This is a genomic window from Micromonospora sp. NPDC005206 (assembly GCF_040608175.1).
Lineage (GTDB): Bacteria > Actinomycetota > Actinomycetes > Mycobacteriales > Micromonosporaceae > Micromonospora.
Window position 1 is genome coordinate 111,480 of sequence record NZ_JBEXHU010000020.1, and the last position, 57,671, is coordinate 169,150.

The following is a 57,671-nucleotide window of genomic DNA, read 5'->3' on the forward strand; positions in this document are numbered from 1 at the left end:
GCGATCGTCAAGATCCGCGAGTTCCTGAAGATGATGCCGAAGAAGCTCAAGGAGTACGAGGACCTCCTCTCCGGCCAGCCGATCTGGACCGAGCGGACGCAGAACGTCGCGGTGCTGGACGTGACCGGCTGCGTGGCGCTCGGCATCACCGGGCCTGTGCTGCGTTCCGCCGGGTTGGCCTGGGACCTGCGTAAGACCATGCCGTACTGCGGTTACGAGACGTACGAGTTCGACGTGCCGACCCACCCCGACGGCGACGTGTGGGGCCGCTACCTGGTCCGGCTCGCCGAGATCCGGGAGTCGATGAAGCTGGTCGAGCAGGCGCTGGACCGGCTCCGGCCGGGCCCGGTGATGGTCGCCGACCGCAAGATCGCCTGGCCGGCGCAGTTGGCCATCGGCGTCGACGGCATGGGCAACTCGCTGGAGCACGTCGCGAAGATCATGGGTCAGTCGATGGAGTCGCTGATCCACCACTTCAAGCTGGTCACCGAGGGCTTCCGGGTCCCGCCGGGCCAGGTGTACGTCGGCATCGAGTCGCCCCGCGGCGAGTTGGGCGTGCACGCGGTCTCCGACGGTGGCACCCGGCCGTACCGGGTGCACTACCGGGAACCGAGCTTCGTCAACCTCCAGGCCCTCCCGGCGATGGCCGAGGGCGGCCTGATCGCCGACGTGATCGCCGGCGGCGCCTCGCTGGACCCCGTGATGGGTGGTTGTGACCGATGACTTTCACTGACACGACGCGCGAGCGGGCGCGCGAGATCATCGCCCGCTACCCGGCGGACCGGTCCCGCTCAGCGCTGCTGCCGCTGCTGCACCTGGTCCAGTCGGAGGAGGGGTACGTCTCTCCGGCCGGTGTCGCGTTCTGCGCCGAGGTGCTCGGGCTGAACAAGGCCCAGGTCGGCGCGGTAGCCACCTTCTACACCATGTACAAGCGCAAGCCGACCGGCGACTTCCTGGTCAGCGTCTGCACCAACACGATGTGCAACGTGCTCGGCGGCCAGGAGGTCTACGACACCCTCGCCGAGCACCTCGGTGTCGGGCACGACGAGACCACCGCCGACGGGAAGATCACCCTGGAGCACGCCGAGTGCCTGGCGGCCTGCGATTACGGCCCGGTGATGACCGTCAACTACGACTTCTTCGACGGCGTGGACTCGTCCACCGCGGTCGGCGTGGTCGATGAGCTGCGCGCCGGCGGCCGGCCGATGCCGACCCGCGGCGCCCGGCTCTGCACGCTCAAGGAGATGGCGGTCCAGCTCGCCGGTTTCGCCGACGAGCGGGACGGCGCGGTCGCCGACGGCGGGCCGGGCGAGCCCACCCTGCGCGGGTTGCGGCTGGCGCAGCAGCACGGCGTCTCGGTGCCGGGCTTCGACCCGAACACCCCGATCCGCAGCAAGGCGGAGGCGGACAATGCGGCCGCCAAGGCGAAGGCGGCCGAGGCCGCCGCGACGCCGGTTGAGGCGCCCGCCCCGCAGGTCAGCCCGGTGAAGGGTGGCGACGGGGCGTCCGCTCCGACGGGTACGCCCGGCAACGCCGGCGCCGGCCAGCCGGCGGAGACCTCCCCGCCGACCCCGCGCGACGCGCAGGAGGCGGAGGCCGCCGGTGTGGCGACCAACGCGCCGGCCGGTGACGGCAAGCCCGCCGGTGACTCCACCGGCGCGCAGGAGCGCAACCTCAACGAAGCGTCGGCGAGCGCCGATGGCGCGACCTCCACCGTCGCGAGCGAAACGGGGGCCCAGAAGTGACCACTCCCCGCCCGGAGACGCTGGCCAAGCTGACGCCGGTGCTGACCAAGCGCTGGCTGTCGCCGGACGCCTGGCGGATCGGCACGTACGAGCAGCTGGACGGCTACGCTGCGCTGCGCAAGGCGCTCAAGGCCCACCCGGACGACCTGATCCAGCTCATCAAGGACTCCGGGCTGCGTGGCCGGGGCGGCGCGGGCTTCCCCACCGGTCTCAAGTGGGGCTTCATCCCGCAGGGCGACGGCAAGCCGCACTACCTGGTGGTCAACGCCGACGAGGGCGAGCCGGGCACCTGCAAGGACCTGCCGCTGATGACCCACGACCCGCACTCCCTGGTCGAGGGCGTGATCATCGCTTCGTACGCGATCCGGGCCAACCGCGCCTACATCTACATCCGGGGCGAGGCGGTGCACGCCGCGCGCCGGCTGCGCAACGCGGTCCAGGAGGCGTACGACAAGGGCTACCTCGGCCGCAACATCCTGGGCAGCGGCTACGACCTGGAGCTGGTGGTGCACTCGGGCGCCGGGGCGTACATCTGCGGCGAGGAGACGGCGCTGCTGGACTCGCTGGAGGGGTTCCGGGGCCAGCCCCGGCTGCGCCCGCCGTTCCCGGCCACCCACGGCCTGTACGCCAGCCCGACGGTGGTGAACAACGTCGGCACCATCGCCAGCGTGCCGCCGATCGTGCTCGGCGGGGCCGACTGGTGGAAGACCATGGGCACCGAGAAGTCGTCCGGGCCGATGATCTACTCGCTCTCCGGCCGGATCGCCAACCCCGGCCAGTACGAGTGCTCGATGGGCGTCACGCTGCGCGAGCTGCTGGAGCTGGCCGGCGGGATGCAGCCCGGGCACAACCTGAGGTTCTGGACCCCGGGCGGTTCGTCCACCCCGCTGCTCGCCGCCGAGCATCTGGACGTGCCGCTGGACTTCGAGGGGGTGGCGGCGGCCGGGTCGATCCTCGGCACCACGGCCACCCAGATCTTTTCCGACCAGGACTGCCCGGTCTACGCGACCTACCGGTGGCTGGAGTTCTACCACCACGAGTCGTGCGGCAAGTGCACCCCGTGCCGGGAGGGCAACTACTGGATGGTCCGGGTCTACCGGCGGATCCTCGCCGGCCAGGGCACCCACGAGGACCTGGACACCCTGCTGGACACCTGCGACAACATCCTCGGCCGCTCGTTCTGCGGCCTGGGTGACGGCGCGACCAGCCCGGTGACCTCGTCACTGAAGTACTTCAAGCAGGACTACCTCGACTACATCGAGGGACGGACCGCGCCGAAGCTCTCCGACAAGCAGCTGGTTGGAGCTCACTGATGACGGACGTAGCCAAGCAGACCGACACGGTCACCCTCACCATCGACGGCGTCGAGGTCACCGCCCCCAAGGGGACACTGCTGATCCGGGTCGCCGAGCAGATGGGCACCGAGATCCCCCGGTTCTGCGACCACCCGCTGCTGGCACCGGCCGGCGCGTGTCGGCAGTGCCTGGTCGAGGTGGAGGGGCAGCGCAAGCCGGTCGCCTCCTGCACACAGGCCGTCGCCGACGGCATGGTGGTCCGCACCCAGCTCACCTCCCCGGTGGCCAAGAAGGCGCAGGAGGGGGTGATGGAGCTGCTGCTCCTCAACCACCCCCTGGACTGCCCGATGTGTGACAAGGGCGGCGAGTGCCCCCTGCAGAACCAGGCGATGTCCACCGGCCGCACCGACTCCCGCTTCCACGAGCACAAGCGGGAGTACGAGAAGCCGATGGCGATCAGCAGCCAGGTGCTGCTGGACCGCGAGCGTTGCGTGCTCTGCCAGCGCTGCACCCGGTTCTCCGAGGAGATCGCCGGCGACAAGTTCATCGACCTGATGGGCCGGTCGTCCACCGAGGAGATCAACATCTACCGGGACGACGCGTACGGCGAGGAGGGCGACGCGGGTGACGTGCCGTTCAATTCCTACTTCTCCGGCAACACCGTGCAGATCTGCCCGGTGGGCGCGCTGACCGGTGCCCAGTACCGGTTCCGTGCCCGGCCGTTCGACCTGGTCTCCAGCCCGAGCGTCTGCGAGCACTGCTCGGCGGGCTGCGGGCAGCGCACCGACTGGCGGCGCGGCAAGGTGCTGCGCCGGCTGGCGGGCGACGAGCCGGCGGTGAACGAGGAGTGGAACTGCGACAAGGGCCGGTGGGGCTTCCAGTACGCCCGGGCCACCGACCGGCTGACCACCCCGCTGGTCCGCGACGAGCGCACCGGCGAGCTGCGCGAGGCCTCCTGGAGTGAGGCGCTCACGGTGGCCGCCGAGGGGCTGCACGCGGCCCGCGAGAGCGGGCAGGGCACGGCGGTGCTCACCGGCGGTCGGCTGACCGTCGAGGACGCCTACGCGTACGCGAAGTTCGCCCGGGTCGCGCTGAACACCAACGACATCGACTTCCGGGCCCGACCGGTCTCCCGCGAGGAGTCCGACTTCCTGGCCAGCTCGGTCGCCGGGGTCACCGACGTCACCTACACCGACGTGGATAACGCGCCGGCGGTGGTGCTGGTCGGCCTGGAGCCGGAGGAGGAGTGCCCGATCCTCTTCCTGCGGCTGCGCAAGGCGTACCTGAAGAAGACCCTGACGGTGTACGCGCTGGCGCCGTTCGCCACCCGCGGCCTGGAGAAGCTTGGTGCCAAGCTGGCCCGGGTGGTGCCGGGCGAGGAGGCGAGCGTGCTCGCCGAGCACGCCACGGTCGCCGAGGCGCTGAGCGCGCCGGGCGCGATCCTGATCGTCGGCGAGCGGCTGGCCACTGTGCCGGGCGGGCTCTCCGCCGCGGCGGACGTGGCTCGGCGTACCGGCGCGAAGTTGGTCTGGGTGCCGCGGCGCGCGGGTGACCGCGGCGCGGTCGACGCGGGCTGCCTGCCCAACCTGCTCCCCGGTGGACGGCTGGTCACCGAGCCGGCCGCCCGCGCCGAGCTGGGCGAGGCGTGGGACATCCCGGCCGGGGTGATCCCGAGCCAGGCCGGTCGGGACACCGATCAGATCCTGGCGGCTGCGGCGAACGGGCAGCTGGGCGCGCTGGTGGTCGGCGGGGTCGACCCGGCCGACCTGGCCGACCCGCGGCTCGCCGAGACCGCCCTGGACGCGGTGCCGTTCCTGGTCAGCCTGGAACTGCGCGGCAGCGCGGTGACCCGGCGGGCCAACGTGGTGCTCCCGATCGCCCCGGTGGTCGAGAAGGCCGGCAGCTTCCTGGACTGGGAGGGTCGGCTTCGTCCGTTCGAGGCGGTGCTGCAGACCGCGGCGATGACCGACGGCCGGGTGCTCGACGCGCTGGCCGCGCTGCTCGACGTGCGGCTCGGCACCGCGGACGTGCCGAGCGTGCGCCGCGAGCTGGGCACGCTGCCGGCGACCCGCACCCAGCGGCCGGCGCCGCCGTCGGTGGCGCCGGGTACGGCGCCGCGCCCGGGCGCCGGGGAGGCCGTGCTGGCCACCTGGCACCAGCTTGTCGACCTGGGCACCCTGACCGACGGCGACGAGCACCTCGCCGGCACCGCCCGCCCGCCGGTGGTCCGGCTGGGCAAGGGCACCGCCGAGGCGCTCGGGGTCGCCGATGGCGACCCGGTCACGGTGGGCACCGACCGGGGGGCGCTGACCCTGCCGGCGGAGCTCACCGAGATGCCGGACGACGTGGTCTGGCTGCCGACCAACTCACCGGGTTCGACCGTGCGACGCAGCCTTGGGGCGACGTCCGGCGCGGTCGTGCGGATCTCCGTCCCCGCACCGAGCGCGGCCGTCCCGGCCGGGCGGGTGGCGGCGGACGAGGCCGGTCTCCCGGGTCCGCTCCTCAACGCTGGGGGTAACCAGTGAGCCCGTCTTACCTGGCCCAGGACCCGACGCTGGCCGACTTCGGTCGGGATCCGTGGTGGCTGGTTCTCATCAAGATCGTCTTCGCGTTCGCCTTCGGTCTGGTGGCCACCCTGCTCGGCGTCTGGTTCGAGCGGCGCGTGGTGGGCTACATGCAGGTGCGGCCCGGCCCCAACCAGGTCGGCCCGTTCGGCCTGCTGCAGACCCTCGCCGACGGTTTGAAGATGGCCTTCAAGGAGGACATCCTGCCGAAGGCGGCCGACAAGGTCGTCTACTTTTTCGCCCCGACCATCTCGGTGATCTGCGCGGTCACCGCGCTGGCGGTGGTGCCGTTCGGCCCGATGGTGAGCATCTTCGGCCACCACACGCCGCTGCAGGTCACCGACGTGCCGGTGGCGGTGCTGTTGCTGCTGGCCTGCTCCTCGATGGGCGTCTACGGCATCGTGCTGGGCGGGTGGGCCTCCGGCTCGACGTACCCGCTCCTCGGCGGCCTGCGGTCGAGCGCCCAGATGATCTCCTACGAGGTCGCCATGGGGCTCTCCATCGTGGCGGTGTTCATGACCGCCGGCACGATGAGCACCAGTGGGATCGTCGCCGCCCAGGGCCACGGCACCCAGCTGTCCATCTTCGGCCAGCAGATCCCGGCGCCGGGCTGGTACGCGATCCTGCTGCTGCCCAGCTTCATCATCTTCTTCATCGCCACCGTGGGTGAGACCAACCGGGCGCCGTTCGACCTGCCCGAGGCCGAGTCGGAGCTGGTCGCCGGCTTCATGACGGAATACAGCTCGCTGAAGTTCGCGCTCTTCATGCTCAGCGAGTACGTCGCGATGGTGACCATGTCCGCGGTCACCACCACGCTGTTCCTCGGCGGTTGGCGTGCGCCGTGGCCGATCACCATCTGGGAGGGCGCCAACTCCGGTTGGTGGCCGATGCTCTGGTTCTTCGGCAAGGTGATCGCGCTGGTCTTCGTCTTCGTGTGGCTGCGCGGCACGCTGCCTCGGCTGCGGTACGACCAGTTCATGCGCTTCGGCTGGAAGGTGCTGCTGCCGATCAACCTGGTCTGGATCCTGGTCCTGTCGGGCCTGCGTTCCATCGAGGACTGGGACGCGCGCGGCAAGATGATCGCGGTCGGCATCCCGGCCGGCATCCTGCTGATCGCCACGCTGTTCTGGCCCAGCCGCCGACCGCAGCCGAAGCCGACGACTCAGGAACAGGTGGACAGCCGCCCGTACGGGAGCTTCCCGCTGCCACCGATGGATCTTCAGGTACCACCGAGCCCGCGTATCACGCGCGTGGTCGCCGAGCGGGAGCCGGCCAACATCGCCACCGGCTCGGACTCCAGGGAGGTGTGACGTGGGCACGATCACCGGAACGTTCAAGGGCTTCGGGGTCACCTTCTCGCACATGTTCAGGAAGGTCGTCACCACCGACTACCCGTTCAAGCCGCCGGTGTCGGCGCCGCGCTATCACGGGCGGCACATCCTCAACCGGCACCCGGACGGGCTGGAGAAGTGCATCGGCTGTGAGCTGTGCGCCTGGGCCTGCCCGGCGGACGCGATCTTCGTCGAGGGTGGCGACAACACCGACGAGCAGCGTTTCTCGCCGGGCGAGCGGTACGCCAGCGTCTACCAGATCAACTACGCCCGGTGCATCTTCTGCGGGCTGTGCATCGAGGCCTGCCCGACCCGTTCGCTCACCATGAGCAACGAGTACGAGCTGGCCCGGGACAACCGGCAGGATCTGATCTTCACCAAGGAGCAGCTGCTCGCGCCGCTGCTCGAAGGCATGGAGCAGCCGCCGCACCCGATGCGTCTGGGCGACAGCGAGAAGGACTACTACGTGGGCGCGTTGGACAACCCGGGCACCTCCGCCGGGGCCGAGACGTCCCCGATGGGCCCCGGCCGCTACCAGGTCGAGGAGCACCCCGGCGTGACGTTCCCGGGCGCCGAGCAGGCGGCCCAGCGAGCCGGCGCGGGCAAGGGAGACGGAGCATGACAACGGAGACGGTGCTCGCCGCGGCGGGTTCGGTGCCCGGCGGCGAGGCGGTCACCTTCTGGATCCTCGCCCCGCTGGCGCTGATCGGGGCGATCGGCATGGTGGCGGCGCGCAACGCCGTGCACTCGGCGCTCTGGCTGGTGCTGACCATGCTCTGTCTGGGCGTGTTCTACGTGCTCCAGGCCGGTCCGTTCATCGGCATGGTGCAGATCATCGTCTACACCGGCGCGATCATGATGCTCTTCCTGTTCGTGCTGATGCTGGTCGGGCGGGACTCCTCGGACTCACTGATCGAGACGCTGCGCGGCCAGCGGGTCGCCGCGATCGTGCTTGGGCTGGGCTTCGCCGGCCTGATCGGCAGCGGCCTCTACCAGGCGCTGGACCAGACCACCGCGGTCGGCCTGGAGCAGGCCAACGCGGAGGGGAACGTGCAAGGCATCGCCCGGCTGCTGTTCACCAAGTACGTCTTCGCGTTCGAGCTGACCTCGGCGCTGCTGATCACCGCCGCGGTCGGCGCCATGGTGCTGGCGCACGTCGAGCGACGTAAGCAGGACAAGATGGACCAGCCGGCCACCATGCGGGCGCGCTTCGCTCCGGGCAGCTATCCCGGTCCCAAGCCGGGCCCCGGAATCTTCGCGACCTCCTCCTCGGTGGCCACCCCGGCCCGGCTGCCCGACGGCCGCCTGACCGACCGCAGCACCCCGGCGATCCTTCCGCAGCGTGAGCTGACCGCCGAGGAGACCACGCTGAAGGGGACGGACAAGTAATGGACGGGTTCTTCTCGGTCGAGCCGAACTACTACCTGGTACTCGCCGCGGTGCTGTTCACCATCGGCGCCGCCGGGGTGCTCGTACGGCGCAACGCGCTCGTGCTGTTCATGTGCGTGGAGCTGATGCTCAACGCGGCCAACCTGACGCTGGTCACCTTCAGCCGGATCAACGGTGACCTCAACGGTCAGATCATGGCGTTCTTCGTGATGGTGGTGGCGGCGGCTGAGGTCGTGGTCGGTCTCGCGATCATCATGTCGATCTTCCGGACTCGACGCTCCGCGAGCGTCGACGACGCCAACCTGCTCAAGTACTAAGGGGCAAGCAAGTGGAAGAGACTGTGCAGTACGCCGGTGCCACGGGCTTGCTCAGCAGCGTCTGGCTGCTCGTGGCGATCCCGCTGGTCAGCGCGGCCATCCTGCTGCTGCTCGGCCGGCGGGCCGACCGCTGGGGGCACTGGTTGGGCGTCGCCGCCATCGGTGCCGCGTTTGTGCTCGGCCTGGCCTCCTTCTTCCAGCTGCGTGGCCTGGAGAACAAGTCGGTCGAGCTGAGCCTCTGGGACTTCATCGCCGTCGGTGATCTGCGGGTCGACTTCGGCCTGCTGTTCGACCCGCTGGCCGCCGTCTTCGTGCTGCTGATCACCGGCGTGGGCTTCCTGATCCACCTGTACGCCGTGGAGTACATGGCGCACGACGCCGGCCGCCGCCGGTTCTTCGCGTACTTCAACCTGTTCGTCGCGGCCATGCTGCTGCTGGTGCTCGGCAACAACTACGTGATGCTGTACTTCGGCTGGGAGGGCGTCGGTCTGGCGTCGTACCTGCTGATCTCCTTCTGGTACGAGCGGCCGAGCGCCGCCACCGCCGGCAAGAAGGCCTTCCTGATGAACCGGGTCGGCGACGCCGGCCTGGCCATCGGCATCTTCATCATGTTCGCCACCCTGGGCACCACCCAGTACGACGAGGTGTTCAACGGCGTCGGCGCGCTGGCCGGTTCGACCGTGCTGGTGCTCGGCCTGCTGCTGCTGCTCGGCGCGACCGGCAAGTCCGGCCAGTTCCCGCTCCAGGCGTGGCTGCCGGACGCGATGGAGGGCCCCACCCCGGTGTCGGCGCTCATCCACGCCGCCACCATGGTCACCGCGGGCGTCTACCTGATCGCCCGGTCCAACCCGATCTTCTCCGCCAACTCGACGCTCCAGCTCGTGGTGGTCAGCGTCGGCGCGCTCACCCTGCTGATCGGCTGCATCATCGGCGCGGCCAAGGACGACATCAAGCGGGTGCTCGCCTGGTCGACGGTGAGCCAGATCGGCTACATGTTCCTCGGCGTCGGCCTGGGCGGCGCGGCGTACGCGCTGGCCATCGTGCACCTGCTGGCGCACGGCTTCTTCAAGGCCAACATGTTCCTGGGCGCCGGCTCGGTCATGCACGGGATGAACGACCAGGTGGACATCCGCCGCTTCGGCGGGCTGTCGAAGTACATGAAGATCACCTGGCTGACCTTCATGATGGGCTGGCTGGCCATCATCGGCATGTTCCCGTTCTCCGGCTTCTTCTCCAAGGAGCCGATCATCGTGGCCGCCTTCGAGCGGTCGGACTGGACCGCCTGGCTCTTCGGCGGGGCTGCTCTGCTGGGCGCCGGGCTGACCGCGTTCTACATGACGCGGCTCTTCGTGCTCACCTTCCACGGCCCGAAGCGCTGGACCGAGGACATCGAACACCCGCACGAGTCACCCGCGCTGATGACCATCCCGCTGGTCCTGCTGGCGGTCGGCTCGGTCGGTGCCGGCTTCCTGCTCGCCACCTCGGTCCCGGACTGGCTGACGGCGACCGCCGGGCTGGGCGCCCACGAGGAGGCGCACGAACCGGTCCTCTCGCACACGGTGATCACGGTGCTCTCACTGCTGGTCACCGTGCTGGGCGCCGGGCTCGCCTGGTTCCTGTTCCGGGCCGGTACGGCCACCGCGCCGCAGCCGGCCGGCGTACTGGTCACCGCCGCCCGGCGCAACCTCTACACCGACACGGTCAACGAGGCGGTCTTCGAGAAGCCGGGCATCTTCCTCACCCGGGCGCTGGTCTTCCTCGACAACCGGGGCGTCGACGGACTGGTCAACGGGCTCGCCGCCGCGGTCGGCGGTGGCTCGGCCCGGCTCCGGCGGCTGCAGACCGGCTTCGTCCGCTCGTACGCCACCTCGATCCTGGCCGGTGCGCTGCTGGTGATGGCGGCGTTCCTGGCGGTGCAGGCCGGGTGGTTGGCGTGATCGACCTCTTTCCGGCCGCCCCCGCCGGCGGACCACGCAGTGACGACGGAGGTAAGGCCGAATAATGTCCAACTTCCCGTTCCTCTCGGTGCTCACCGTGGCGCCGCTGGTCGGCGCCCTGGTGGTGGCGTTCCTGCCGCGCCACCGGCCGGAGCTGGCCAAGCAGGTGGCGTTCGCCTGGTCGCTGCTGGTGCTGGTGCTCTCGGTGGTGATGTGGGTCAGCTTCAACGCCGGCGGTGACCGGTTCCAGTTCCGCGAGTCGTACTCGTGGATCCCGAACTGGGGCGTCAGCTTCACCTTCGCCGCCGACGGCATCGCGCTGGTGATGCTGATGCTGATCGCGGTGCTGGTTCCGCTGGTGATCCTGGCGTCCTGGCACGACGCGGAGTCGTCGAAGCGGTCGGTGCCCGTCTACTTCGCGCTGCTGCTGGTCCTCGAATGCACGATGATCGGCGTCTTCGCCGCCGCCGACGTCTTCCTGTTCTACGTGTTCTTCGAGGTCATGCTGGTGCCGATGTACTTCCTGATCGGCAGCTACGGCGGCCACCAGCGGCAGTACGCGGCGGTGAAGTTCTTCCTCTACTCGCTCGTCGGCGGCCTGTTCATGCTGGCCGCGGTGATCGGGCTGTGGGTGGTCGGCGGGAAGACCTTCGACTGGCAGGCGCTGTCGCAGGTCGACATCAGCACCGGCACCGAGCGTTGGCTGTTCCTCGGCTTCTTCCTCGCGTTCGCCATCAAGGCGCCGTTCTTCCCGTTCCACACGTGGCTGCCGGACGCCGGTGGCGCCGCACCGGCGGGCGCCGCGGCGCTGCTGGTCGGCGTGCTGGACAAGGTCGGCACGTTCGGCATTCTGCGCTACTGCCTGCCGCTGTTCCCCGAGGCGTCGAAGTGGTTCGCGCCGTGGGCGCTGGCGCTGGGCGTGATCGGCATCGTCTACGCCGCGCTGCTGGCGGTCGGCCAGAACGACCTCAAGCGGCTGGTGTCGTACACCTCGATCGCGCACTTCGGGTTCATCGGGGTGGGCATCTTCGCCTTCACCACCCAGGCCGGCACCGGCGCGGTGCTCTACATGCTCAACCACGGTCTGGCCACCGGCCTGCTCTTCCTGGTGGTGGGCATGCTGATTACCCGGCGCGGCTCGGCCCTGATCAGTGACTTCGGTGGTGCCGGCAAGCTGGTTCCGTTGCTCGCCGGGGTGCTCTTCTTCGCCGGTCTCGCCTCGCTCGCGCTGCCCGGCACCGCGCCGTTCATCTCCGAGTTCCTGGTGCTGATCGGCACCTTCACGGTGAACAAGCCGGTCGCGGTCATTGCCACGCTCGGCATCATCCTCGCGGCCGCGTACGTGCTGTGGATGATCCAGCGCACCACCCAGGGCACGCTCAACCCGGCACTGACCGAGGTCGACGGCATGCGTAAGGACCTCAACCTGCGCGAGAAGGTCGTGGTCGCCCCGCTGATCGCGCTGATCGTGCTGCTCGGCTTCTACCCCAAGCCGGTCACTGACGTGATCAACCCCGCCGTCCAGGCGACCATGGACGACATCGGCAGGACCGACCCCGCCCCGTCGGTGGGCGGCACCGTCCAGGAGGCAGGCCGGTGAACGCGAGGAGTGAGCTTGCGAGCCCCGCAGTCGTGAACGAAAGGTCGGCCCAGTGACCGAGTTGAAACTGCCGTCGCTCAACTACGCGGCGCTCGCCCCGATCATGATCATGCTGGGCGTCGCCCTGCTCGGCGTGCTGGTCGAGGCCTTCGTTCCCCGGCGCCTGCGGCACGTCGTGCAGCTGACGCTGGCCCTGCTGGCCGTCCTCGCCGCGCTGACGATGGTCGTCCTCAACGCCGACGACCGGATCATCACCGCCGGTCAGGCCCTCGCGGTGGACGGTCCGACGCTCTTCCTCCAGGGCGCGATCCTGGTGCTGGCTGCGATGGCGCTGCTGCTGATCGGTGACCGCTCGGTGGAGCGCGGCGGGGCGTTCGTCGCCCAGGCCGCGGTGACCGCCGAGTCGGCCGACGACCGGCGGCAGGCCGAGGGGCGCAACGGGCTCACCGAGGTCTACCCGCTCACCACGTTCGCGATCGGCGGCATGCTGATCTTCGTGGCGGCGAACGACCTGCTGACGATGTTCATCGCGCTGGAGGTCTTCTCGCTGCCGCTGTACCTGCTCTGCGCGCTGGCTCGTCGCCGGCGGCTGCTGAGCCAGGAGGCGGCGATGAAGTACTTCCTGCTCGGCGCGTACGCCTCGGCGTTCTTCCTGTTCGGCGTGGCGCTGATCTACGGCTTCACCGCCGGCATCCCGGGTCGGGTGGCCGGGGTCGACTTCGCCACCATCAACGCGGCGGTGACCGAGTCGCCGGCCAGCCCGGTGCTGCTCTTCGCCGGCATGGCGCTGCTCGCCATCGGCCTGCTCTTCAAGGCCGGGGCGGCCCCGTTCCACGTGTGGACGCCGGACGTCTACCAGGGCGCGCCGACCCCGGTCACCGGTTTGATGGCCGCCTGCACCAAGGTCGCCGCGTTCGGCGCGCTGCTGCGTGTCTTCCACGTCGCGTTCGCCGGCGCCGCCTGGGACTTCACTCCGGTGCTCGGCACGGTGGCGGTGCTGACCATGCTGGTCGGCGCGGTGCTCGCGGTCACCCAGACCGACATCAAGCGGCTGCTCGCGTACTCCTCGATCGCCAACGCCGGCTACCTGCTGGTCGGCGTGCTGGCGCCGAGCCGCGAAGGGCTCGCCGGCACCATGTTCTACCTGGTCGCGTACGGCTTCTCGGTGCTGGCCGCGTTCGCGGTGGTGACCCTGGTCCGGGACGACGACGGGGAGGCCACCCACCTGTCCCGCTGGGCCGGGCTGGGACGACGCTCGCCGTTCTTCGCCGGGCTGTTCACGTTCATCCTGCTGGCCTTCGCCGGCATCCCGCTGACCAGCGGCTTCATGAGCAAGTTCGCGGTCTTCGGGGCGGCGCTGGACAGCGGTCACGCCTGGCTGGTGATCGCCGGTGTGCTGACCAGCATGGTGCTGGCCTTCCCGTACCTGCGGGTCGTGGTGATGATGTGGCTGTCCGAGCCGGGCGAGTCCACGCCGACCGTCACCGTGCCCGGCGGCCTCACCTCCGCCGCGCTGATGATCGGCGTGCTGGCCACCCTGGTGCTGGGCATCGCCCCGGCGCCGCTGCTCGACCTGGCCACCGGAGCCGCCGACTTCGTGCGCTGACCAGAGCCTCGGCAATCCGGGGGCCGGCACGCGTTCGCGTGCCGGCCCCCGTGCGTATCCCCCGCCCGGAGCAGGTAGAAGGGGTGTGGCATGGTTGATGCGTGGTGATTCCGGCTGGCCAGCGTTCAGGTGCCACCGGTTCCGGCGGTCGCCGGGGTCGGGCGAGCACGAGTCAGTTCGGCGCGCTCGGCCTCCATCTCGCCGATCCCCGCGTCGAGGCGTCCGTGCTGGGTCTGCTGGACGGGGTCGAGGTCGAGTTGCGGGCCAGTGTGGCCAGCGCCGACCCGTTCGTCACCGAGGCCGCCCGGCACCTCGTCGAGGCCGGCGGGAAGCGGTTCCGGCCGTTGCTGGTGGCGCTGGGCGCCCAGTTCGGCGACCCCACCAGCCCGCGGGTGGTTCCGGCGGCCGTGGTGATGGAGCTCACCCACCTGGCCACGCTCTACCACGACGACGTGATGGACGAGGCGGCCGTGCGCCGGGGCGCGCCGAGCGCGAACTCCCGCTGGACCAACTCGGTGGCCATCCTGGTCGGTGACTACCTCTTCGCCCGGGCCGCGGACATCGCGGCCGACCTGGGCCCGGAAGCGGTCAGGTTGCAGGCGCGGACCTTCGCCCGACTCGTGCACGGCCAGATCGCGGAGACCGTCGGGCCGCGCGCCGGCGACGACCCGGTCGCGCACTACCTGCACGTGATCGCCGAGAAGACGGGCTCCCTGATCGCCACGTCGGCCCGGTTCGGCGGCATGTTCAGCGGTGCCGCCCCGGAGCACGTGGAAGCCCTCGCCGGTTACGGCGAGACGATCGGCGTCGCCTTCCAGCTCTCCGACGACCTGCTGGACATCGCCTCCGAGTCGGTGCAGTCGGGCAAGACGCCCGGCACGGACCTGCGCGAGGGTGTCCCCACACTGCCGGTGCTCTACGCCCGCGCGGCGGACGACTTCGACGCGTCCTCGGTGCGGCTGCGGGAGATCCTGGCCACCGGCCCGCTGACCGACGACGCGCTGCACGCTGAGGCGCTGGGGCTGCTCCGGGAGAGCCCGGCGCTCAAGCGTGCCCGGGAGACCGTGCGCAGCTACGCCGAGGACGCTCGCGCGCGCCTGGCCCCGCTCCCGGCCGGCCCGTCCCGCCGTGCCCTCGAATCGCTCTGCGACTACATCGCCGACCGCACCAGCTGATCTCCGGCTCCGTTCGCCCCGGCGGCGATGCGGCTCAGCAGGCGGCTGCCGACGAGCATCAGAGCGGCGGCGAGCAGCATGGACACCGCCGCCGTGGTCCACATCGTCGGGTAGCCGAGGTGGGCGGCGAGCGGGCCGAGACTCAGTGGGCCGAGACAGCCGCCCGCGTACACCCCGGTCTGGGTGATCGAGGTGGCGGCGGCCGGGGCCTGCGGGTGGAGCCGGACCACCGCGAAGTTCACCAGACCGGGCCAGGCCCAGCCCAGGCCGAAGCCGAGCACCACGCCGGCCACCAGCGGCACCGTGCCGGTCAACGCGAGCAGGCCCAGCCCACCGGCACCGACCACCAGCATCGCGGCGATGAGCGCGATGTGACCGCCGGTGCGGCGGTCGGCCAACCAGCCGGCACCCACCCGGGCCACCACGCAGACCGCGCTGCCCAGGGTCAGCGTGAGACCGGCGAGGGCCGGTGAGAGCCCCCGGGCGGCCGCTGAGTCCACCAGGAAGGTGCCCAGCGCGTTGGCCGCGGCCGCGGCCAGCGCCGCCGCCACACCGATCACCACCAGCGCCACCGTGGCCCGGCCAGCACGTGTGGCGCCTGCCCGCCGGGCGCGGCCGGGCACGTGCCGGGGTACGGCGGGCAGCGTCGTCAGCGCCGCACCGGCGGCGGCCACGAACGCCCAGCGCCAGCCGGCGGTGAGGGCGATGGTGGGCACCGCCGCGCCGGCCAGCAGGGTGGAGACCGGAATGGCCGCCTGCTTGACGCCGAACGACAGCCCCTGCCGGCGGGTCGGGACGTGCTGCGCCAGCACGGCGTTGCTGGCCAACTGACCGAGGGCGTTCGCGGCGGCGCTGAGCGCCAACAGCCCGACCAGCGCCGCATACGACCGGGCGAACACCGCCACGGCGAGCATCGACGCGGCGGCCAGCACGATGCCACAGCGGGCCACCATTGCCGGCCCGTACCGCTCGACCAGGCGACCGGAGGGCACCGAGGCCAGCGCGCTGACCCCGAAGTAGACGGCCACGGCCAGGCCCAGACCGGCCGGCGAGAACCCGAGGTCCGCGCCCATCTGCACGGCGAGGCCGCCGAGCAGGAAGACGGGCAGCACGCAGGCCACGGTGGTGAGGACAGCACCGGCGCCGGCCCGGATCGGGCGGGTGCGGGCGGTGTCGGGATCGGGGGTGAGGGCGGTGTCGGTCATCGTCCGGCAAACCTACGCGAGTCGCGCTCGGACCACTCCCGGTGACCGCCGGTGCACAAGGCGTGGATGGTGATCTGGCATCCTCGACCCGAACAGGCATTTCGCACCGGGCCTGTTTTTCATATGGTGTAAGTCCCCGGCGGCGGAGGTGGTTGTGCGCGACCCCTTGGCAGAACCTTCGGACCTGATCCGCAGCGTGTCCCGAGCGCTGCGGGTGCTGGAGTCGGTCGGTCGCGCCCCGAAGGGCCTGACCGTCAAGCAGATCGCCCGGCGCTGCGAGCTGACCGTGGCCACTACGTACCACCTGGTCCGCACCCTGGCCTACGAGGGCTACGTGATCCGTCGGGAGGACGGCACGTACATCGTGGGGTTGGAGGTGGCCGACCGCTACCGGGAGCTGGTGACCGCGTTCCGGGGGCCGCCGGCGGTCGGTGAGACGCTGCGGCGGGCCGCCGCGGACACCGGCTACAGCCACTACCTGGGCCGTTTCGTCGGTGGCCAGGTCGCCCTCACGGCGGTCGCCGAGGGCCCCCGGTCGCCCTACCTGGAGGACCTGGTCCCCGGCTTCGACGAGGGGGCGCACGCCACCGCCCTCGGCAAGTCCCTGCTCGCCACCCTCACCGCCGAACAGCGCTTCCGCTACCTGCGGGAGTACGGCATGCGTCCGTTCACCACCGCGACGTTGACCAGCACCGAGACGTTCGAGGCCGACCTGGCCGCCGGCGACCGGCGGGGGATGCAGTTGGAGCTGGGCCAGTTCCGCCAGGGGGTGGCCTGCGCGTCCGTGCTGGTCACGCCGGACAAGGACATGGAACGCCGGGTCGTGCTGGCCTGCGCGCTGCCCGCCAGCGAGATGATGACCTCCGCCCGCGTGGTCCGGGCCAAGCTGCTCACGGTGGCCCGCGCCGTCGCCGACGGCATCGCCGCCGACCACTGACCCGGACGCCGAGAGGCCCTCTCCCCGGCTGGGAGAGGGCCTCTCGTGGCGGTCCAGCGCCGGACCGCCGGAGCAACGTCAGCTGCCCACCGGGCCGCCGTCCAGGCGCCAGGTGACCACCACGCCGGGCTTGGCGTAGTCGCCGTCCGGCCAGTTGGAGGCCGGGTTCTCCACCGAGGCCCCGGTGATCTCACCCGGGTGCTGCACGGCGACGAAGACCGAGCGGTTGTCGCCGGTGATGAACGGGCCGCAGGTCTCCGCGCCGAGCGGCACGGTCAGGAACTGCTTGAGGTGCCCACGCTCCGGGCCCTCCACCGCGGTGGCGAAGAGACCGTCGTTGCTGCCCAGCGCGTTGCCGTCCGTGGAGACCCACAGGTTTCCGGTGGCGTCGAAGGCGATGTTGTCCGGGCAGGAGATCGGGGAGACCCTGGTCTTGTCGTACCCGGCGAAGAACGTCGACGGGTCGGTGGGGTCGCCGCAGACGATCGGCAGCGACCAGGCGAACGTCTCGGCGGTGTTGTCGCCGCGGTCCTCCACCAGCTCCAGGATCTGCCCGTGCTTGTTGGCGTTCCGCGGGTTGGCCTCGTCGGCCTTCGGGCTGCTGCCGACGCCCCGGTTGGTGTTGTTCGTCAACGCCACGTACACCTTGCCGGTGAGCAGGCTCGGCTCGACGTCCTCGGGGCGGTCCATCTTGGTCGCGCCGACCCTGTCGCCGGCGAGCCGGGTGAAGGTGAGAACGTCCGCGGCGGTCATCCCGTCGACGAACGAACGGTTGCCGCTGACCAGCTTGATCCAGCGGCCCCGGCCGTTGAACGCGCCGTCGGCGGGGAGCTTGCCGGAGCCGTCGATCTCGGCCGCGCTGGTCTGGTCCAGCTGCGCCACGTACAGGGTTCCGGACTCCAGCAGCGTCAGGTTGTGCTTGCGGGCAGCCCAGGAGTTGCCCTTCATGAACCTGTTGTCCGAGACGAACTTGTACAGGTAGTCGAACCGCTCGTCGTCGCCCATGTACGCGACCACGTGGCCGTCCCCGGCCACGATCACGTTCGCGCCCTCGTGCTTGAACCGGCCCATCGCGGTGTGCTTGCGCGGGCGGCTCTCCGGGTCGAACGGGTCGATCTCGACGATCCAGCCGAACCGGTGCGCCTCGTTGGGGTGCTTGGCCAGGTCGAAGCGCTCGTCGGCGCGCTCCCATTTGCGGCTGCCGCTGGGGTAGCGGGACGCCGTGCTGATGCCGTAGCGGTCCAGCTTCGGCTTCAGCTCCGCCGGCGCCCCGTCGGCGCCGACGAAGTACTGGTTGAAGTTCTCCTCACCGGAGAGCACGGTGCCCCACGGGGTCACGCCGCCGGCGCAGTTGTTCAGCGTGCCGACAACCGTACGGCCCTTCGGGTCGGCGGCGGTCTTCAGCCAGGCCGAGCCGGCCGCCGGGCCGGTCAGGTCGAACCTGGTGCCGAGCGCGGTGATCCGGCGGTTGTACGGCCGACGGCCGTTGTCGACCGGCTTCCACTGCCCGGTGCCGGCGACCCGCTCGATCTCCAGCACGGACATGCCGTGTGCGGCCATCGCGGTGCGCAGCTGCTCCACCGAGAGCCCGTCCAAACCCGGGAAGCCCGGGAACATGAGGTCCTCGTTGGTGTACTCGTGGTTGACCACGAGCAGCGCCCGGTTGCCGCGCTTGTCCAGCGGCAACACGCCCACGAAGTCGTTGTTGTAGCCGAACTGCCGGGACTGCGCCGCGGCGGTCTGCCGGTGCACGTCGAACTCGGGCGCGCCCGGCACCACCGGGTCACCCCACTTGATGACCACGGCGTGGTCGTACCCGTTCGGCACGACCAGCGTGTCCAACTTGTTCGGCGGGATCGGCTTGAACGTCAGCGCGCCGCTGCCGACACCGGTGCTGGGGCGTCCGAAACCGAACGCCTCCGGGACGTCCGGGATCGCGGGGGCGGCCATGGCGGGCGCCGCGCCGGCCGCCGCACCACCGAAGCCGAGGACCAGCGCGCCGACCGCGCCGGCCCGGACCACGCCGCGCCGTGAGACCTCGGCGTTCACCACATCACCGAAGTACGCGTTGTCGGAGGTGTTCGGGACCGGGTGGTCACAGGCGTTTCCGCAGCGGTAGAGACAGGTCATGGCGTCACGGCTGCCGTGGCGAGTGGCACCCAACAGCGGGAGCAGCCGGGGACGGTCGCTCATGGAAGGAGCCTCCTGGGAAGGTCGGTGGCACGCGGGATCAGTCGATGGCCGGGCGTACCAGCCGGACGCTAGGAGGACGCGGTGAGCGGTCGTCGGCCGCGATGTGAACCAGGCGTGAACACCTCCGCGGGCGCCAACCGCACGTAACCGGTCTGACCTCGGGCTGAACCGATCGGCGTGACCGCACGTATTCACGAGCGGACGCACCGCCCGACGCGCGCCGGGAGTGAGGAGACCGCCATCAGCGACCACGACGCCCAACTGCTGCGCGCGCTGCACGACGAGCACGCGGAGGCGCTGTACGCCCACGCCCTCCGGCTGGTCAACGGGGATCGGCAGCGGGCTGAGGACCTGGTGCAGGAGACGCTGCTGCGGGCCTGGCGGCACCCGGAGTCGCTCGATCCGCGACGCGGCTCGGTGCGGGCCTGGCTCTTCACCACCGCCCGCAACCTCGCCATCGACGCCTGGCGTCGGCGGTCCACCCGGGTCGGTGAGGTGTACACCGACGAGATACCGGAACCGCCGGAGGTGATCGACGAGGCTGAGCGCGCCGTGGAGGCGTGGACCGTCGCCGAGGCGCTGAACCGGCTCAGCCCGACCCACCGTGAGGTCCTGGTCGAGTGCTTCTACCAGGGGCGGTCGGTGGCCGAGGCGGCGTCCCGGCTCGGTGTGCCGCCGGGCACCGTGAAGTCCCGCACCCACTACGCGCTGCGGTCATTACGGTTGGTCCTGGCTGAGATGGGAGTGACGGGATGACCCGGTGCGAGTTCGCGCACGACGACGGCGCGTACGTGCTGGGCGCCCTGGCCCCCGCCGAGCGGGCGGCGTACGAGCGGCACCTTGCCGGCTGTGCCTCCTGCCGGGACGCGGTCGCCGAGATCGCCGTCCTGCCCGGGCTGCTCGGTCGTCTCGACCCGGCGGGTCTGGAGCAGTTCCTGCCGCCACCCGCCCCGCCCCGGGTGCCCGCGCTGATCGAGGAGGCCAGGGCCCGTCGGCGGCGTGAGCGGTGGGCAACCCGCCGGCGGTACGCGCTGACCGGGCTGGTCGCCGCCGCGTTCGCGCTGGTGGTCGGCGTGGGCGCCGCGACGGTGCTGCGTGGCACCCCGGGTTCTCCGGGGAATCCCGGGCCGCAGGTGTCGATGGTCGCCATGCGGCCGGTGGCCGCCGCCGGGCCGGTGCACGCCGAGATCGGGCTGACCGGCACCGACTGGGGCACCGAGGTGACCATGCGCTGCGGGTACGACCCGCGGACCGGCTACGGCAAGGCGTACACCTTCCGGTTGGTGGCGCGTGGGCCCGACGGTGCCACCGAGCAGATCGGCTCCTGGCTGGCCGCGCCGGGCGACGCCCTGCAGTTCACCGGCGCCACCCGGTTCACAGACGCCGAGCTGGTCAGCGTCGAACTTCAACGTGCCGACGGCACCCCGGTCCTGTCCTACGCCGTCCCCTGACCCCGGATCAGGGTGCGGGAACGGGGGTGCGAGGGGTGGCGGCGCGGGCGTGGGCGCGGGTGCGGTGGGACTGGCGGACGGCGTCGGCGGTGAAGACGACGAGGGCGAGCCAGACGAGCGCGAAGCCGGCGAGGCGGGCCGGTGGCATCGGCTCGTGGAAGATCAGCACACCGCAGCCGAGCTGGAGGATAGGCGCCAGGTATTGGATCATGCCGAGGCTGGTCAGCGGCAGCCGGTTGGCGGCCCCGGCGAAGAGCAGCAGTGGGATTGCGGTGGCCGCGCCGGCCAGCACCAGCAGCGCGGTGTGCCCGGCCGAGACCTGCCCGAAGGTCGACTCGGCACGCCGGGTCAGCCAGGCCAGGTAGCCCAGCGCGGGCAGCGCCAGCACCGCCGACTCGACGAAGAGCCCCTCCGCGGCGGGCAGCCCGAGCCGCTTCTTGATCAGGCCGTAGCCGCCGAAGCTGAACGCCAGGGTCAGGGCCAGCCAGGGCAGCCGGCCGTAGTCCACGGCGAGCACCGCGACCGCCGACGCGCCGATGCCCAGCGCCACCCACTGCGCCAGGCGCAGCCGCTCCCGCAGCACCGTCACCCCGAGCAGCACCACCACCAGCGGGTTGATGAAGTAGCCGAGCGCGGTCTCCACCACCCGGTCCGAGTTGACCCCGTAGATGTAGGTGCCCCAGTTGATCGCGATCAGGGCTGCGGCGACGACGATTCCGGCCAGTGCCCAGGGCCGGCGCAGCAACGCCCGCAGGAAGCCGACGTTGCGCAGCGCGGCCAGCAGCAGGGCCACGAAGACCACCGACCAGACGATCCGGTGGGCGAGAATCTCCAGCGGACCGGCCGGTCGCAGCAGCTTGAGGTAGAGCGGGAAGAAGCCCCAGAGCAGGTACGCGCCGAGGCCGTAGAGGTATCCCAGGCGGAGTGACGTCACGCCTTCACCGTAAGGGGTCAAACCGCGCTTTGTTCCTTTCCGGTGACCGGGGTCACCGGTGGACGCCGGTCGAGCTGCATCCATCGCGTGGGCTCGTCCAGGGGAGCGAAACCGACCCGTGCGTACACCTCGTGCGCGTCGTTGGTGCAGAGCAGGATCCGGCGTACGCCCAGCTCGGCCAGGTGGTCGCGGACGCCGGCGGCCAGCCAGCCGCCCAACCCGTGACCCCGGGCGGGGCGGTCCACGTACACGTCGCAGAGCCAGGCGAACGTGGCGCCGTCGGTGACCACCCGGGCCACCGCCACCTGGCGGCCGTCCCCGGGCCGGTAGACGCCGAACGGCAGCGAGCCGGCGAACGCCCGGACGACCGTCTCCCGGTCCCGGCCCAGTGCCCAGTACGCGTCGGTGGACAGCCACCGGTGCAACCGATCCAGATCGAGCCGGGCGGGATCGGTGCTGAGCAGGTGGCCGTCGGAGCGGGTCAGCGAGAACACCGCATGACGCTAGCCGCCAGGGCCGGCCCCCGCGCCGGCCAATTCCCGGACTCTGGTCACCGGACCGCCCGGGCTCCGGCCACGGCCGGGGCCCCGGGCGGTCCGGGTCGATCCTGGTCAGTCCCGGTCGAGGATGGCGCCGAGGATCCAGGTCACGATGCTCACGAAGAGCGCGCCCAGCACGGCGGCAGGCCAGAAGCCGTCCACCGAGAACGGCAGCCCGGCCTGGTCGGCGATCCAGCTGGTGAGCAGGAACAGCAGCCCGTTCACCACCAGCGCGATGAGACCCAGGGTCAGGAGGTAGAAGCCACAACCGACGGTCTTGATGATCGGTTGGAGCACCGCGTTGACCACGCCGAAGATCGCCGCCACCAGGAGCAGCGTGGTGACCGTCTCGACGGTGGAGTTCGACTCCAGAGTGATGCCCGGAATGAGGAGTGTGGCCAGCCAGAAGGCCAGCGCCGTGGTGGCCAGCCGAATCAGCAGCCCTTTCAGAAAACCCATGGCGGGGATCGTGCCACGGACCGGGCAGCGGCGTAACCCGCCGATCGACGATCGGATCGGTTCAGCGTCGCGCGGGCCGTCCGATGAGCTGCGCCTCGATCGGGGTGGGGGAGAGCAGCGCCCAGCGCAGCGCACGCCGGTTCACCACGGCCACCATGTCGTCCCGGATCCGTGTCAACCACTCGGCCGAGCCGCCCAGCCCCAGCGCGGTGCCGGCCAGCGCGGCCTCGGTGGCGTCCAGCGGTTGCAGCACCGCCAGGTCGGCCCGGGTCAGCGCGTCCACGTCCGCCGGGGTCAGCTCGTCCCGGACCACCAGGGTCGCCCGCCAGGGCGGACCCGGCTCGGCGTCGGCCGGCACCGGCCCGGCGTCGACCACCAGCAGCAACGGCCGCAGCGCCGTGCCCACCCCGTCGGCGACCGGCGGACCCGGCGGAATCAGCGGGATCGTCCCGCCCGGCGCGCCCACGCCCCGGACGAACGGCTCCCAGGCGCGGGGGCGTCCGGTCTGGACAACCACCAGGGCGCCCAGCGCCATCGCGCGCAGTGCCACCAACTGGGCGGCACGCACCCCGCCGACCAGCAGCACCCGGGTGCTCTCCGGCCGGAACAGCCGAACGGTGACCGCCCCACCGTGCCGGTTCGTGCCGACCATCATTCCCGCCCCGCCGAGGGTCAGCTCCCAGTCGTCCAGCGCGGGCCGCGACTGCGCACCGGGCGTCGCGAGAGCCAGCGGCAGCGTGCGGGCCAGCCCGGCCAGGTGCGCGCCGTCCAGCCGACTCAGCTCCCCACCAAGGCCGGTCACCAGCCGGTCCAGCGCCTCCGCGGCGGCGGTCAGCTCCGTCGCCGTTCCGGCGGCCAGGCGTACGGTCAGCTCGGTCGGCACCCCCGTCGTGCCGCTGACCGGCGGCGGGCCCGCGCAGAGCGAGACCGTCGTCGCGGTCGCCGGCAGCGCCAGCAGCCGTGGCACCAGCCGGGTCGCGCCCGCACCGTCGGCGCGCGGCCAGCGGCTCAGGCGGAAGGTGGCCTGGAGGAGAGCGCCGGACCGGAGCGCCGGCCAGGACTCCCGCACCGGATGGCCGTCGTGGTGGGCCAGCTCGACCAGGACGCGCAGCGCCGCCGGCACACCGAGCGGCCGGGCGGTCAACGGCCGGAGCCGGCGGACGATCCGGCGTACCGTGCCGGCGAGCACCCGGCGCAGGTCCTCCTCGGACCAGCCGTCCACCCGCAGCACCCGGACCGCGAGCACCGCCCTCTCCCGCCCGGCGAGCCGCCCGTCGGTGAGCTGCCGGTACGACGTGCCGACCGTGCCGCCCGCCGCCGGCACCGGGGCCGGCGTCCCGGCGAGCAGCAGTTGAATCCGCAGCGGCGGCACGTCCGGCCCAACGGGCGGAAGCAGCGCGGACGGTGTGGGGACGGCCCGGGACGCGTCGCCGAGCAGGTCGCCGGAATCGCCGAGCTCCAGCAGCGCCACCATGCCGCCGGTGTCCTCCAGCACCGCGGCCGGCCCGCCGGAGAACTCCGTCGAGCGGACCACGGTGCCGGGGGCGATCAGGCCGAGCAGCTCCGCCGGGCCCGCCGGCCCGGCCAGCGCGCGCCGGCGGGTCAGGTGCCCGGCGGCGATGGCCAGCCATTCGAAGAGCCACCGACCGCGGACCCGGACCCAGGCGGTCGCCACCAGCAGCACCGCCGCCAGCAGGGCCGCGACCGTGACCGGCACGCCCCGGCCCAGGGCGGCGAGGACGAGCGCCACCGCGACCTGCCCGGTGACCAGCTGACCGGCGCGTACCCCGGTGCCCCCGCGCCGACCCACGGAGGCCCAGCGGGCGATCGGCGGCCGGCGGTGGGGGCTGCCCCGCTCGGCGACTCCGGCATCGGTGCCGCTGGACCCGCCCGCCCCGGCCCCCGGCGGGCCAATTCCCTGCCCGATCGCTGGCGCGACAACACCCGGCCCGGGCCCGACCGCAGTCGCCGATTGCGACCCTCCGGTGGTTGTCGCCGGCACCGCGCCTCCTCAGGGAGTGTGGACCGCGCCGGCCGGTCGGCCGCTCCCGCGGCTCGTCACACGCCGCTACGTGGCTGCGGCACATCGTAAGCGACCGATGTCCGTCGTGGTTGTCCACAGGGGAGAGGCGAGGGGTAGCAGAACCGCAACCGGGCCGCTACCGTCAGCCACGAAGTTCGTCGCTGACCCGCGTCCACCGTGCTCAACGACCGGGCCACGCGAGCGGCGCACCCCCAGGGTGGGCGCGTCGACGGCCAGTCACGACCGAGGAAACGAGGTGACGTCCGGGTGTCCCAGACTCAGGCAGAATCCGCGGTGATGCAGCAGACCGCCGCGAAGTTCGAGCAGGTGGATCAGTCGTTGCAGTCCATGCTGACCGGCCTGCTGGCCGAGCTGGAGGTGTTGCAGCAGGCTTGGCGCGGCGCCGGCGGGCGGTCGTTCGAGCAGGTCAAGCAGCAGTGGTCACAGGACCAGGCCGCGCTGCACCGGGCGCTGCGCGAAACCGCCGGAGCGATCCGCACCGCCGGCCGGAAGTACGACGTCTCGGACGACGAGGCGGCCAGCCGGGTGGCCGGCACCAACCGCGGCGGCATCCAGCTGCCGCTCTGACCCCCGCTCGGGAGGGAGATCCGATGGACCACGGTGTGCTGGTCGTCAACTTCGCCGCGCTTCAGCAGGCAGGCGTGGACATCCAGAAGGCGCTGAACACGCGCGACTCGCAGCTCGGCCAGCTCGAACGGGACGCCGCGCCGCTGGTGGCGAGCTGGGCCGGCGAGGCCCGGCAGGCGTATGAGCAGCGCCAGGCGCGGTGGCGGTCCGCCTCGCACGACCTTCAGGCGATGCTGCGCGACATCAGGCTGGCGGTGAACGACTCGGCCGCCGACTATCTGGACACCGAGAAGACGAACACCGGGCTGTTCCAGTGACCTAGATGTGCTGTCCAGGGAGGTTGGTCGAGGCGGGCCGCGAGCGCTGACCGTGTGTGGGTCGGCGCTCCGGCCGCGCCTGATCGGGGAGCGGGGCGGTCGGGTGCGAGGGTCAGGCCGGGTCGGCGGGCCGCCAGCGTCGGCGGGCACCCCGGGGCAGCGTCAGGGCGAGCAGCACCACCGTGACCGCCGTCGTGCCGATCACCGCGCCGACCAGCAGGGCCCGGTCCCGGGCCGTCGCCCGACGAGCCTGGCGCGCGACCAGCGCCGGATCGGCCCGGTCGTCGGCGAGCGCGGCGACCGTCCGAGGGCCGGCCGGTCGCCCGCCACCGGTCTCGGTGACCGCCCGGTACGGGTTCAGCACACCGGCGCCGTACCCGCCGCCCGCCCCGGGTGCCGGATCGGTGGTGGCGACGATCCGCTCCGCCACCTGGGCGGCGGTCAGTTCGGGTCGGTACTGGCGCAGCAGCGCCGCGGTGGCGGCCACGAACGGCGTCGCGTAGCTGGTGCCCTCGACCCGGTGGTGGCCCTGGCCGGGCGCGGCGGTCAGCACCTCGCTGCCCGGTGCCACCAAATCGACATAGGGGCCGGTCTGCGAGAAGCCTGCCCGCCCGCCGTCCGCCCCGATCGCACCCACACCGAGCACCCCGTCGTACGCGGCGGGGAACGGACGCGGGTTCCCGCTGTCGTGCAGGTTGCCGGCGGCGGCCACCAGCACCACGTCCCGGTCGACCGCGTACCGCACGGCGGAGCGGACCTCCGGGTCGTCGACGTACAGCACCACGGAGAGGTTCACCACGTCGGCGTCATGGTCCACGGCCCAGCGGATGGCCCGGGCGAACTCGCGGGCGCTGACCGTACGCCCCGACTCGCGCCCCTGCACCACCTGCTGCTCACTCACCCGCACCGGCAGAATCCGGGCGCCCGGCGCCAGGCCGTGGAAGGCGACGCCGGGTCGTGTGGTGCCGCGGCGATGATGCTCGCCACGCCGGTGCCGTGACCGGCGCAGTCCCTGCGGCCGTCTCCGCCGGAATCGAGGAGGTCGGTGCCGGCCAGCACCCGCCCGACCAGGTGGGGGTGCGCCCGGTCGACCCCGGAGTCGACCACCGCCACCGTCACCCCGGCGCCGGTGGCCAGCGGCGCGAGCCGTGCGGGGTCGTACCGCTGCTGCGGCCAGGGCAGGGCCGTGACCGGCCGTACGGGGGCGAGTGGGGTGGCGCAGGCCGGAGCCGCTCGAAGTGCGGCACCGGCGGCGACGGCCGGAGCGGCCGCGCCGGTCAGCAGGGTGGCCGCCAACCCTGCCAGGACCGGGCGCGCAATCGACCGGGACATCGACGGCCTCCGTATGGTGTCGGCTCCGGGACGGGATGTTATCGCCTCACGGGCGTCCCGGCAGACCGCCGACGGCCAGCCATTGTGATCTTGATACCACCTTGTAGGTTGTACGCGATACCTGTGGCCTGTTCTCGGAAGGAGAGGTGGCCGTGACCGAATGGGAGCCGGCCACGGAGGCCGAGGTGGCGATGCGGGACGCGCTGCGCGCCAACGACCAGGAGCTGTACTTCCGGCTCCTGTCCCGCACCGATCTGCTGTTGCCGGTCTCCGCGCCAGCACCGCCCGGTCAGGCACCCCCCGGCTGGGGCACCTGGACCACCGGTGGCCGGACCCACGTGCTGGCGTTCACCTCCGCCGCCGCGCTGCGGACCTGCCTCGGCGAGCACCCCGGCAGCAACCGGCGCATCCCCTTCACGGAACTCGCGGTCGGCTGGCCCAACCACGAGTGGTGGCTCGCGGTCAACCCAGGGCTGCCCGTCGAGGGATACCTGCCGGCCTGGTTCGTCGCCCAGCTCTCCCGGGGTGACGTCCGGCTGCCCGGCCGCGCCATGGGTGCCCGCGCCCGGCTGGAGCGCGCGGAGACCCTGGCCCGGTCCAGGACGGGTGTGACCGGTCGCGACGTTCCGACCGCCCCGGGATCCACGTCGCCCGGGCCCGACCCGGTGGCGACCCCGCCCGGGCGGCCCGCGCCGACGCGTGGCGCGGTGCCCCGAATGGGCGCTCCGGCGGCCCCCGGCACGTCGTCCCGAACGCCGGGCCCGGGTGAGCTGTCGCGGCGCGGAGAGGACATGCCCGCCGCCGGTCAGCGGTACCCGACCGGCCCGCCCCGACCCGGCGGTCCGGGCGCCGAATCCATACCCACGAGCCGGCCCGCCGCGTCCCGGTTCGCGCCGTTGAAGCCCGCCGACCACCCCGGTGTCGTCCCGGCTGACCAGCCGGCTCCCGGCCCGGCCTGGCCGCCTCCGAGTCGGCCGGGCGCCGACGTCGACGGCCCGGCCGTCGGCAACGGCAGCGCCCAGAGCGGCGGGCGTTCCTTCTTCGAACCTGCGTCCGGCCGGGATCGGGCGGCCGGTCCGACCTCGGGTGGGGGCCGACCCGGCGACCGCGCGGTGCCGCCGTCCCGGTTCGGGCGGGGCAGCCAGCCCTTTCCGCGTCGCCGTCCCGCCGACGCACCGGCCGGCGATGGCGCGACCGTGGCCTTTCCGATGCCGGATCCGGACGCCACCCGGCCGCTGCGGCCGCCAGCCGGTGACCCGGGCGTCTCCAGAGGAGTACGCGCACCGGCGCCGGACGACGAGCCCACCCAGCCCCTGCCGCCCCACCGGCCGGCCCCGCTCGCCGAGGAGCCGACCCGCGCCTTCCGGTCGCCCGGTCGGGCCACCGGCGAGCCGCCGCTGACCCGGCCCGCTCCCTCGGCCGACGAGACGCAGGCGATCCCGCGCGGCCGGCCCGGCGACCCGGGCCGGTTCGAGCCGGTGGAGGAGCTGCCTCCGTCCATCGCGGAACCGGTCTCCGGCCCGCCCGCGCCGCGCCGCGGCTTCACGCCCATCGTCATCGAGGGCACCATCATCGAGTCCCGCGACCTCACCGAACCGGTCGAGGCGAGCAGCGTGGCCGACGCGACCGCGCGGCCAAGCCCGAAGTCCGCCGCCCCGTCGTCGTTCGGCTCGTCCCCTTCCGGCCCGGACTCCGCGGCGTCGCCGTCGTTCGGCCCACCGCCTTCCAGCCCGCCCCCGTTCGGCCCGCGTCCGTACGGCCCGGTGCCCTCCGGTCCGCGTCCGTTCGACCCGGCGGAGGCCGGTTCGGGCGTGGGTGGTCCGGGTGAGGGTGGTCCGGCGGACGCGGCGCTGGGTGGTGTGCGCGTCGACGACCCGGTCGGTGTCCGTCCGGGCGGGGTGGATCCCGCCGACCTCGGCGGAACACCCGTCGGCGTGAACGGCACGGATCGGGCCGGCCGCGACGTCGGCGGCGAGCAGGTCGGCCCGGACCTCGGCAGCCAACCGCCGCGACCTCACGTGGAGAGCGGTCCGGAGTCGGCGCGGCCCGACGCCGACGACATCGGGCACCGCCCGGTCCCGGTCGGCGACGGGCAGCCCGCGCCGGCGGAGGCCTCGGCCCCGGTCGAGTTCCTGCCCGCCAACACGGTGGAGGAGGACCTGCTCGGCGCTGCCGGCGCCGGCAGCACGGATACCTTCCTGTCCACCCTGCTGCTGGCCCGCGTGCTCCTGCCGGCGGCACCGGACTCGGTGCGCGGCAGCCGTCCGGGCGACCCGGGTTTCGTATGGCGTACCGGGCAGTTGGACGGCGAGACGTACGTCGTGGTCTACACGTCCCCGGAGCGTCTCGCCGACCACGTTGACGGTGATGTCGACATCGTCCGGGTGAAGTTCGCCCAGCTGATCCGGCGCTGGCCGGACGAGGACTGGTCGTTCGCCGTCAACCCCGGCACCCCGGTCGGTGCGAAGCTGCCCGGCGAGCAGATCGTCGCGCTGGCGAACTGGGCCGCGGAGGTGGGGCTCGGCGACGACCTGGAGGTGGACCCGGAGGAGCAGCCGGTCGAGGCGGAGCCCGCAGCCCGCCCCCGGTACGCCCCGGCGGCGGTCGACCCCGCCCGGCCGACCGTGATGCAGAAGGCGATCGCACCGAGCCAGCTCGCGTACTACCTGGATCGGGGGTACGACCGGGTCTCCGGCTTCGTGCACCGGGCCGGGGAGCTGGCGCACCTGACCACGCCGGCCCAGTTGTACGACGCGCTGGGCCTCAGCTACCCGGGCTCGCCGTTCGCGCGGGACGCCGAGGAGATCTACGTGCTGCGCTGGCCGGCGCACCGGCCGAGCCTCTACCGGATTCCGTACGGGGGTCAGAACGAGCCGGCGATGCGGGCGATGGAGGGCTGGGTCATTGAGCGTTCGCCGTTCCGAGGCAACGGCTTCGCGCCGGGCGAGAGCAGCGACGTGGTGGCCGAGTTCAAGGTGGACAGCGCTCGGCTGCCGTACGGCGCGCAACTCTGGCGGGTCGGCGCGGACGGCACCGAACGGGTGGTCGCGGTGCTCGACACGGACGCGGTGCTGTGGCGACGGGTCGGTGAGGCATGATGCGGGACGGCTACGTGGCCCGTTGGCAGGGCCGGGAATACCAGGCCAGCCCGGACGGCGATGACATCCGGCTCTACCAGCCGGAGCCGGGTGAGGGCTTCGAGGAGGTCCGCGCCGGCCGGTACGTGCGGGTGCTGCCGGCGAGCGAGATCGACGACCTGGCGTACGTGCGGACCACCTGCACCTGGCAGGGGCAGCCGTTCATCGTGCTCGGCGAACACGACGCCTGGCTGCGTGTGGAATACACCGGTGGCCGCTGGCCGGTGGCCGAGGCGATGCGGCTGGAGGTGTTCGACTTCGGCGTCTACCAGGGCTGGGCGCCGGCCGCCGAGGTCACCGACCTGCGGGAGCAGAGGGTCTGACCGGTCAGGACTTGGCCCAACGCAGGATCTCGCCGAGCACCAGCTCCGGTGCCTCCAGGTGCGGGAAGTGCCCGACCCCGTCGAGCAGTCGCCACTCGTACGGCGCCACGACGTACCGACCGGAGCCCAGGGCGGTACGTGGCAGGGCGGCGACATCCAACGCGCCGTGCAGCTGGAGCGTCGGAGTGACCAGCGGCTTCTGCATGAGGCGGACGAACCGGTAGCCGTGCAGGCGCAGCAGCGAGCGGAACGCCCAGCGGTATCCCTCCAGTGCGCAGAACGCGGCCTGCGGGATGCGCATCGCCTCCCGGCAACGCTCGGCGTACGCCTCGAAGTCCGGCCCGGCCACCCAACGTGGTCCGCCCCACCGGTGCAGGATCTCCTCCACGGCGGCCGCGCCGTCCCGGGTCAGCACGTGCTCGTAGCGGGGGAGTTGGAACTTCAGCGCCGGGGTGGAGGCGGCGAACTGGCCGCGCGGGTCGGCGAAGATGGCGGCGCGCAGCCGCAGCGGGTGTGGTGCGCCGAGTACCACCAGCCGGCGAACCAACGACGGGTGGAATGAGGCCACCGTCCAGGCGACCATGCCGCCGACGCCGCTGCCGACCAGGGTCGCCGACCGCTCGCCGAGCGCGCGGATCAGCCCGGCCATGTCGGCGGCGAGGGTGTAGCCGTCGTACCCCCGGGGTGGCTTGTCGCTGGCGCCGTAGCCGCGCAGGTCCACCGCGACCGCGCGGAAGCCGGCGTCGGCGACCGCCGGCAGCATCTGGTGCCACGCCCACCAGTGCTCCGGAAAGCCGTGCAGGAACAGCACCATTGGCCCGGTCCCGGCCTCGACCACGTGGAAACGGGTGCCGTTGGCGCCGACGAAGCGGTGCGTCCACGGCCCCTCGGTGAGGACACAGGACTCGTCGACGGCTCCGCCGCGCTGGTCGGTCATGGCAGACAGCCTAGGACTCGGTCGCCTTCGACGGCCCTGGTGGTCGCCTTGAACAGGGGGAAGCCCGGGTTGTCCCCTACCGACACGAGTGGCCGGGGGCGGGTCAACGAGTGATGATGCTGGCGCGTGCGGCAGGTCACCCAAAGGGCGACGCCCGGGCAGGTGACCTGCCCGGGCGTCGCTGGTTGGTGCGGGATCAGTGTCAGCTGATCCGGATCTTCATCGAGGTGCCGTCCTGCTCCAGAACCTTGATCTTGGTTCCGGTGGCGGGGAGCTTGACGCCGTGGTTCGGCAGCTCCGCGTACCAGTACTTCTGGGTGTCGTCGAACTGCGGCTCCGCGGCCTGACCGCGGATGTACTGCGCCTGGCTGTTCAGGTGCAGCGTGAACGAGTCCGCCTTCTTCAGGCTGAACGGCGCGTCGTAGACCTGGACGCGGGCCCGCCACGCGGCCCCGGTCAGGTTGTAGATCGGCCGCGGGTGCGCGTCGATGATCATGTTCCGACCCTCACCCGGGTGCGCGAACGTGTCGTTGTCCGCGAACCGCAGGTTCCAGTAGGAGATCAGCAGACCCTCCTGGTACGCGTAGTGGTCCACCCAGTCGGGCCGGGTGTTCGCGTAGCCGAAGAAGTACGGGCCGGTCTTCAGGTACTTGTCGTACGAGGTGTACGACCGGGTGCCCGCGATGTAGTAGTTGTCGAACTCGCGGGTGTAGGTGGCCGCGACGACCTCGAAGCCACCGGCGAGGGCCCAGCCGGCCGCGCCGGTCTCGGCGCCGTCGGAGAGCACGGTCTGGCCGTCAGCGGTCACGGTGATGGCGTCACCGTAGAAGCCACCCTCGGACACACCGCCGTCGGTCTGGTAGCGCAGCCGGAACTGCGCGACCTTGCCCGCCGCCACGTTCATCGGGATGTTGATGTCGACCCACTGGCCGTTGCTGCTGCCGTCCAGCGCGTACCGCCCGGCGGAGATCTCCTGCAGCGGCTGGCCGTTGGCGGTGCCGGGCAGCGTCGTCCAGGTCTGGCCCCCGTCGAGGGATGCCTCGAAGAACATGTAGTCGAACCCGGCCTCGATGCTGTAGCGGCCCTTCATGGACAGCGAGGCCGACGACTTCCCGGTGAAGTCCAGCGTCCGGGTCATCGAGCTGTTGAGGTCATCCTCGTTGCCGGAGAAGAACTGCTGGGTCCCCTCGAACGGCGCGCCGTTCTCGAAGGTGTACTCACGATCCGGCAGGACGACCACGACGCCCTGAGCCTCCGGCGAGTTGTACTCCTGCGGGCCGAGCGTCAGCGTGCGCTTCTGCCCCGCGACGACCGTCTCGTGGTCGAGCCAGCCGAGCTGGAGCTTGTTCCACGCACCGAGGTCGCCGCCGCGCTCGCCGATGCCGTCGTCGTTCTTGGCACCGAGCCGGCTCTGGGCCATCAGGGTCCAGTGCTCGTTGTTGTTGTCCCCACCACTGACGACGTTGTAGTCGTCCGGCAGACCGAGGTCGTGGCCGAACTCGTGGTAGAAGACGCTACGGCCGCCGTTCTCCGGCTGGATCGTGTAGTCGCCGATCCAGACGCCGGTGTTGCCGATCTGGGTGCCGCCGGCCGGGAAGTTGACCGGACCGGTGTTGCCCTGGTCGGAGGCGAAGGCGTACCAGCGGTGGCTCCAGACGGCGTCCTCACCCTGGTGCGGGTCACCGTCGGCCTCGTCACCGCCGGAGTGGACGATCTGGAAGTGGTCGATGTAGCCGTCCGACTCGTTGAAGTTGCCGTCGGAGTCGAAGTCGTACCGGTCCCACTCGTCCATCGACTTGACGTCGGCGGCGATCTGGGCGTCGGTGCGACCCGAGGCCTTCTGGTCGGCGACCCACTGGTTGGCGGCGTCCCGGACCAGGGCCCAGGTGTTGGTGCAGACGTTCGAGGCGCACGGGTAGCCGCCGGAACGACCGTAGCGGGCCTCGTTGTACCGGACCTTGACCCAGTCGGTGACCTCACCGTCGACGCTGTAGCGACCCGAGGACTGGGCCTCGTAGTACTGCTTCAGCGACTCGTCACCTGGGTTGGTGCCGAAGTACACCTGCCGGTAGTGGTCCGCGTTGAAGTCCGGCTGCCAGACGGTGGAGTTGTCCACCGCCCGGTTGGGAGCCGGGATCTCGTTGTGGAGCGGCCCATCGAAGCGGGTCGGACCAGCGGTGTTCGGGTCAGTGTCCTGATCCGGGTAACTCGGGTGCCGCTCGTTGCCGAACTCGGCGAGGATCACGAAGATCTTGTCGGTCCGCTCCCGGGAGAGCTCGACGTACTGATCCTTCGTCTTGGCCGCACCCGCCTTGGCCGCGCGGGCGGTGACCCCGTCGGCCTGGGTCTTGCCTACCTTGACGACCGTGCTGCCGTTGACCTTCTCCGCCTTGGACTTGCCGGACAGGACCTCGCTGAGGCCCTCCTGGCGCAGCGCGCGCCGCTTGTCCTCCAACGGGTTCGGCAGGTCGTGGTCCGCATAGGCGGGCTCGGCGACCGACGGAGCGGCCGTCGGCAACTTCGGCTGCGGCGCGGCACTGGCGGACGGTCCGAACGCCAGGCCTGTCGCCGTCAGTGAGAGCCCGAGCAGACCCACTGCGACTTTGCGCACGTGGTACCTCCGGTGTGAGGGAACCCGGCCCAAACAGGGGTACGGGCCGGTGATAGATCGATCCCACTAGTGGGACCAATGGTGAACATAGACACTGCCGGGACGGGTGGGAAGACGGGCGCGTCGATTTATTGCAAGATTTTGTTGGGAATGCTTTTCACCGTCACACCCCTGCGCTTCATCAGCGACGCTGACCAGCATGGATCGGCCGAAGGCGCTTTTAGTGACGTATTTCGATCAATGCGATCGGGCATACGACAGTGGGGCCGGCGGCGTCTCCGCCACCGGCCCCACCCACCCACCTGAAGATCAGTTTCTGATCCGCACGACCATCTCATCGGTCGGCTTCTTACCCTGCTTGACGATCTCGATCTGAGTGCCGCTGCCGGCCACCTTCACCGAGTTCTGCTCGTTGCCCGCCGTCCAGTAGCGGTTCACCGCGCTGTCGTCGAAGACCGGGTTGGCCTTCAGCTTCGGCAGGGTGACCGGCACTCCGTTGAGGTGGAAGGTCTGGGCGGGCTTGTCGTACCGGCTGAACGTCGCGTCGAAGCCGTTACGGCGGTTGGTGATGGTGCCCTGGCCCTTGACCGTGATCGCGCCCGGGCGGACGTCGACCGGCAGGTCCAGGCCGTACCCCGGGTGCTCCGAGGTGTTGTTGTCGCCGTACGCGTAGTTCACGTACCAGACCAGCATGCCGGGCTGGTTCGCGTACCGCTCCACCCAGTTCGGCCGGGTGTTGGTGAAGCCGTAGTTGTACCCACCGGTCCGCAGGGCGTCGTCGTACCCGAAGTAGGTCCGGTTCTCCGCGATGTAGAAGCGGGGGTACGAGTCGGTCACCGAGCCGCCCATCCGGGTGAAGCCCCGGGCGGTCCACTCGGCGGCCAGCGTCTCGGCGTCGTCGGTCCACGCCGCCGTGCCGTTCTTGACCAGCGAAATGTTGTCCAGGAACACGCCGGCCAGGTGCTTGCCGCCGTCGCTCTGGTAGCGGTAGCGCAACTGGATGGCCTTTCCGGCGTACGCCGCGAGGTCGTAGTCCAGGTCCACCCACTTGCCGCCGGACGACCCGTCGAGACCGGTCTCCCCGACGTCATTGAGCGGGCTGCTCAGCGACGCCCAGGTGGCGCCGTTGTCGGTCGACACCTCGGCGTAGAAGAAGTCGTAGTCTTCCTCGGTGTCGTACCAGGCCTTGGCGTTGATCGAGGCCGAGCTGGCGCCGGTCAGGTCGAGTTGGCGGGTCAGGCTGTTGTTCAGGTTGTCCGCGCTGCCGCCCCACCACTCGTTCGACCCACCGAACGGCGTGTTGTAGGTGCTGGTCTGCTCCTGCGGCGGCAGGTTGACGACGACCGCCTGGGCCTTCGGCCCATCGCTGTCACCGGCCGGCCCGAGCGTCACCTGGGAGGTGCCCTTGCCGTACTCCACCGTGGAGTGGTTCAGCCAGCCGAGGAAGAGCTTCGACCACGGGTCCATGTAGCCCGGGGTCGTCCCGATGTCGTCCTTGCCGTGGCTCAGCCACGAACCGGAGGACATCAGGCTCCAGAACCCCACGCCGTTGTCGCCGCCGGCCGTGTCGTACAGGTCCGGCAGGCCGAGGTCGTGGCCGTACTCGTGGGCGAACACGCCCAGGCCGCCGTTCTCCGGCTCCGTGGTGTAGTCGCGGATCCAGAGGCCGGTGTCGCCGATCTGCACGCCACCAGCCAGGTTGCCGGCCGGCCCGGCCTTGCCCATGAGGTCAGTGAAGGCACCCCAGCGGTGCGACCAGATGGCGTCCTCGCCCTCGGCGCCACCGCCGGCCTCCTCGCCCTCACCGGCGTGCACCGCCTGGAAGTGGTCGATGTAGCCGTCGGGCTCGTTGAAGTCGCCGTCGCCGTCGAAGTCGTACCTGTCCCAGATGTCGAACTGGGAGAGGTACTCCTTGATCTGGGCCGGGGTCTTGCCGGCCTTGACCTGGGCGTCGTACCAGGACGTGGCGCTGTCCTTGACGAAGTTCCACGAGCCGTCGCTCTCGGGGATGGCGTTGGAGCCGTACCGCGCCTCGTTGAACGGCACGGTGACCCAGTCGCTGACGTCGCCGCCGACGGTGTAGCGGCCGCCGGACTGCTTCAGGTAGAAGTCCCGCATCGACTCGCCGCTACTACCGTAGAACATGTCCAGGTAGTGCTGGCGGTCGTAGTTCGACGACCACGAGGTGCTGTTGTCGTCGGTGGTACCGCCGTCCCAGTTCCGGTCCGGCTCCTGGATTTGGCCGACCACCGGGCCGGCTGCCCCGCCGGTGCGCGGGTCGGTCTTGTCGCCGAAGTTCACCAGCATGGTGAAGATCGGGTCGACCTTCGGCGGCTGCTGGTACTCGACGAACCGGTCCTTGATCTTGATGACCTTCGAGCCGTTGCGGGTTTCCAGCTTGGCCTTGCCGGAGAGCAGGTCGGCGATGGCCTGCTTGCGGATCTCCCGCTGCTGATCCGCCTTCGGGTCGGGGAGGTTGTCCCGGCCGTGCTCCGCCTTGTCGGATGAGGGGGTCGGGTTCGCCGCCGGGGCGCCGGAGGCCGGCGTCGCCACGACTCCCGCCGCCAGCAGCGCGGCCGTGGCGGTGGCCAGACCGGCTGTGACTCGTCTCCTCAAAGGTCTCCTCCTTTGTGGACCTGTGTTACATGACAGTGAACGTCGAAGCAATCACTGTCATGATGTGCGCCACACACCTTTACAGAGAGTCCGGCCGGTTGTCACGAGTCGATCAAGCGGGCCGAAGGTGGTTTTGGAGGGTTCTGGGGCGACAAATCATGACCAGATAGTCGTGGCCTCAGGCAACTATTTACATCACGGTTCTATCAAGATCATCAATTCTGCACGGGATTATGAGGTTCCCGATCTCCAGCGCCCGAGCCGACGAGAACGTCACGCCGTGCGGTGGGACCGAATGCGGAACGGCCCGCCCGGAGCGTGGTGCTCCGAGCGGGCCGCCCGTTGATCCGTCGGACGACAGACCTGTTGCGGTCAGTTCCTTGCCGGGGTGACGTACACCGTGGCGGACGAGTTGTCCCGTGCCGCCTTCTTGATGGTGAGCGAGACGCCGTAGTTGACGCCCTGGTCGCCGGGGTTACCGGTGCCCAGCACGATCGCGCCGCCGCCCAGGGTCACGCCGTAGAACTCCGGCGCCGGGCTGCCGTCCGGGTGGGTCACCCGGGTGGTGTACGGCGCGTTGTTCCGCGACGGCAGCACCACCGAGGCGTCGTTGTCCCGGGCGTACGCCGCCCCGTCCCGCATCTCGATGCCCGGGTACCAGCCCTTGGCGTCGGTGAACGCCTTCACGCCCGGCTGGGACTTGAACTTCGTGCAGTAGGCGCTGTACGGCTCGTCCGCCGCCTCCAGGCACTCCGTGAAGGGGTACGTCTTCTGCAGCGTGAACGCCGCGTTCGCCGACTGCGGACGGCTGGGCAGGTTGTCCGTCACCGACGGGTCCTTCACGGCCGCCTCGCCCTTACGCCGGTACGGGTCGAAGTGCGAGTCGACGATGAGCAAACCACCCTTCGCGCCGTAGCTGGGCAGCGCGGTCATCTGCCCGGTGACGTGGTTGACGTCGCCGAGCGCGGTGTCGCGGTACCAGACCAGCATGCCCGGGGCGTTGTACGAGATGCGGTCGACCTTCCACGCGTCGTGCGAGTAGATCGTGTCGTAGGCGTACTTCAGGCCCTTGTCGAAGCCGTCGAAGTTGCGCCACTCTGCCAGGTAGAACTGGGCGTGGATCTCGGTGCCGCTGGAGACCTTCCAGCCGGCGCCGGTGGTGTCGACGAAGGTGCCGCCGGTGGCCGTCCAGCCGTTGGCGCCGCCCTCGACGTCGTCACTCCAGGTGGTGGCACCGCCGCCGGTGACCGAGAAGTCGTCGACGAACCAGTTGCGCTCCTGGAACGCCTCGTCGGTCGCCTGGCGCAACCGCAGCTGCACGGTCGCCCCGGCGTGCGCCGACAGGTCGACGTAGTCATGACGCCAGCCGTTGGTGCTGCCGGTCAGGCCGTACTTCTTGCCGCCGAAGTCGTTCATCCGGCCGTTCGGGTCCGGGTAGCCGTCCGGCGTGGTGACCACCGTGCCGCCCTCGTCGTACACCTTCTGCTCAGTCCAGGTCGTACCGCCGTCGGTCGAGAGTTCGACGAAGCCGTAGTCCCAGTCCTGCTCGATGATGTAGTTGTTCCACATCCAGAACTTGGCGTCCGCAGCCGCCGGCACGTCGACCGAACGGCTTAGCTTGACGTCGGCCCACTCCTGGTCATTGTTGCTGTGCCACATCTTCGTGCCGCTGTGCGGCGTGGCCAGCGTCGTCACCTTGTCCGGCAGGTCGACCTTGATGCCGTCCTCGGAGTCGATCGGCGTACGCGAGCTCTGTCCGAGCTTCACCTCGCGCGGGTTAGACCCGGGGCGGATGGTCAGCGGATCGGCCCAGCCGAGCACCCACTTGTCCCAGATGCCCATGTGGGTCGGCAGCGCCTGGAAGATCTCCCCGGAGTGCGAGCCCGAGGCCATCAGGTCCCAGAAGTCCACGTCGGAGTCGGCGTTGCCGGAGGTGTCATAGAGGTCCGGCAGGCCCAGGTCGTGGCCGAACTCGTGCGCGAAGACGCCGACACCGGCGTCCTCCGGCTGCACGATGTAGTTCGACACCTTGATGTTCGTGCCCGGGATGGTGTAGCCACCGGCGACCGTGGAGGAGTGCGCCCAGACGGCGTAGACACCCTCTGCGCCGCCACCGCGGGACTTGCCCTGCCCGGCGTGCACCAGCACCAGGTGGTCGATCACGCCGTCCGGCTCGAAGACGTTGCCGTCCCCGTCCCGGTCGGCCTGGTCCTCGATGTCGTAGTCGGCCCAGGGGAAGTTCGGGTCCGTCGCGGCGAGCGCGTCGATCGCGTCGGTCGCCAGACGACCGGCGCCGGCCGGGTTCTCCGGGTGGCCGTTCATCGACTGCTCACGGCCCGGTACCCAGTTGCCGTTCTCGTCCTGGAAGCAGCGGTTGGCGGCGTACCATCCCTCCGAGTGCGGCACAGTGACCCACGGGCTGGCCTGCCCGGCAACCGTGTACGCGTTCTTGGACATTTCCAGGTACATGTTGTGCATGGTGCGACCGGACAGGTCGATGCCCCGCTTGCCGTCCGGCCCCTTCAGGTCCTTGCGCACCCGCTCGGTGATGCCCGTCTTGCTGTAGAGCATCTTGTCGAAGTGGGCCGGCGAGAAGTCCGGCACCCACATCGAGTTGTTGTCCTCGTGCGGCAGGGTCGCCGGGTTCGGGATGTTGTTGTGCTTCGGGCCGTTCTGCACCGTGCCGGGGACGCAGGTCCGGTCCTCGAACACCGTCTTCGGGACCATCACCCCGGTGAAGTCGTCGTTCGCCTGGTCGTTGAACTCCACCAGCAGCGTCAGCAGCTTCGCCGTCTGGGTGGTCGGCGACTGCTTGATCTTCCGGGGGCTCTTGCCGGTCTTGATCGACTTCGCTTCGATCTTGGCCAGCTGCCGGGCGGTCACCGGGTTGCCCCGAGCGTGCTTCTTGTCGAATGCACGCGCATCGTCGACGGCGGGGGTGTAGACGCCACCCTTGCCCTTGACCTCGCGGCCGGAAGTGTCCGGCTGCACCTCGGGCTCGGCGTAGTTGATGTAGTGCTCGTCGGCCCCGATCACCGCCCGGGGGGTGGCGGCGGACGACGTCTGGGCTGCCGCGCTGCCGGTCACGGTCAGTGACGTGGCCGCGAGGGCGATAGCGGGCAGCGCGACGAGTAGTCGTCGTCGCGCCCCGGACTGCGGTTTGTGGTTCATGCCGCTCCATTTCTCGGGCACGGGGAGGAGGACGTTGAGGTAGCCGACCATCGATCTGATGTCTGTCGAACTCTCCCAACCTGCGTGAACCTAAATCACAACCGGCCCAAAGCACAGAGGCGGCCCGCCGCGTATGTCCGTTCAGCTTCTCCGGACTCCTCCGACTGACCGATGTGACAGTGCTGAGGCGGTGTGGGTCGTACCCGTAAGAAATGACGGAGGGTGGCGGTCCGCACGGACCGCCACCCTCCGATATGTACGCCTGCCGTCAGTCCTCGTCGGCCTTCGCGCCGCTCATCCCCGAGGAGATCAGCTCCATCACGGACGAGTCCTGCAACGTCGTCACGTCACCGAGCGACCGGTTCTCCGCCACGTCGCGCAGCAACCGGCGCATGATCTTGCCCGAGCGGGTCTTCGGCAGCTCCGGCACCAGCATGATCTGCCGCGGCTTGGCGATCGGGCCGAGCGTCTTCGACACGTGGTTGCGCAGATCGGCGATCAGCTGCTCACCCGCCGCACCGGCGATGTCGGTGCTGCCGCGCGGAATCGCGAAGGCGACGATCGCCTGCCCGGTGGTCGGGTCGGTCGCGCCCACCACGGCCGCCTCGGCCACCGACGGGTGCGACACCAGCGCCGACTCGACCTCGGTGGTGGAGATGTTGTGCCCGGACACCAGCATCACGTCGTCCACCCGACCCAGCAGCCAGATGTTCCCGTCGTCGTCCTTCTTCGCCCCGTCACCAGCGAAGTACATGCCCTCGAACCGGCTCCAGTAGGTCTCCAGGAACCGGTTGTCGTCACCCCAGATGGTGCGCAGCATCGACGGCCACGGCTCACGCAGCACCAGATACCCGCCACCGCCGTTCGGCACCGACTGGCCCTGGTCGTCCACCACGTCGGCCGCGATGCCCGGCAGCGGGGTCATCGCCGAGCCCGGCTTGGCCGCGGTCACCCCGGGTAGCGGCGAGATCATGATGGCGCCCGTCTCGGTCTGCCACCAGGTGTCCACGACAGGCAGCTCGCCCCGGCCGATGTTCTGCCGGTACCAGATCCACGCCTCCGGGTTGATCGGCTCACCGACGCTGCCGAGCAGCCGCAGCGAGGACAGGTCGAAGCCGGCCGGGATCTCGTCGCCCCACTTCATCATCGTCCGGATCAGGGTGGGAGCGGTGTAGAGGATGGTCACCCCGTACCTGTCGACGATCTCCCAGAACCGGCCCTTGTTCGGGGTGTCCGGAGTGCCCTCGTACATCACCTGGGTGGCGCCGTTGGAGAGCGGCCCGTAGACGATGTAGGAGTGACCGGTCACCCAGCCGATGTCGGCGGTGCACCAGTAGACGTCCGTCTCCGGCTTCAGGTCGAAGACCGCGTGCGTGGTGTACGACGTCTGCGTCAGGTAGCCACCGGTGGTGTGCAGGATGCCCTTCGGCCGCGCCGTGGTGCCGCTGGTGTAGAGGATGAACAGCGGGTGCTCGGCGTCGAACGGCTGCGCGGTGTGCTCGGCCGACGCGGTCTCCACCGTCTCGTGCCACCAGAGGTCCTTCGACGACCAGGCCACCTCCCCGCCGGTGCGGCGGACCACCAGCACGTGCTCCACGGATGGGCAGTTCGCCACCGCCTCGTCCACGGTCGGCTTCAGCGCCGACGGCTTGCCCCGCCGGTAACCACCGTCCGCGGTGATCACCACTTTGGCGCTCGCGTCCTGGATGCGGTTGCTCAGCGAGTCGGCGGAGAAGCCGCCGAAGACGACGCTGTGCGCGGCGCCGATCCGGGCGCAGGCCAGCATCGCGACCGCCGCCTCCGGGATCATCGGCAGGTAGATCGCCACCCGGTCGCCGGCGGTGACCCCCAGCTCGGTCAGTGCGTTCGCCGCCCGGCAGGTCAGCTCGTGCAGGTCGGCGTAGGTGATGGTGCGGGTGTCGCCCGGCTCGCCCTCCCAGTGGATGGCGACCTTGTCGCCCCGGCCCGCCTCGACGTGCCGGTCCAGGCAGTTGTACGCCACGTTGAGCTGCCCACCGACGAACCACTTGGCGAACGGCGGGTTCGACCAGTCGAGCACCTCGTCCCACTTCTTCGACCAGGCCAGCCGGTCCGCCTGCTTCGCCCAGAAGGCGAGCGGGTCGGCGGCGGCCTCGGTGTACGCGTCGGCGGTGACGTTGGCGTTGGCGGCAAGCTCGGCCGGCGGGGGGAACTGGCGCGTCTCGTTCAGCAGATTGGCCAATGCCTCGCTCATGCCGTGACTCCTCGTCCTCGGGTGACCTGCGTCTCGCTAGGGTAGTCGTGGGGCTTCCGGCAGGCGACCGCTGCCCGCTTCCCTCGCGCCGAGCGGCCTCCGCCGCGCGCCCGACGGCCCGCGCAGTCGTGCCCGCGTCGGGCGCGCTGCGGCGGGCGGTGGCCCGGGTCGCGTTGCGGGCGGGTGCGGCCCCGGAGGCCGGGCCGGGTCGCTAGCGTGGCGGGGTGACCACGGACCCGCTCGCCCCGCTGCTCGCGCTCGCCGACATCGCCGCCGCCGTCGAGCAGGCCCGCGAGCGGTTCGACCAGGCGCTCGGGCACCGCGCGCTGCGCCGGCACGGCGGCCAGGTCGCGGCCGAGGTCAGCCTCCGGTCCGCGGTGGCCAGCGCCGCCCTCGAGGGGTACGCACACGAGCGCGAGGCGGTTCGCGCCGGCACCGTCACCGACCCGGTGCTCCAGGGGGCGCTGCGGGTAGCCGGTGCCCTGCCCGGGCTGAGCGAGCTCTGGCCGAAGGCGCCCCGGCAGGCCCTCGCGAAGCTGCACGTACTCGCCGCCCGGGACATGGTGCCGGAGGACGAGCTGGGCCGACCGGTCGCCGACCCGGTGGTCGCCGCCAGGCTGGACGGTCTCGCCGGGCTGGTCGCCGGTGGCACGAAGGTCTCCCCGCTGGTGCTCGCCGCCGTGGTGCACGGGGAACTGCTGAACCTGCGCCCGTTCGCCGGCCCGTCCGGCGTGGTGGCCCGCGGCGCCGCGCGGCTGGTGCTGCTCGCCAGCGGCTTCGACCCGCGCGGCCTGCTCGCCGTCGACGTCGGCCACCGCGAGCGGGAACCCGAGTACGTCGGCTCGGCCGGCGCCTTCGCCACCGGCACCCCGGACGGTCTGCGCTCCTGGCTACGCCACTACATGGCGGCCGTAGAGGTCGGCGCCGACCAGCTCACCGCCATCGGCGACGAAATCCTCGCCGCCACCTGACCCCGCGCTCCCGCTCCTGTCGATCATGGAGTTGTGGTGGCTCACAAGAAACGCGAAGAGCGCCAATACGCCCACCACAGGTCCATGAGCCCTTTGCTCTGCTTACACCCACGCAACAGGCACTGTCCGGATAGCGGGCACCAGGTGTTGCGCGGGAGGGTGGGTGTGGAGGTCAGGCGGTGGCGGCGGAGCGGGTGCGACGGTGCCGGCCGTACCAGGCGATGCCGATGGCCACACCCACGCCGACCCCCAGTGCCGCAGCGGCCACCGGGACGGCGGGACGCTCCCGCAATCGACGGCCCAGCGGGATCGGGTGGCGGAACTCCAGCACCGGCCAGGCGTTCTCCGAGGCCAGCTTGCGCAGCTGCCGGTCCGGGTTGACCACACTCGGGTGGCCGACGCACTCCAGCAGCGGTCGGTCGCTGTACGAGTCGGAGTAGGCGTACGAGTCGGCCAGGTCGTAGCCCCGGGCGGTGGCCAGCTCGCTGACCGCCTCGACCTTGCTCGGGCCGGCCGCGTAGAACTCGACCTCGCCGCTGTACCGGCCGTCCCGCACCGTCATCCGGGTGGCGATCACATCGGTCACCCCGAGCAGTTCACCGATCGGCCGGACCATCTCCTCGCCAGAGGCGGAGACCAGCACCACGTCCCGGCCGGCCGCCTGGTGCTCCACGATCAGCGCGGCGGCCTCGGCGTACACGTAGGGGTTGATCAGCTCGTGGAGCGTCTCCGCGACGATCTGGCGGACCTGCTCCACCGGCCAGCCCTTGCAGAGCGCAGCCAGGTAGTCCCGTGTTCGGGCCATGGTCTGCTCGTCGGTGCCGCCCAGCCGGAACATCAGCTGCGCGTACGCCGACTTGACCACGTCACGCCGGGTGATCAGCCCGTCCCGGTAGAACGGCCGACCGAACGCCAGGGCGCTCGACTTGGCGATGACGGTCTTGTCCAGATCGAAGAAAGCGGCACTTCGGCCCACGGCGCGAAAGTCTAGCCGGATGGTCTATGGTCGGCGGGTGCCCGGGGTCAGGCCACCCCTCGGACCTGCGGGCCGGCGCCACCACCTCCGCTCAGCGTGATCACGCTCACACTCCGCAAGGAGATTTTCGCAGTGAGTGGAGTGGACACCACTCGACGTGACGGGCCCGCTCAGGCAGACTTGTCCGCACGACGAGCTTTCATATCTCGGAAAACAGACAGACCCTCGGCGGTTGCACCCCCCGTGACCGCTGAGTGGTTCGGCTCGACCCCCCCGGAGCCGAACCTTCGACGACCCCCGTCTCCCCCCGACGGGGGTCGTCCCTTTGTCCTGGGAGCGCTCCGTAGCAGGTCACAGGTCGTCCTCCTGCCCGTCCAGGTCGTCCAGGGACGGCGTTTCCCCGACCGGAGGCAGCAGGGAGGCGGCAGAGCGGTCGAACGCCTCCAGGACACGTGCGGCGTAGTCGTCCGTGGTGTGTGCGTATAACGATTGAGCGTCGTGCCCGGAGCGTGAGCCGAGTCAGTGAGTCCGGTCCGTCGATGTTCCTGGCGGTCACGGAGCTTCACCGCGCGCTGTGGCCAACATTGGCGGAGTGTCACGCAAGTCCTGATACCGATCTGTCACGCAGGTCCCGAGACCGGACACCGGCCTGCCGGCGTGTGATCCGACATTTGATGTGTGACTGGGATGCGATCGCTGCGAGCGCGCCACACCAGGTCACAGGTCGCCTCGGTCCTCCAAAACGCCCTCCCGGGAGGGGTCACTCCCGACCTCCGCCGCCGCGCCGCCGCTTCGGCCGGGCGATCTCGCCCGCGATCGGCAACCAGTAGAAGGGGATCAACGCGGTGATCACGGCCACGCCGAGGACGGGGACCAGGGCACCCAGCACAACTCCGGCGGCGATCCAGAACGGTGCGATCCGGAACCGCCTGCTGATGGCTCTCGCGCCGGCGGGATCAACGGTTCCCAGCAGCCGACGATCACGGCGCGCGTACGCCCAGATCGCGTTGAACAGAGTGGCTGCCACTCCGAGCGAGATGCCGTAGAAGACCACGGCGGTCCGCTGCCCATGTCCGTCGCGGAACGCGGCGGCCAGCACGGACGCGGCGAATGGCAGGAACGCGATGGTCATCAGCAGAAGAGTGTTGAGCAGCAGGACCACCCGGTCGGCGGCGCGCAGGTGGTCGAACATGACGTGGTGGTTGGCCCACACCTGCCCGATGAGAAGGAAGGTGAGGGCGTAGGCCAGGTAGGACGGCCACAACGCAGCGAGACCGTGGGTCAGGTGCCGGGTGTCCTGCGGTGGATGGATCTCCAGTACGAGCAGGGTGATGGAGATCGCGAAGACGGCATCGCTGAAGGCGACGAGCCGCGCGGGTTGGCGCTCCATCCCGAAGGCCATCGACCTTGCTGGTTCGCGAACAGGTTCTGCCACCGCCCAAGCCTGAGATACAGGACCTGCCTATACGTGCAGGCGGGCGGGCGTGTCACCCACCATCCCGCCCCGCCGGCCGCCCGGGGTCGGTGCTCGTGCCGGTCGCGTACCAGTTCCGACCGACTCGGCTGACCGAGGGCAGCGGGGCCGCTCCTATGTGTGCGGCCCCGCTGCGCGTTCCATCGAGGCGGAGCGTCGGTCGGACAGGCCGCGCACATAGCAGATCAACTGTCACGCCGGGCGTTGTCCACAGCCCGCGGCGTTGTCCACAGACAGCGTCGCCGGGGCGGTCTGCGGGGCGGATTCCGAGCAGGGTCGGCGGCACAACCGAGCCCGACCGCTGGAGGCCGCGATGCCACCCCGTACCTCCGTTCCGCCGATCCGCCGGCTACCGCTGGTCGTCACGGAGGACGGCGACTTGCTCGACGACCTGCTCCGGCTCGCCGCCGCCGGCGGCACCGAGGTCGAGCTCGCCGCCGACCCGGCCGCCGCCCGCACCCGTTGGCTTCCCGCGCCGCTGGTGCTGCTCGGTGCCGATCAGGCGCAGTCGTGTCTGCGTGCCCGATTGCCGCAGCGGCCCCGGCTGGTGCTGGTCGGTCGGGCCGGCCAGCTCGACCCCGGCTGGCAGATCGCCGAGCTGATCGGGGCCGAGCACGTCGCCATGCTGCCCGCCGCGGAGCCGTGGCTGGTCGATCGGTTCGCCGAGCAGGGCCCGGACCCGCCGGACGGTTCCGGCGCCCGGATCGTCGCGCTGCTCGGTGGCCGGGGCGGCGCCGGGGCGAGCGTGCTGGCCGGCGGGCTCGCCGTGACCGCCGCCCGGGCGCGGCTGCGTACCCTGCTCGTCGACGCCGACCCGCTCGGCGGCGGTCTCGACCTCGTGCTGGGCTGGGAGCAGCTGGACGGGCTGCGCTGGCCGTCGCTCACCGGCGCGGACGGGCGGGTCGACGCCCCCGCGCTGGTCCGGGCTCTGCCCAGCCGGGGCGACCTGGTGGTGCTCTCCTGGGACCGCGGCGACCTGCTGGCCCTGCCCGCGGCGGCGATGGCCGCCACCGTCGACGCTGCCCGGCGCGGCCGGGACTTCGTGGTCGTCGACCTCCCTCGGCAGTTGGACGACGCCGCCATGATCGCCTTGCAGGCGGCCGATCAGGCGTTCGTCGTCGTCCCGGCCGAGTTGCGTGCCACGGCGGCCGCCGCGCGAGTGGTGGCCGCCGCCGCCCCGCACTGCGCCGCGCTCTCGGTGGTGGTACGCGGCCCCGCACCGGGCCACCTGCGGGCGACCGAGGTGGCACGGGCGCTCGGGCTTCCCCTCGCCGGCACGCTGCGCCCCGAGCCGGGGCTCTGCCGCGGTCTTGAACGGGGCGAGGCGCCGGCCGCCGCCGGCAAGGGACCGCTGGCCACGCTCTGCCAGCGGATCGTCTCCGACCTCACCGGCGTGCCCGCTACGGGTGCGGCATGACCGGCCGGCCGGAGGAGCACACACTCGCCGCCCGGGTGCGGCAACGGATCGCCGCCGACACCACCCCGGTCACCCCGGCGGCGATCGTCTCCGCGGTGCGGGCCGAGCCCACCACCGCGGTGCTCGGTGACACCGCCGTCCTGCGGATCGCCGACCGGGTCCACGACGACCTCGTCGGCGCCGGGCCACTGGCGTCGCTGTTGGCCGACCCGGAGGTGACCGACGTCCTCGTCAACGGGACTCGGGTATGGGTCGACCGTGGGTCGGGGCTGCACCAGGTCGCCGTGCCGGTTGGCTCGGTGGAGGACGTCCGGCGGTTGGCGCAGCGACTGATCGGCAGCGCCGGGCGGCGGCTCGACGACGGCTCCCCGTACGCGGACGCGCGGCTGCCCGACGGCACCCGGCTGCACGCCGTGCTGCCGCCGGTGGCGACCGAGGGCCCCTACCTGTCCCTGCGGACCTTCCGGCACCGCCCGTTCACCCTCGATGAGTTGGTGCGCCAGGGGACGGTGCCGCGACCGGTGGCACCGCTGCTCGCCGCCGTCGTCGCGGCCCGGCTGGCGTACCTGGTCACCGGCGGTACGGGGTCGGGCAAGACGACCCTGCTCAACACGCTGCTGGGAATGGTGCCGGCCACCGAGCGGATCGTGCTGGTGGAGGACGCCGCCGAACTGCACCCGGGGCATCCGCACGTGGTGGGGCTCCAGGCGCGAACCGCCAACGTCGAGGGAACGGGTGTGGTCAGCCTCGCCGACCTGGTCCGGCAGGCGTTGCGGATGCGCCCGGACCGGCTGGTGGTCGGGGAGTGCCGGGGCGGTGAGGTGGTCGACCTGCTGGCTGCGTTGAACACCGGCCATGACGGGTGTCGGTTCTCACCGGAGATTTCAGTACGCCAAGATTCTTTTCCGTACAAATTTCAGCGACGTCCCGATATTTCAGCCGGCTCTCCTGCCTTGGCCAAGCGCCCGGGACGAACGCGGCCCGCGCTGCCGCACCGGCGCAATCCGTGACGAGCGGTACCACGTGCCCATCACCCTGCAGAGGCAGCCGGGCACCTGGCGCATCGATCTGTCCGTGTGGCTGCGCGATCCGCACGCCACCGCCCGGCACGAGGCGCTGCGGGAGTCCATCACCGACGAGCAGTGGGACGCGGTCCTGCCGATCAAAGACGTGTGGCACCGGCTACCGGGCTACCCAGACCAGATCGGTGGCCTGGTGATCTACGCCGCCGTCCTGGACCACGGCGTTCGTACCCCCCAGCAGTTCGCCGCCTGGCTGGTCGAACACCGGCCCGCCCAGCCCTAGGCGGCACCCGCCCGCCTGTGAATGGCTGAGGCTATCCGTAGATAGGCCTGCCGGGCCCAGTTCTTCCCCCGCCCTCCTACTCTGCGCCTTCGCGTATGGCGCGCCAGGTGATGCCTGCTGACGTCCACAACAGGGCACCTGTCACGACAAAGACCGACGCGGCGCCTGCGGCACCGGCCACCACGCCGGCCCCTAGCGGCACGAGAACCTGACCCAGTCGATTCCCGGTGAGTCTGAGCGACAGGGCGGATGCGCGGTTCGGTTGTGACACCAGTCCGACGACCCAGGTCATGGTCAATGGTTGCCCAATGCCCCAGAAGAAGCCGGCAATCGCCAGCAGAAGCGCCATTGCCATGGGCTCGCGAAGGAGCGGCACCGCGGCCATCGGCAACGCCGAGCACAACGTGGCGGAGACCAGGAGCCAGGGGCGTGGCAAGGACTTCAGCAGGCGCGGCAGGACGGCGCGAGACACGACTGACGCCGTCGTCCTCACGGTCAGCAGCAGCGAGACAAGGATCACGCTGAAGCCAAATTGCTCTCCGAGAACCGGCAGGTAGGCCGAGAGCAGGTCCATCGAGGTCAGGACCACCAGGCTGCTGAATAGCGCAGGCCGCATGCCTGGGATCGCCAGCATTCTGAACACGGACTGCTGCACGTCCCTGGCGGACGTTCCGGCGGGAGAAGAGCGTTCACTTAGGACGAAAGCGAACGGTGCCGCGGGCACTGCGCCAGCGATCATCGTCAGGAGCGCCGGGGTGGTGGCCACAGAGCGCTCGTCGCTGCTCGCGGCGGCAACGAGCCCGGCCAGGGGCAAGCCGACCGACTGGCCAATCGACACGCTCAATGTCCAGCCGGCGAACCGGCGGTCGAGTTCGTGGGGCTTCGAGAGGATGGGTACGAGACCTTGCCCGGAGACCGTGGTCAGGATCTGGCCGAATCCCAGGAGCACATTGCCGAGGGCGAGGACGACCAGGTCACCACTGACCGCGACCACCAGTACGGAGACCGCAGTAAGCACCACCCTGTGCGAAGTACGGCAGCCGCGTGCCGCCGGTCGACAGCCCGCCCCACCTGGACGGCCACGATCAACGGCACAAGCGAGAACAGTGCCGTTATGATCCCGATGGCCAGGGCGTCGCCGCCCAGTGCGAGGGCCCGATACGACACGAGTACGCGGACAGCGTTGTAGACGGCCTGGAGCAGTGCTGTGGAGACGCATAAATGGAAGAACCAACGCTTCGCCGTCGGCCTTTCCCAGAGTTGAGGCACGGCCGGTCCTTCTCAGGCGAGCTCGAAGAGCGCGGCCATGCCCTGACCACCGCCGATGCACGTTGTCTCCAGTCCGTACCGGGCGTCGCGGCGTCGCATCTCGTGCGCGAGGGTAGTGAGGATTCGAACGCCGGTGGCGCCGACGGGGTGGCCCAGCGAGATTCCCGAGCCGTTGACGTTGACGCGGTCCAGGTCGTCGTCCTTGATGCCCCACTCGTCGAAGCAGGCCAGGACCTGGGCGGCGAACGCCTCGTTCACTTCGATCAGGTCGACGTCGTGGAGGGTCAGCCCGGCGCGGCCCAGTACGGCTGCTGTCGCTGGTACGGGGCCGATTCCCATGGTCGCGGCAGGAACACCCGCTACTGCCCAGCCCACCAGCCTGACCATCGGGTCGAGCCCGAGATCACGAGCGCGGTCCGGCGTGGTGACCACGCACGCCGCGGCACCGTCGTTCTGGCCGCTGGACCATGGACACGGACTGCAGCGCGCCACGGCCGCGAGCCTTGGTGCGGTGCAGCACGTAGGCGACGAGGAAGGAGAGCACCGTGCCGGCGGCGGCGGCGAGCAGAGCCACCACCACGCTGTTGCCGGCCGCACTGAGGAAGAGGTCGGAGTGGAGAACGGTGCCGAACGAGCTGAAGTCCACCGAACCCGGCTTGGTGAGATCGCGGAACGACATCATGTACGGGGAGGTGCGCACCGCGCTCAGCACCAGCGCGGCGATCGGGAGCACGATCGACAGCGTGAAGTACAGCAGGGCGAACGCCACGGCTGGCCATCGCAACCTGCCCAGGTGGATGCGTCGCAGTAGCGTTGCCCTCCCGGCTCGACAACCCAGGTGGATCGAGCATCGGAGGACGCGGTGAGTGGCACGTCAGATCGTGTGGTCATCGGGATGGACCCGCACAAGCGCTCTGCCACGATCGAGGTCATGGCCGGCGATGAGACCGTCGTCGGCGGCGGCCGGTTCGACACCGACCGCGACGGCTACATGGCGATGAGGAAGTACGCCAGCCGATGGCCGCACCGGGTCTGGGCGATCGAGGGCTGCCAGGGCATCGGTCGGCACATCGCCAACCGGCTACTGGCCGATGGCGAGCAGGTCCTCGACGTCCCGCCGAAGTTGTCGGCCAGGGTGCGGGTGTTCGCCACCGGGCAGGGCCGCAAGACTGATGCCACCGACGCTCACTCCATCGCGTTGGTCGGCACCCGCATGGCCGGGCTGCGCCCGGTGGTCAATGATGAGCAGCTCGCTCTGCTGCGGATTCTGGTCGACCGGCGCCGCTCCCTCGGTGAGGACCACACCCGGATGGTGTCCCAGCTGCACCAACTGCTGCTGGAACTGATTCCGGGTGGGGCGAAGAAGAGTCTGTCCGCCGCCCAGGCCAAGGCACTGCTGGCCACGGTCCGGCCCCGTGACGCGGTCGGCAAGGCTCGACGGCGGGTCGCCGCGGAGCTGATCGGTGACCTCGAACGGGTCTACCGGCGCTCCAAGGAGGCAGACAAGGAACTGAAGGACCTGGTCGCCTCCACCGGCACCACGTGAGCAGGGAGGCGCCGGCGGGCAGCGGGTCGGCCCGGCGGGCGGTGGACGCCGAGCAGAGCACCTGGCCGCCGTGCGCGGCGGCGGCGATCCGGGCCGCACGGTGCACATCGGGGCTGGCGTACTCGCCGTCGCGTGGTTCGGCGTAGCCGGTGTGCAGGCCCATCCGCACCCTCGGCGCGGCCTCGGGGGTGGGCCAGTCGTGGCTGGTCAGGGCCCGCTGGGCGGTGAGGCAGGCGGTCAACGCGGCGGTCGCGTCCGCGAACGCGAGGAAGAACGAGTCGCCCTCGGTGAACAGCTCCGCGCCGCCGGTGCCGGCCAGTGTCCGGCGCAGCAACCGGCGGTGCTCGCGCAGCACCGGTCGGTAGTCCGGGCCGAGCAGTTGGGCGAGCCGGGTCGAGCCCTCGATGTCGGTGAACACGAAGGTCACCCACCCGGTCGGGAGCTGGATCCGTTCCGCCATGCGTCGAACCTCCGCCCGTGACGTCGGGTTCATGCTGCCCGAAGCCGAGCGGTCACGCATCGTGAGAACGGCCCGGCCGGGCTCGGACTCAAGGTGCCACTCGGCCACGCCCAGGGCAAGGTCGGCCCTCCGCTCGGTGGTTGTCCGGCGCTCCCGGGGCTCGGGCCGGCAGGCCTCGGCCCACGATCGTGCCCGCTCACGGGGCGGGCCAGCCCCGCCGGGGACCGGCTGACCGGTTCCGGCGGGACTGGCCCTAGGAGTGGTGCCGGCCTCAGCCGGTACGCAGGGCGATGTTCACGGTGTTCTTCGCCCCCCGGACCGTGGTCACCGTCGACGCCGGCTGGAATCCGGGCGCGGCCGCGGTGACCTGGACCTTCTGGTTCTTCGCCAGCCGCAGCTGGTAGCGGCCGTGGGCGTCGGTCACCACGGTGTAGCTGACCGGCCCGCAGCCCTGTTGACCGTGACCGTCGGCCTGGTAGTCGCCGCAGACGGTCACGGTCGCACCTCCGACCGCGCCACCGGTGGCGGCGTCGGTCACCGTCCCGCTCAGCGTCGCCCAGTTCGGCGGCGCCTCGAAGTGACCGGTCACCGCCACGTTGCTCCCCGGGTACGGGGCGTCGGTGAGCACGACCAGCCGCGCGGCCAGGTCACCCGGCTGGGTGACCTCGTCACCGTCGACCCGGACGGTCACCCGGACCGAACGGCCCGGCGCCACGTCCAACTCCCGCTTGTCCACCGACAGCCACGGCACGTCCGCCGTACCGCCGCAGTAGTCGTACCCCGGCAGCATCTCGGCGCTGAGCTGCGGGTTCCACAGGCCCACCGAACCACCGACCCGGTACACGCCGCAGGCGGTGGCGGCGTCGGAGGTCGGGAGGTTCACGTTGGGCAGGCGGCCCCAACTGTCCGAGACCGGGTCGTACTCGATTGCCTCGTTGGTCAACATGGAGCCGTTCTGCAGGCCGCTGAAGAGCTGCAACTTGTCGTAGGCGCCGCTGGCGCCCATGGCGAAGACGCCGTACGGCGCGTCCGCGCCCCGGGTCCATTCGCCGCTGGCCGGGTCGAACACGAAGGTCGACGCGACCATGTTGTCACCGTCGTACCCGCCCGCGCAGACGACCCGCTCGGCGACCCCGGCGCAGCCGGGAGCGTTCACCCCGACCGGGTAGTCGGTGAGACGGGTCCACGAGTCCTGGATCGGGTCGTACCGGTAGACCGTCGCGGCGTGCGCCGGGCAGGACTCGAAGCAGCCTCCGACGACGTAGAGCCGCCCATCGAGCGCCGCGATCGCGGCGTCGCTGACGGGCTGCGGCAGGTCCGCCGCCCGTCCCCAGGAGTCCTGGGCGGGATCGTAGACGTACACCGTCTTGAGCACGGTGCCCTGCATGCTCGTGCCACCGACGACGTACATCTTGTCGTCGAGGAAGATGCCGGACCCGTTCGCGACCGCCTCCGGGGAGTCGGCGATCGGGCTCCACGTGAGAGTCACCGGGTCGTAGACGTACCCGCCGCGGGTCATTCCCTCCAGGAAGCCGTTGGTGGTCCCACCCACGGAGTAGAGCTTGCCCGCGTGGTAGCCCGCGGCGTTGTACAGGATCCGGGTCGGGTAGTTGGCGATCCGGACCCACGGCTCGACGGCCGGGGTCGCGTCCTCCGGACTGGCCAGCTCCGCCGGCTGGACCGGCTGGCCCGCCGGCGCCTTCGGCAACGGTCCCGTCCTCGGCGGATCCACCTTGACGCGCCGCAGCGGCGCGCCGGGCTGCTCGGCGACCCGTTGACCGGCCGGGCCGATGGGGGTGACGACCTGCTCGCCCAGCTTGACGTGCACCGGACTAGTGCCGTCGTTGGTGAGGGTGAGGGTACGGGTGGCCGACTTCCCGAGCCGCGTGGTGAGGTCGAGGCTCTCTGCGCTGACCTTCAGGTGCCCGGCGCGCAGGCGCCAGTCCTTGGTGGTGACGCGGTCCGGCGACACGGTGGTGCGTGCCTCGCCGGTGGCGTACCGGGGGTAGCTGACCGTGAACGTCGGCTTGGCCTGCGAGCTGAACAGCCAGTAGAAGCCGTCCGGCAGGTTCGGGTCGAGCGGCGTCGCGGCGCTCACCGCGAGCTCGCTCCGGCTCGCCTTGTCGACCAGCTTCGCGCCGTCGACGGGGTCACCGGTGTTGTCGTCGCGCACCACGCCGGTGACCAAGCCACCGGGGGTCGGACCGCAGGCGCCGACGGTGACCTCGTCCACCTGCCACAGGGCGATACCGCTGCCGGCGTAGTGGAAACGCAGCCGGGTCCGCGCCTGACCGGCGGCCTGCGGCAGCGGAACGCTCACCGGCCCGAGCGCGTTCTCGGTGTTCTTCTGCCAGACGGTAGTCCAGGTCGAGCCGCCGTCGACGCTCAGGTCGATGCCCACCCGCGCGGTCCCGCCCTCACCCAGGTAGAGCGTCTTGAACGCGAGTTGCGGTGCGCTCTGACCCGACAGGTCGACCACCGGCGAGACGAGGTTGGTGTCCTCCTCCGTCAGGTCGTTGTGCCAGGAGTCGGCGGTGGCGAACCCGGCAGTGCCCCCGGTGACGTTGTCCAGACCGCCAGGCTCGTCGAACTGCCAGGCGTGCCCGCCACCGAGGTTGTCCTCGACCGTCCAGCCCGCCCGCTCGGCCGGGTCCGTCCAACCCTCGAAGTTCGCCCGCAGCGGGTACGCGTAGCCGGGCGCCAGGCACGACGTCTCGTCGATCCCCGCCCGGACGTCCCGGACCACGGCCCCCTCACCGACCGGTACGTCGACCGCGCTGGTCCGGTAGCCCGGGTAGAGCGGGGTGACGATCAGGTGGTAGGTCGAGTCGGCCGGCAGGGTCAGCTCGTAACGGCCGGTCTTCGGGTCCGTGAACCACGGTTCGACCGGCAGGCCGGGCGCGTTGATCCGCGCGTACAGCGGCCAGCCGTGTCCGGAGTCGTCGGTGACCGTTCCGCTGACCTCGACCTCGGCGCTGCGCTGGAGGCGGATGTCCCGGGTGGCGTTGGCGCCGGCGGTGACGGTCGCCGACGCGGTGCCGTCGCCGTAACCGTAGGCGGAGGCGGTGACGCCGTACTCGCCGGCCGAGAGCGTGGCGGCGTAGCTGCCGTCGGCGCCGGTGGTGACCGTACGGTGGATCGGGCCGCTGATCCGGACCTCGGCACCGCTGATCGGCTCGCCGGTCTTCGCGTCGGTGACCTTGCCGGCCAACTGGCCCGTCTCGCCACGCGGGGCCTCCGCGATCGCGGTGTAGGCGTCCAGCTTGCCCTGGCCCCAGACGTTGTTGTTGGTCGGCGTACCGCCGCAACTGGTGTCGCTGACGTCGACGGCGACCTGGTCGAGCACGGCCGTGGTGCCGGCGATGTCCCCGATGAGTCCGGGCGCGGCCGACCACAGCAGGGCGATCGCGCCGGCCACGTGTGGGCTCGCCATCGACGTGCCACTCAGTACGCCGTAGCCGCCGCCCGGAACGCTGGAGCGGACGTCCACTCCGGGGGCGGCGATGTTCGGCTTGGTGATGCCGCCCGCGCCGGGGCCCCGGCTGGAGAAGTACCCGATCTTGCCGTTCACGTCGAAGGCGCCGGCGCTGTAGGTGGACGCGTAGTCCCCCGGGGTGCCGGAGGTGTCGCAGCCTCCCTCGCCCGCGTTGCCGTTGGAGAACATCGGGAAGATGCCGGCGGCCCGCCAGTCCTCGACGATGTCGGCGAACCACGGGTCACTGGCGGCGCCGTTGTCGGTGCCCCACGAGTTGTTCACGATGTGCGGGCGCAGATCCGGCCGCGGGTCCTGGCCGGCCAGGTTCGTCGGCGCGAGCATCCACTCCGCCGAGGCGAGCAGCGCGAAGTCGGAGCAGCCCCGCTCCTCGCAGCCCTTGGCGGCGATCCAGCGGGCACCGGGCGCGACACCGATGTGGTTGCCGGGACCGCCGTCGCCGACCATCGTGCCCATCGTGTGCGTGCCGTGCTGGTTGTTGTCGCAGGGCGCGAGCGACGGCGAGCCGCAGACCTGGGACGGATCGAACCAGTTGTAGTCGTGCGAGAAGCCGGCCTCGCCCGTGTTGCCCCGGTACGACTTCACCAGGGCGGGGTGGTCGAACTGCACGCCACTGTCGATGCTGCCCACGACGATGCCCTCGCCGCGCGTGCCGTCCGCCCACACCCGGTCGGCACCGATCGCGTGGACGCCCCACTCCACCTCGTCGACGTCGGCGACCTGCTGCGCCTTCAGCGGCTCCGGCAGCTCGTACATGCGGTGCACCTGAATGGCGCTGACCTCGGTCTCCTTGGCGAGGGTCTCGGCCAGGTCGAGGGTGCCGCGGGGGACGTAGACGGTGTTGGAGGCGTAGAAGGTGTGGTACTCCACGCCCTCCGCCTTCAGCCGGCGGACGACGTCGGCCTGGCTCTTCTCGGCCGTCTTTCGCAGCGCCTCGACGACCGCCGCGCCGCGCGCGTTCCAGTCCTTGACGGCCGACGCCGCGGACAGGTCGGCGCGGTCTTCCAGGCGTACCCAGAACGGCTGCACCGGAAGGGTCCGCATGCTCGCCCGCAGCTCCGGCTGGAGCTTCTCCGGGGCTGCTGCGGCGGGCTGGCCGGGCCCACCGGTCACGGCCGTCACGCCGGCCACCAGGCCGAGCGCAGCGACTAGGCTGACGAGCTGGGACCAACGTGCACGCCGGGCGGTTCGGACGGTGCTCATCGGGCACCTCCCGCCCGTGGCGCGACGGTGACAGGGCCGGCGCACGGGAGCGCCGGTTCGGGCGGTGTCGCGCTCCGCCAGGTCGGATCCAGGGGTACTGCTTCGGTTGGCACGCTGCGCACTCTCCTTCGGCGAGTCGACTCACGACTGCGCCCGCCGGCTGAGCCGATCGGCCATGGTCGCGAGCGCACCCGGCACCGGCACAGGTTTCCTGGCGAGCGCGCCTGCCGACGATGCCACCACTGCCGATTCGGCAGAAGGCGGTTGTGACGTCCGGTTCACGCCACCGGCGGGAACAGGATGGACATCAACCCGGGGTTGCCGCACGATGAACGGGTGCTGCGGATCTTGGGGGTCACGGCGGCCGAGCAGGCGCTCTACGAGTGGTTGCTCGAACGCCCGGTGGTTCCCCTTGAGACGCTCGACCGGTCGGCCGCCGACCAGCCGTGGCGAGGGCAGGCCCGTGCGCTGCTCGCCCGGCTCGAGGAGTTGGGGCTGGCGCTGCGACTGCCCGGGGCGCCGGCGCGATTCCAGGCGGTGGCACCGGACGAGGTCTCCGATGTACTGACCCTCGCCGGTGAACGCGCTCTGTCCCGCGCCCGGGCCCGGCGCGCCCGGCTGGCGGCGGTCTTCCACGCCGGTCAGCACCCGCACGACGCGGGAGGCCTCGTCGAGATCCTGCACGGAAAGCAGGCGATCAAGCAAGCGTTCATCGACGTCCAGCTCAGCGCCCGTCATGAGGTACGGGTCTTCGACGCTCCGCCCTACGTGGACGTCCCGCCCCTGAACGAGCCGGTGGAGTTGGAGCTGCTGCGCCAAGGCATCCACTATCGGGTGATCTACGACCGGCGGGGGCTCGACGATCCCGGCCGGCTCGCCGACTTCGCACAGGGGCTCTCCGTCGGCGAGGAGATCCGCGTCTCCACCGTGCCGATCAAGCTGGTGCTCAGTGACCACCCGCTGGCGCTGCTCCCGGTCCACCCCGAGAACGTCGAGTCCGCCATGCTCGTCCGCGACCCGACCCTGATCGAGATGCTCGGCGCGCTGTTCGAGATCACCTGGGAGCAGGGCGTCCCGTTGCAGGTACGCGACGGCCACCCGCAGCTCGTGGAGGTCGGCGACGCACCGTCGCCGGTCGAGGGCGAACTGCTACCCCTGCTCGCGGCCGGGCTGACCGACGCGGCGATCGCCGCCCAGCAGGGCTGCACCGAACGCACGGTGCGTCGCCGGATCAGCGCGATGCTGCGGCGGTTGGGGGCGGCCAGCCGGTTCCAGGCCGGCTACCAGGCCATCCGCCGCGGCTGGATCACCACGTCCGGAGGCGTGGTCTGACAGTGCCGACGCATCCGGAGGGCGACCTCGACGCGGCCGGCCTGACCGCGGTCGAGTCCGCGGCGTACGAACTGGTCGTCGCGCAGCCGGGTGCCACGGCGGTCGACCTCGACCGGTCCTGGATCCGTTCCGAGCCGCTGCGTGACGCGCTCGGCGCGCTCGCCGCCGCCGGGCTCGTCGTGGCGGGCGACGACGACCCGACCACCTACACGGCCGTCGACCCCGAGGTCGCCCTCGACGCACCGATCCGGGCGTACGAG

41 protein-coding genes and 4 pseudogenes (2 of these 45 cut by a window edge) are annotated in these 57,671 nt (G+C 71.1%); 26 read left to right on the forward strand and 19 right to left on the reverse strand.

Annotated features, from left to right (window positions below; all coding sequences use genetic code 11):
* The 12 genes from ABZU69_RS28175 to ABZU69_RS28230 form a co-directional block, all read left to right on the forward strand.
* Positions 1–723: the 3' portion of an NADH-quinone oxidoreductase subunit D gene (locus ABZU69_RS28175; RefSeq protein ID WP_354967323.1), read on the forward strand. The gene continues 603 nt to the left of window position 1, outside the view; only the last 723 of its 1,326 coding nucleotides appear in the window; the start codon falls outside the window, past its left edge; the stop codon is at positions 721–723.
* The gene (gene nuoE, locus ABZU69_RS28180) at positions 720–1,745 is read left to right on the forward strand and encodes an NADH-quinone oxidoreductase subunit NuoE (RefSeq protein WP_354967324.1); all 1,026 of its coding nucleotides are present in this window, start codon (positions 720–722) and stop codon (positions 1,743–1,745) included. Before ABZU69_RS28175 ends, nuoE begins: the two co-directional genes overlap by 4 nt.
* Positions 1,742–3,058, forward strand: coding sequence for an NADH-quinone oxidoreductase subunit NuoF (gene nuoF, locus ABZU69_RS28185; protein WP_354967325.1), 1,317 nt, complete (start codon positions 1,742–1,744; stop codon positions 3,056–3,058). Before nuoE ends, nuoF begins: the two co-directional genes overlap by 4 nt.
* Entirely contained in the window at positions 3,058–5,565 is a 2,508-nt protein-coding gene (locus tag ABZU69_RS28190; protein ID WP_354967326.1) for an NADH-quinone oxidoreductase subunit G, read from the forward strand. Before nuoF ends, ABZU69_RS28190 begins: the two co-directional genes overlap by 1 nt.
* Positions 5,562–6,914, forward strand: coding sequence for an NADH-quinone oxidoreductase subunit NuoH (nuoH, locus tag ABZU69_RS28195; RefSeq protein ID WP_354967327.1), 1,353 nt, complete (start codon positions 5,562–5,564; stop codon positions 6,912–6,914). The genes ABZU69_RS28190 and nuoH overlap by 4 nt, the downstream gene beginning before the upstream one ends.
* 1 nt (position 6,915) lies before the next feature.
* On the forward strand, positions 6,916–7,557 hold the full coding sequence (nuoI, locus tag ABZU69_RS28200; RefSeq protein WP_121655456.1) for an NADH-quinone oxidoreductase subunit NuoI: 642 nt from the start codon (positions 6,916–6,918) through the stop codon (positions 7,555–7,557).
* Entirely contained in the window at positions 7,554–8,324 is a 771-nt protein-coding gene (locus ABZU69_RS28205) for an NADH-quinone oxidoreductase subunit J (RefSeq protein ID WP_354967328.1), read from the forward strand. The genes nuoI and ABZU69_RS28205 overlap by 4 nt, the downstream gene beginning before the upstream one ends.
* Positions 8,324–8,641 (forward strand): NADH-quinone oxidoreductase subunit NuoK, encoded by a 318-nt coding sequence (gene nuoK, locus ABZU69_RS28210; protein ID WP_354967329.1) that lies wholly within the window; start codon positions 8,324–8,326, stop codon positions 8,639–8,641. Before ABZU69_RS28205 ends, nuoK begins: the two co-directional genes overlap by 1 nt.
* Positions 8,642–8,652: 11 nt before the next feature.
* Complete coding sequence (gene nuoL / locus ABZU69_RS28215; RefSeq protein WP_354967330.1) at positions 8,653–10,578, forward strand: NADH-quinone oxidoreductase subunit L; 1,926 nt, start codon at positions 8,653–8,655, stop codon at positions 10,576–10,578.
* 64 nt (positions 10,579–10,642) lie between these two features.
* Positions 10,643–12,178, forward strand: coding sequence for an NADH-quinone oxidoreductase subunit M (locus tag ABZU69_RS28220; protein WP_354967331.1), 1,536 nt, complete (start codon positions 10,643–10,645; stop codon positions 12,176–12,178).
* Between the two features lie 52 nt (positions 12,179–12,230).
* Positions 12,231–13,784: an NADH-quinone oxidoreductase subunit NuoN gene (gene nuoN, locus ABZU69_RS28225; protein WP_354967332.1), complete on the forward strand. Its 1,554-nt coding sequence runs from the start codon at positions 12,231–12,233 to the stop codon at positions 13,782–13,784.
* Positions 13,785–13,885: 101 nt separating this feature from the next.
* Positions 13,886–14,959: a polyprenyl synthetase family protein gene (locus ABZU69_RS28230; RefSeq protein ID WP_354967333.1), complete on the forward strand. Its 1,074-nt coding sequence runs from the start codon at positions 13,886–13,888 to the stop codon at positions 14,957–14,959.
* Here ABZU69_RS28230 and ABZU69_RS28235 read toward each other — a convergent pair.
* Entirely contained in the window at positions 14,935–16,164 is a 1,230-nt protein-coding gene (locus ABZU69_RS28235; RefSeq protein WP_354967334.1) for an MFS transporter, read from the reverse strand. The genes ABZU69_RS28230 and ABZU69_RS28235 overlap by 25 nt on opposite strands.
* Before the next feature lie 154 nt (positions 16,165–16,318).
* On the opposite strand from ABZU69_RS28235, the gene ABZU69_RS28240 reads away from it, so the two are divergent.
* Positions 16,319–17,101, forward strand: coding sequence for an IclR family transcriptional regulator C-terminal domain-containing protein (locus ABZU69_RS28240; RefSeq protein ID WP_354967335.1), 783 nt, complete (start codon positions 16,319–16,321; stop codon positions 17,099–17,101).
* A gap of 78 nt (positions 17,102–17,179) precedes the next feature.
* On the opposite strand, the gene ABZU69_RS28245 is transcribed toward ABZU69_RS28240, so the two are convergent.
* Positions 17,180–19,294, reverse strand: a complete 2,115-nt coding sequence (locus tag ABZU69_RS28245; protein WP_354967336.1) for a PhoX family phosphatase — start codon at positions 19,292–19,294, stop codon at positions 17,180–17,182.
* A 240-nt stretch (positions 19,295–19,534) separates the two neighbouring features.
* On the opposite strand from ABZU69_RS28245, the gene ABZU69_RS28250 reads away from it, so the two are divergent.
* Both ABZU69_RS28250 and ABZU69_RS28255 read left to right on the forward strand, forming a co-directional pair.
* Positions 19,535–20,050: a sigma-70 family RNA polymerase sigma factor gene (locus tag ABZU69_RS28250; protein WP_354967368.1), complete on the forward strand. Its 516-nt coding sequence runs from the start codon at positions 19,535–19,537 to the stop codon at positions 20,048–20,050.
* On the forward strand, positions 20,047–20,745 hold the full coding sequence (locus ABZU69_RS28255) for a zf-HC2 domain-containing protein (protein WP_354967337.1): 699 nt from the start codon (positions 20,047–20,049) through the stop codon (positions 20,743–20,745). The genes ABZU69_RS28250 and ABZU69_RS28255 overlap by 4 nt, the downstream gene beginning before the upstream one ends.
* Positions 20,746–20,752: 7 nt before the next feature.
* On the opposite strand, the gene rarD is transcribed toward ABZU69_RS28255, so the two are convergent.
* From rarD to eccE, 4 genes are all read right to left on the reverse strand, one after another.
* A complete protein-coding gene (rarD, locus tag ABZU69_RS28260) occupies positions 20,753–21,679 on the reverse strand; it encodes an EamA family transporter RarD (RefSeq protein ID WP_354967338.1) in 927 nt (308 codons plus the stop codon).
* A gap of 17 nt (positions 21,680–21,696) precedes the next feature.
* The gene (locus tag ABZU69_RS28265; protein ID WP_354967339.1) at positions 21,697–22,173 is read right to left on the reverse strand and encodes a GNAT family N-acetyltransferase; all 477 of its coding nucleotides are present in this window, start codon (positions 22,171–22,173) and stop codon (positions 21,697–21,699) included.
* Positions 22,174–22,290: 117 nt separating this feature from the next.
* Positions 22,291–22,677 carry a phage holin family protein gene (locus ABZU69_RS28270; protein ID WP_354967340.1) on the reverse strand — a complete coding sequence of 129 codons (387 nt, stop codon included), beginning with the start codon at positions 22,675–22,677 and terminating at the stop codon, positions 22,291–22,293.
* A gap of 61 nt (positions 22,678–22,738) precedes the next feature.
* Entirely contained in the window at positions 22,739–24,487 is a 1,749-nt protein-coding gene (eccE, locus tag ABZU69_RS28275; RefSeq protein WP_354967341.1) for a type VII secretion protein EccE, read from the reverse strand.
* A gap of 480 nt (positions 24,488–24,967) precedes the next feature.
* Here eccE and ABZU69_RS28280 point away from each other — a divergent pair, with 480 nt between their 5' ends.
* Both ABZU69_RS28280 and ABZU69_RS28285 read left to right on the forward strand, forming a co-directional pair.
* Positions 24,968–25,288 carry a WXG100 family type VII secretion target gene (locus ABZU69_RS28280; protein WP_354967342.1) on the forward strand — a complete coding sequence of 107 codons (321 nt, stop codon included), beginning with the start codon at positions 24,968–24,970 and terminating at the stop codon, positions 25,286–25,288.
* Positions 25,289–25,311: 23 nt separating this feature from the next.
* The gene (locus ABZU69_RS28285) at positions 25,312–25,605 is read left to right on the forward strand and encodes a WXG100 family type VII secretion target (RefSeq protein ID WP_354967343.1); all 294 of its coding nucleotides are present in this window, start codon (positions 25,312–25,314) and stop codon (positions 25,603–25,605) included.
* 112 nt (positions 25,606–25,717) lie between these two features.
* Here the strand turns inward: ABZU69_RS28285 and mycP are convergent.
* A pseudogene (gene mycP / locus ABZU69_RS28290) lies at positions 25,718–26,937 on the reverse strand (type VII secretion-associated serine protease mycosin).
* A 152-nt stretch (positions 26,938–27,089) separates the two neighbouring features.
* Here mycP and ABZU69_RS28295 point away from each other — a divergent pair.
* Both ABZU69_RS28295 and ABZU69_RS28300 read left to right on the forward strand, forming a co-directional pair.
* Entirely contained in the window at positions 27,090–30,035 is a 2,946-nt protein-coding gene (locus ABZU69_RS28295) for an SseB family protein (protein WP_354967344.1), read from the forward strand.
* Positions 30,032–30,397 (forward strand): hypothetical protein, encoded by a 366-nt coding sequence (locus ABZU69_RS28300; RefSeq protein ID WP_354967345.1) that lies wholly within the window; start codon positions 30,032–30,034, stop codon positions 30,395–30,397. The genes ABZU69_RS28295 and ABZU69_RS28300 overlap by 4 nt, the downstream gene beginning before the upstream one ends.
* Positions 30,398–30,401: 4 nt before the next feature.
* Here ABZU69_RS28300 and ABZU69_RS28305 read toward each other — a convergent pair whose 3' ends face one another.
* The 5 genes from ABZU69_RS28305 to acs all read right to left on the reverse strand — a co-directional run bounded on the left by ABZU69_RS28305 (position 30,402) and on the right by acs (position 41,965).
* A complete protein-coding gene (locus ABZU69_RS28305; protein ID WP_354967346.1) occupies positions 30,402–31,334 on the reverse strand; it encodes an alpha/beta hydrolase in 933 nt (310 codons plus the stop codon).
* A gap of 202 nt (positions 31,335–31,536) precedes the next feature.
* Entirely contained in the window at positions 31,537–33,930 is a 2,394-nt protein-coding gene (locus tag ABZU69_RS28310; RefSeq protein ID WP_354967369.1) for an immune inhibitor A domain-containing protein, read from the reverse strand.
* A gap of 324 nt (positions 33,931–34,254) precedes the next feature.
* The gene (locus ABZU69_RS28315; RefSeq protein ID WP_354967347.1) at positions 34,255–36,561 is read right to left on the reverse strand and encodes an immune inhibitor A domain-containing protein; all 2,307 of its coding nucleotides are present in this window, start codon (positions 36,559–36,561) and stop codon (positions 34,255–34,257) included.
* Between the two features lie 372 nt (positions 36,562–36,933).
* Positions 36,934–39,732, reverse strand: a complete 2,799-nt coding sequence (locus tag ABZU69_RS28320) for an immune inhibitor A domain-containing protein (RefSeq protein WP_354967348.1) — start codon at positions 39,730–39,732, stop codon at positions 36,934–36,936.
* Positions 39,733–40,000: 268 nt separating this feature from the next.
* Entirely contained in the window at positions 40,001–41,965 is a 1,965-nt protein-coding gene (gene acs, locus ABZU69_RS28325) for an acetate--CoA ligase (RefSeq protein WP_354967349.1), read from the reverse strand.
* A 224-nt stretch (positions 41,966–42,189) separates the two neighbouring features.
* Here acs and ABZU69_RS28330 point away from each other — a divergent pair, with 224 nt between their 5' ends.
* Positions 42,190–42,936: an oxidoreductase gene (locus ABZU69_RS28330; protein ID WP_354967350.1), complete on the forward strand. Its 747-nt coding sequence runs from the start codon at positions 42,190–42,192 to the stop codon at positions 42,934–42,936.
* A 172-nt stretch (positions 42,937–43,108) separates the two neighbouring features.
* On the opposite strand, the gene ABZU69_RS28335 is transcribed toward ABZU69_RS28330, so the two are convergent.
* Positions 43,109–43,912 (reverse strand): HAD-IB family hydrolase, encoded by an 804-nt coding sequence (locus ABZU69_RS28335; protein WP_210911022.1) that lies wholly within the window; start codon positions 43,910–43,912, stop codon positions 43,109–43,111.
* 760 nt (positions 43,913–44,672) lie between these two features.
* Positions 44,673–45,347, reverse strand: coding sequence for a TMEM175 family protein (locus tag ABZU69_RS28340; protein ID WP_354967351.1), 675 nt, complete (start codon positions 45,345–45,347; stop codon positions 44,673–44,675).
* Positions 45,348–45,699: 352 nt separating this feature from the next.
* Here ABZU69_RS28340 and ssd point away from each other — a divergent pair, with 352 nt between their 5' ends.
* The 3 genes and pseudogenes from ssd (at position 45,700) to ABZU69_RS28355 (ending at position 48,108) form a co-directional block, all read left to right on the forward strand.
* Positions 45,700–46,803, forward strand: a complete 1,104-nt coding sequence (ssd, locus tag ABZU69_RS28345; protein ID WP_354967370.1) for a septum site-determining protein Ssd — start codon at positions 45,700–45,702, stop codon at positions 46,801–46,803.
* Positions 46,800–47,666: pseudogene (locus tag ABZU69_RS28350) on the forward strand (TadA family conjugal transfer-associated ATPase); the annotation flags it as partial. The gene ssd and the pseudogene ABZU69_RS28350, both read left to right, overlap by 4 nt.
* 160 nt (positions 47,667–47,826) lie before the next feature.
* The gene (locus tag ABZU69_RS28355; RefSeq protein ID WP_354967352.1) at positions 47,827–48,108 is read left to right on the forward strand and encodes a hypothetical protein; all 282 of its coding nucleotides are present in this window, start codon (positions 47,827–47,829) and stop codon (positions 48,106–48,108) included.
* A gap of 76 nt (positions 48,109–48,184) precedes the next feature.
* On the opposite strand, the gene ABZU69_RS28360 is transcribed toward ABZU69_RS28355, so the two are convergent.
* The 3 genes from ABZU69_RS28360 to ABZU69_RS28370 form a co-directional block, all read right to left on the reverse strand.
* Complete coding sequence (locus ABZU69_RS28360; protein ID WP_354967353.1) at positions 48,185–49,126, reverse strand: MFS transporter; 942 nt, start codon at positions 49,124–49,126, stop codon at positions 48,185–48,187.
* Positions 49,127–49,389: 263 nt separating this feature from the next.
* Positions 49,390–49,764 carry a hypothetical protein gene (locus tag ABZU69_RS28365; protein WP_354967354.1) on the reverse strand — a complete coding sequence of 125 codons (375 nt, stop codon included), beginning with the start codon at positions 49,762–49,764 and terminating at the stop codon, positions 49,390–49,392.
* Between the two features lie 16 nt (positions 49,765–49,780).
* Positions 49,781–50,146 (reverse strand): hypothetical protein, encoded by a 366-nt coding sequence (locus ABZU69_RS28370; RefSeq protein ID WP_354967355.1) that lies wholly within the window; start codon positions 50,144–50,146, stop codon positions 49,781–49,783.
* Positions 50,147–50,272: 126 nt separating this feature from the next.
* On the opposite strand from ABZU69_RS28370, the pseudogene ABZU69_RS28375 reads away from it, so the two are divergent.
* A pseudogene (locus ABZU69_RS28375) lies at positions 50,273–50,716 on the forward strand (transposase); the annotation flags it as partial.
* A gap of 143 nt (positions 50,717–50,859) precedes the next feature.
* Here ABZU69_RS28375 and ABZU69_RS28380 read toward each other — a convergent pair.
* A pseudogene (locus ABZU69_RS28380) lies at positions 50,860–51,383 on the reverse strand (adenylate/guanylate cyclase domain-containing protein); the annotation flags it as partial.
* Between the two features lie 271 nt (positions 51,384–51,654).
* Entirely contained in the window at positions 51,655–56,079 is a 4,425-nt protein-coding gene (locus ABZU69_RS28385) for a S8 family serine peptidase (RefSeq protein ID WP_354967356.1), read from the reverse strand.
* Positions 56,080–56,415: 336 nt separating this feature from the next.
* Between ABZU69_RS28385 and ABZU69_RS28390 the strand changes: the two genes are divergently transcribed.
* Entirely contained in the window at positions 56,416–57,411 is a 996-nt protein-coding gene (locus ABZU69_RS28390) for a helix-turn-helix transcriptional regulator (RefSeq protein ID WP_354967357.1), read from the forward strand.
* Between the two features lie 2 nt (positions 57,412–57,413).
* Positions 57,414–57,671: the start of a helix-turn-helix transcriptional regulator gene (locus ABZU69_RS28395; RefSeq protein ID WP_354967358.1), read on the forward strand. The gene runs 735 nt beyond the window's last position; 258 of the gene's 993 nt are visible here — the first part of the coding sequence; the start codon lies at positions 57,414–57,416; its stop codon lies off the right edge, out of view.

Bases quoted from the DNA above. Each gene is read 5' to 3' on its own strand.
- ABZU69_RS28300 (WP_354967345.1), top strand. From the start codon at position 30,032: ATGATGCGGGACGGCTACGTGGCCCGTTGGCAGGGCCGGGAATACCAG.
- ABZU69_RS28305 (WP_354967346.1), bottom strand. From the start codon at position 31,334: ATGACCGACCAGCGCGGCGGAGCCGTCGACGAGTCCTGTGTCCTCACC.
- acs (WP_354967349.1), bottom strand. From the start codon at position 41,965: ATGAGCGAGGCATTGGCCAATCTGCTGAACGAGACGCGCCAGTTCCCC.
- ABZU69_RS28205 (WP_354967328.1), top strand. From the start codon at position 7,554: ATGACAACGGAGACGGTGCTCGCCGCGGCGGGTTCGGTGCCCGGCGGC.
- ABZU69_RS28245 (WP_354967336.1), bottom strand. From the start codon at position 19,294: ATGAGCGACCGTCCCCGGCTGCTCCCGCTGTTGGGTGCCACTCGCCAC.
- ABZU69_RS28220 (WP_354967331.1), top strand. From the start codon at position 10,643: ATGTCCAACTTCCCGTTCCTCTCGGTGCTCACCGTGGCGCCGCTGGTC.
- ABZU69_RS28190 (WP_354967326.1), top strand. From the start codon at position 3,058: ATGACGGACGTAGCCAAGCAGACCGACACGGTCACCCTCACCATCGAC.
- nuoK (WP_354967329.1), top strand. From the start codon at position 8,324: ATGGACGGGTTCTTCTCGGTCGAGCCGAACTACTACCTGGTACTCGCC.
- ssd (WP_354967370.1), top strand. From the start codon at position 45,700: ATGCCACCCCGTACCTCCGTTCCGCCGATCCGCCGGCTACCGCTGGTC.
- ABZU69_RS28320 (WP_354967348.1), bottom strand. From the start codon at position 39,732: ATGAACCACAAACCGCAGTCCGGGGCGCGACGACGACTACTCGTCGCG.
- nuoE (WP_354967324.1), top strand. From the start codon at position 720: ATGACTTTCACTGACACGACGCGCGAGCGGGCGCGCGAGATCATCGCC.
- ABZU69_RS28285 (WP_354967343.1), top strand. From the start codon at position 25,312: ATGGACCACGGTGTGCTGGTCGTCAACTTCGCCGCGCTTCAGCAGGCA.
- ABZU69_RS28255 (WP_354967337.1), top strand. From the start codon at position 20,047: ATGACCCGGTGCGAGTTCGCGCACGACGACGGCGCGTACGTGCTGGGC.
- ABZU69_RS28235 (WP_354967334.1), bottom strand. From the start codon at position 16,164: ATGACCGACACCGCCCTCACCCCCGATCCCGACACCGCCCGCACCCGC.
- ABZU69_RS28385 (WP_354967356.1), bottom strand. From the start codon at position 56,079: ATGAGCACCGTCCGAACCGCCCGGCGTGCACGTTGGTCCCAGCTCGTC.
- ABZU69_RS28270 (WP_354967340.1), bottom strand. From the start codon at position 22,677: ATGGGTTTTCTGAAAGGGCTGCTGATTCGGCTGGCCACCACGGCGCTG.
- ABZU69_RS28365 (WP_354967354.1), bottom strand. From the start codon at position 49,764: ATGGTCAGGCTGGTGGGCTGGGCAGTAGCGGGTGTTCCTGCCGCGACC.